This window comes from Pirellulales bacterium, assembly GCA_019694435.1.
Taxonomy (GTDB): Bacteria; Planctomycetota; Planctomycetia; order Pirellulales; family JAEUIK01; genus JAIBBZ01.
The window spans coordinates 519,044-564,773 of sequence record JAIBBZ010000001.1; the positions used below are offsets into that span (position 1 = coordinate 519,044).

A 45,730-nucleotide genomic window follows, 5' to 3' on the forward strand; every position below is an offset into this window, starting at 1 on the left:
GCCAGTTGTGCGGCCAGCAATTGTTCGACCAGCGGCCGCGCGGCGAAGCCGTGCTTCAAATCGATCATCACCAGCACGGCCCTCAGCCGGTCCAGCGGACTCTCGAATTTCGAGTCAAGCAGGGCCTGCACCGCCGGTTCGGTGACCGCGCGCGGCTCTTCCGGCTTGTCTTGGGCCACGGTCCACGGCGCAAAGGCGACCGCCAACAGCGCAAGGACCACAGCGAGCGCGGCCGGCCGCCGGCGGAAAGCGGGCAAAAGGCTCATGTCTGGCTCCCCAGCTTCTTGCGCCACGCCGCAACTTGTGCGGCCACTTCGCCGGGCGCCGTCGAGCCGTAGGAGACAAATGCACGTAGCGCGCGGTCGACGCCCAGGACGTCGCGCAGGCTGCCATCGAGTTCGGCATGCACGCTGCGGAAGTCGTTGTCGCTGAGATCGGCCAGGCGAACCTCGCGATCGCGGGCCTTGCGCACCAGTTGGCCGACCACCTCGTGCGCTGAACGCTGTGGTATGCCTCGGCGGATCAGTTCTTCCATCAAGGTCGTGGCGTCGAGATAGCCGCGGTCGAGTCGGGCCTCGATGGCCGCGCGGTCGAGCTCGGCGCCGATCACGATCGGCGCGGCCAGCTCGAGACAGGCGGCCACCGTGTCAAAGGCGTCGAACACCGGCAGCTTGTCTTCTTGCAGGTCGCGGTTGTAGGCCAGGGGTAGCCCCTTCACCAGCACCAACAGCGATTGCAGCGCGGCATAGACTCGGGCCGTGCGTCCCCGGGTCAGCTCCAGCACGTCCGGGTTGATCTTTTGCGGCATGATCGACGAGCCGGTGCAGAACGCCTGCGGCAGCTTGAGAAAGCCGAACTCGGTGGTCGACCAGAGGATCCACTCCTCGGCCCAGGTGCTCAGGTGGGCCGCGATCGTGGCACAGCAAAACGCAAACTCGAGGGCAAAGTCGCGGTCGCTCGACACATCGAGGCTGTTGGCCGCCACCGCGGCGAAACCCAGCCGGCGCGCCGTGTTGGCGCGGTCGATCGGCAGGCTGGTGCCGGCCAGCGCGGCGGCACCCAGCGGCGAGACGTTGACACGCCTGCGCGCGTCGGCCAGCCGCTGCCGGTCGCGCTCGAATTTCTCGCAGTAGGCCAGCCAATAATGCGCGGCGAGCACCGGCTGGGCTCGTTGCAAATGGGTGTAGCCGGGCATGACGACGTCCGCGTCGCGCTGGCAGCGATCGACGAAGGCTCGTTGCAGGTCGACGAGCAGTCCGTCGAGCCGGTCAATCGCATCGCGGACCCAGAGCCGCAGGTCGGTCGAAACCTGGTCGTTGCGGCTGCGGCCGGTATGCAATTTGCGGCCCACATCGCCGAGGCGGTCCGTCAGGGCCCGCTCGATGTGCATGTGGATGTCTTCGAGTTCGGTGCGGAACTCAAAGCGGCCGGCCTCGATTTCGCGACCGATCTCGGCCAGCGCGGCGACGATCTGACCGCATTCGTCCGCGGAGATCAGCCCCACGTCGGCCAGCATCTGGGCATGGGCGGATGAGCCCGTGATGTCGTGGGCGTAAAGCCGCCGATCGAAGCTCACGCTCTCGGTGAACTTCTCCACACGGCGGTCCGTCGCCTGGTCAAAAACTCCGCCCCACGGTTTGTCGGCCACGCAGCACGTTACTTGGCGTCGGAGGGAACAGCCTGCCATTTCAGGCGACTAAGACATTTACCTTAAATGGCTTACGTCGAGCTGTCAAACGCTGGAATTGTGTCGCCTAGACCGTGCGCAGTCGTCTGCGCACGGTTTGCGCACCGCTACTTGCGTCTGACTCGGGTGAGGCTGGCCCAGTCCTCTGCGCGACACATGTGCCGATCAGCGCACCGGAGCGAAATCGACAAACGGAACCCCGCCTCGGAGCACCGTCTCAATCTGTTCGGGCCGCTGGAGGTCGGAGAATCGGAACAGCCCCCCCTGCCCGTCGCAGGCCCAGAGCGCACCGTCCTCGCCAAACCGGAAGGCGTGGACCGGAATCGGCAACGTGGCAACCAACCGGGGTATGCCGCTTTCGGGCAATTCGTACAACCGCGCCGGGCCGTTCAGCGTGGCCACGTAGATGCGCCCCTGGTGGATATCGAACGCCCCCCACCAGTCCCGGCCCACGTCGGCCTGGGAAAAGGTTGCGAGCGTACGGGCCTCGCGCGTCACCTGGCTGTAGGCGTAGATGAATCCGTCGGGCAGCGGGCTGGCGTCTTGCGGCGTTTCGAGTCCGCTCCAATAGATTGTGTCGGCCGCGTCGCAGCGGACCTGTCGGGCCAGGTAACCGCCGTGGTGCAGCGTCCGCTCGCCCCGGGGATCGGCGATCATGATTCGCCGGTCCAGGCCGCTGCAAAACACCACCTGGCCGGTGCTGGTAGTGCACACGCTGCGGACCCGGGGAATGGTCTGATCGTCCTGCGAGAGCGGCCGCGTATACCAGAAGTCCTGGCGGGCATCGCGCTGGAGCAAGATCCGGCCGGGCCAGGCCTGTCCGTCGGCCAGGTACCACTCGGCAGCCTTTGCCGTACCGGCAAACAGGCAGCCCGACACCATCCAAGCCCAGACACAGGCGCGCAACACGACACGGCTCATGTTCGAAGGTCCCCCAGGATAGAAGAGATCAAGACGAGAGCGAGAAATGGCCCTGCCCGGCGGCCCTTGGAGCCGCGCGGACTTCCGGCAGGGGAAACCTAGCTCAAAACGCCCACTCCCGTCGTCGTCGGCAGCCGTTTTTGCCGGTCCGCGGCGGGCCGTTGCACCGTGGCAACATCGCCGCGAAAGGGCAGCGCGCCCGACGGCAGAATGCCGCGCGGAGCAAGGGAAACGGCACTCCCTCACGCTGGGGGACATGGGCCAAGGCCCCCAAGTTCAGCGCCGTGCTTGCACGCTACTCCCGTCCTCGCCGCGCCGGTCCTTGAACCCTAGTCGGCTGCGATGGTATGGTCGAGAAATTTTACTCGCAACCCGACTCTTCCCCAGGCGCCGCGGGACCGGTACCCGAGCGCGCCGGGAGAATTGTGAGGAACTGGTAAGTGCCCCGTCGCAACGACCTTCACAAGATTCTGCTCATCGGCTCCGGTCCCATCGTCATCGGCCAGGCCTGCGAGTTCGACTACTCAGGCACGCAGGCCTGTAAGGCCCTGCGCGAAGAGGGCTACGAGATCGTGCTGGTCAACAGCAACCCGGCCACGATCATGACCGATCCGGCCACGGCCGACCGCACGTACATCGAGCCGCTCACCTGGCAGATGGTCGCCAAGGTGATCGAGCGCGAGCGGCCCGACGCAATCTTACCGACCCTGGGCGGCCAGACGGCCTTGAACCTGGCCATGGATCTCGACCGGCAAGGCGTGCTCGACGATTACGGCGTCGAGATGATCGGGGCCACGCCGGCGGTGATCGACAAGGCCGAAGACCGCGCGCAGTTCAAGTCTGCGATGGAGCGCATCGGTCTGAATGTTTGCAAGGGCTCGACGGTCACCAACCTCGAAGACGCCCGCCGGCTGCTCGATGAGATCGGCCTGCCGTGCGTCGTGCGTCCCAGCTTCACGCTCGGCGGCACCGGTTCGGCCATCGCCTACAACCGTGAAGAATTCGAGCAGCTCGTGGCCCGGGGGCTCGAGGCTTCGCCGATCACCGAAGTGCTCCTCGAACAGTCGATCATCGGCTGGAAGGAGTACGAGATGGAGGTGATGCGCGACAAGGACGACAACGTCGTGATCATCTGCTCGATCGAAAACTTCGACCCGATGGGCGTGCACACCGGCGATTCGATCACCGTGGCCCCCGCCCAGACGCTGACCGACAAGGAATATCAGCGGATGCGCGATGCCTCGATCGCCGTGATCCGCGAGATCGGCGTCGAGACGGGCGGCTCGAACATCCAGTTCGCGATCAACCCCGAGACGGGCGACATGATCGTGATCGAGATGAATCCCCGCGTCAGCCGCTCGAGCGCCCTGGCCTCGAAGGCCACGGGCTTTCCGATCGCGAAGATCGCCGCCAAGCTGGCCGTGGGCTACCGGCTGCACGAGCTGCCCAACGACATTACCCGCGAGACGATGGCCTGCTTCGAGCCGACGATCGACTACGTCGTGACAAAGGTGCCGCGGTTCGCCTTCGAAAAATTCCCCGAGGCCGACGCCACGCTGATGACGCAGATGAAAAGCGTCGGCGAGACGATGGCCATCGGCCGCACCTTCAAGGAATCGCTGCAAAAGGCGCTCCGCGGGCTCGAAGTCGGCAGCTTCGGACTGGGCTGCGATGCCAAGGACCGCTGGAGCACACCGCAGCAGCCCAGCCTCGAAGAGCTCCACGCCAAGCTGGCGATTCCCAATGCCGAGCGCGTCTGGTACCTGCGCTATGCGCTGAAGAGCGGCATGACGGTCGCGGAAGTTCACGACCGGACCGGCATCGATCCGTGGTTCCTCGACAACCTGGCCGAGATCATCGAAACCGAAAACGAGCTGCGCGCCGCCGGCAGCCTGGCCGCGAGTAGTACGGAGCTGTTACGCAAGGCCAAGCGCCAGGGCTTTTCCGATCGGCAGTTGGCCACGCTCTGGCACACCACCGAAATGGAGATCCGCAACGACCGCAAGGCCCGCGGCGTCGTGGCGACGTTCAAATCGGTCGATACCTGCGCCGCCGAGTTCGAGGCCTACACGCCCTATTACTACTCGACCTACGAGGACGAAGACGAAACGCCGGCCCGGCAGCCCGGGCAACGGCGGATCATGATTCTCGGCGGCGGACCCAACCGCATCGGCCAGGGGATCGAGTTCGACTACTGCTGTTGCCACGCGAGCATGGCCCTGCGCGAATTGGGCATCCAGTCGATCATGGTCAACTCGAATCCCGAGACGGTCAGCACCGACTACGACACGAGCGACCTGTTGTTTTTCGAGCCGCTCACGACCGAAGACGTGCTGAACATTTTCGACCGCATCCAGCCCGACGGCGTGATCGTTCAGTTCGGCGGCCAGACGCCGCTCAATCTGGCTCGGGCCCTGGCCACGGCCGGCGTGCCGATCATCGGCACCAGCGTCGACACGATCGAAGACGCCGAAGACCGCGAGAAATTCAAAGAGCTGCTCGACCGCGTGGGCCTCAAGCAGCCGGCCAACGGCATTGCCCGCACGATGGACGAGGCCCGCCGCGAGGTCGAGAAAATTGGCTATCCCGTGCTCGTGCGCCCCAGCTTCGTGCTCGGTGGCCGGGCCATGGAGATCTGCTACGACCTGGCCCAATTCGAGCGCTACGTGGCCGAGGCCTTCGTCGTCGCCCAGGGTCAGCCCGTGCTCATCGACCGGTTCCTCGAAGACGCCACCGAGGTCGATGTCGACGCCATTGGCGACGGGCAGGACGTGATCATCGCCGGCGTTATGGAACACATCGAAGAGGCCGGCGTGCACTCGGGCGATTCGGCCTGCACGATTCCGCCCTACAGCCTGCCGCCCGAGACGATCGACGAGATTCGCCGCGCGACGACGGCCATGGCCCGGCACATGCAAGTCCGCGGGCTGATGAACGTGCAATACGCCGTCAAGCGCGAAGACGGCCAACTGCAGGTCTACGTGCTCGAGGTCAATCCCCGCGCCAGCCGCACGGCGCCGTTCGTGGCCAAGGCGACCGGCATGCCCGTCGCCCGCGTGGCCGCCAAGGTGATGGCCGGCGTCTCGCTGCGCGAACAGGGCATCTACGAAGACCCCGTCCCCACGCACGTCTCGGTCAAGGAAAGCGTGTTCCCCTTCGTCAAGTTCCAAGGGGTCGACATCGTCCTCGGGCCCGAGATGAAGAGCACCGGCGAAGTGATGGGCATCAGCGAGCGGTTCCCGATTGCGTTTGCCAAGAGCCAGTTGGCCGCCGGTACGCTGTTTCCCGAGTCGGGCAACATCTTTCTGAGCGTCGCGGTGCGCAACAAGCACAACGTGGTCGAGTTGGCCCGCCGGCTCGTGGCCTTGGGCTACGACCTGCTGGCCACGCCCGGCACCGCGCGACAGATCGAAGAGGCGGGCATCCCGGTCAAGGCGGTCCGCAAGCTGCAAGAAGGTCACCCCAACCTGCTCGACTACCTGATCGACGGCAACGTGCAACTGATCATCAACACGCCCAGCGGCAAGGGTGCCCGCACCGACGAAGGGCGGATCCGCGCGGCGGCCGTGTCGCGCGGCGTGCCGTGTATCACGACGATGCCCGCGGCCGAAGCGGTCGTGAAGGCGATGGAAGCGCTGCGGCAGGAAGAGATGACCGTCCAGGCGCTGCAAGAGCGGTTCGCGACGGTCACCTGAGCGCACCCGCGCGCGGAAGGAATCGCATGAACGCCGACGCGCTTTGGGTACGCATCGTGTGCGTTGCCGCGGCCGGCGCGGTGGGGGCCCTGGCCCGGTGGGGCGTCTCGCGCGGCAGCCACCTGCTCTTGGGCAGCGCCTGGCCCTACGGCACGCTGGCCGTAAACGTCGTGGGCTGTTTTTTCTTCGGCCTGGTCTGGTCGTGGCTGCGTTCCCAACCGCCCAACGATCTGTTGAGGCTGACGCTGCTGACCGGCTTCGCCGGCGCGTTCACCACGTTCAGCACCTTCGCCTTCGACACCTACGAACTCGCCGCCGGCCGCGGCGAGCTGCAAGGCCTCAGCCTGCTGCAACCCGCGCTGAACATCGCAGCGCACCTGGTGCTCGGAATGCTGGCCATCATCGCCGGGCTGTCGTTGGGTCGCGTGGCGACGTAGGGCCGGACAGGTTACGAACGGGCCTGCCAGACACTCCCCTAGGTTTTCCCAATCCCGCGCGCCACTATCGATTGGTTTCGATTGCCGACGACTTGCGCGATGAATAGATGATCCAATAAGGGAATAGTTCTGCGGGCGGCGCAAAGGTGATCCCCTGCGGCGCGCTGCCCAGCATGTTGAAGTAGAACTCGCGAGAGGTAGCCTTGCACAATCCGGAATAATTGGGAATCAGGCAAGTCGCAGGGAGATCGCATTGAAAGACTCCTTTCGCGCCTGTTTTTCGCGCGGCCATGATCCGGTCGCGCGGCGCCGGATGCGTGCTTAACCAGGTGGTTTGTTCTCGCGCGAGCCTTTCGTGCATCGCGGCGCGCTGTTCCTCGTCCCATTGCGACAACCAATCCAGCGTCAGCGCAGGGAGGTCGTTTGGCAAGCAATTCCGCGACAGGCATTCGGCTGCAAGCTTGCGAGCCTCGCGAAATGCGCGATTTGCTTCGTGTAGCCAAATCTCATTCTGCTCGAGGACTTTCGGCCCGGCGATGGCGACTCCGAATCGATCGGCATCATATTCTAGTTGTCGAATTGCTACGGCGACCATCAGGCAGACACTTTGATAGATGGCAATCAAAATTGCCTGTGCGAATGCCACGCCGCAAGCCGCGGTGAGCTGAAACCATCGTACGAGCGGCGAATCCGCACGTGCTGCGTTCTCGACGGTCCATCCGGATGGCATCGTTGCCGCGGCGGCGAGCCAACTTAGAATCCAACGATGCAAGCATGTCAATCGCGTGGCGCTCGGCTGAGAAAAATGCCCCAATTCGTGTGCAATCACTTCCGACAACTGGCCGACGGTACGTCCTCCCAATAGCGGCAGGCCGAGATGCAAGACAAATTCCCGCGAAAAGAGCGTCTGCCAGAGTGTATTGCCATAGCTCGCAGCGGCGTTCGGTTCGCATGAAAACGCCAGCTTGGCCGGGACGGGGCTACCGACACGAGAGCTGATTTCGCGGATGAGCGTGGCGAGCGCCGGAAACGACTCCAACGGTATTCTGGCTGACCTAACGACGGGTTTAGTGCGATAAAAAATGAATACGATTGGCCGCAACATGGCAACGATCGCCACAATCAGGCCGATCGAAAACGCCGCCTGCAAACTCACAAAAACGACGTGAGTCGATTGCCATACAAGCAGCCACGTCGCGCCCGCGACGACCAAGCAATATTCCAATGGCACGAGCGCCAAACCGAGGGCTGTAACCCCAAGCATCGTGCGGTAGCCGATGGATATCTCTGGCCTGCCTGGTGAGCCCTGGAAGCCGCTCAGGATCCTTTCCTCGACGGTGCGAGCATTCGCGGCGGCAGTAGCGGCGTTTCGCGCGGTCGTGCCGACAGCGGATGGCGTAGCGGTTTGTTTAGCAACCGGTTGGGGAATTACGATCCGCGCTTGACAGGTGCATTTTGCCACTCGACCAGCGAGTGAATCAGCAACACGAAAGCTGCGGTTGCAATTGGTACACGTTACGACAATTGGCATCCGCGATCTCGCACCCGATAGGCGAGCAGTTTGAATGGTCCACTGTTTCCCTCGCGCGGCTCTGTGGCCAGGGCAATCTCATCATGATGTACGATCGGCACCCTTTCAATTCATTCCATGCGCCTTCGTCGACAGATCAATACAGCGGCAGCTAACGTCGTGATGAAATGCTAGGACGACGGCTCGGAGGCGGTTGCCGCTCTTGCATCCCTCGGGCATCCGCAAATGAAACAAGCCCCCGAGACTTTCGTCGCGAGGGCTCGCGGGTTGAACGCGTAGGAGCGGGCGGGGGTGTGATTACCGCGCCGCTTAATTCAGCCTCTTCAGGTTCGGCACGCTGTGACGTTTGAGCACACCTTCCTCCCCGGTCTTAACGATCGTGGCCACGAAGCCGACTTCGCGCGGCCGGGATTGGCCCGATGGACGTGCCGTCCTGCGTCGCCGAAATGCCATGCGGCTTGTTGCGGATCGTCTTGACACAGGCCTAGAATTGCCGGCGCTGGGGTGGCTGATTCTGGGCGTGCCGCGTGCGTGCGGTCTCACGATGGGTGAGTCGCGACGCGGTTCCGCGGGTCAGTCCCTGCTGCAGAAATGGGAGTTGCCTGTCATGAAAAAGCCATGGTTGCTGGCGTTGCTCGCCGGGTTGTTGTGGGTCGGGCCTGCCTGGGCCGCCTCGAAGCCGAACATCCTGCTGATCGTTTCCGACGACACGGGCTACGGCGATCTGGGGCCGTACGGCGGCGGCGAAGGGCGCGGCATGCCGACGCCGAACATCGACCGCATGGCCGCCGAAGGAATGACCTTCTTCTCCTTCTATGCGCAGCCGAGCTGCACGCCGGGCCGCGCGGCGATACTGACCGGGCGCATTCCCAATCGCAGCGGCATGACGACCGTCGCGTTCCAAGGCCAAGGCGGCGGTCTGCCGCAGGCCGAATGGACCTTGGGCTCGGTGCTCAAGCAGGCCGGATACCGGACCTACTTCACCGGCAAGTGGCACCTGGGCGAGGCCGATTACGCCCTGCCGAATGCTCACGGCTATGACGTGATGAAGCACTGCCTGCTGTACCACTGCAATGCCTACACCTATGGCGACCCGACGTGGTTCCCCGACATGGACCCCGAACTGCGCGCGATGTTCGACAAAGTCACCAAGGGTTCGCTCTCGGGCAAGGCCGGCGAAAAGCCGAAAGAGGATTGGAAGGTCAACGGCCAATATGTCGACACGCCGGAGAAAGGCCTGGTCGGCATCCCCTTCCTCGACAAGTACGTCGAACAGGCCGGGCTCGAATTTCTTGACGACGCCGCGAAGCACCCGGATCAGCCGTTCTTTGCCCATATCAATTTCATGAAGGTGCACCAGCCGAACCTGCCGGCGCCCGAGTTTCAGAACAAGTCGCTGTCGAAGTCGAAGTATGCCGACTCGGTGGTCGAGCTCGATGCCCGCATCGGGCACGTGATGGACAAGCTGCGCGCGTTGAAGCTGGACGCGAACACGCTGGTCTTCTATACGACCGACAACGGCGCCTGGCAGGACGTCTATCCCGATGCCGGTTACACGCCGCTGCGCGGGACCAAGGGCACCGTGCGCGAGGGTGGCAGCCGCGTGCCGGCGTTCGCCGTGTGGCCGGGGAAGATCAAGCCCAACGTGCGCAACCACGACATTCTCGGAGGGCTCGATCTGATGGCGACCTTTGCCTCGGTGGCCGGCGCGAAGCTGCCGGACAAGGACCGCGAAGGCCAACCCATGATGTTCGACAGCTTCGACATGTCGCCGGTGCTGTTCGGCACGGGCAAATGTGCCCGCAAGGCCTGGTTCTATTTCACCGAGACGGAACTGTCGCCGGGCGCCGCGCGCGTGGGCAACTACAAGGCCGTGTTCAACCTGCGCGGCGACGACGGGCAGGCGACCGGCGGCCTGGCGGTCGACGCCAATCTCGGCTGGAAGGGGCCTGAAAAGTACGTGGCCACCGTGCCGCAGATCTTCGATCTCTGGCAGGACCCGCAAGAGCGCTACGACATCTTCATGAACAATTACACGGAACGGACGTGGACCATGATCACGTTCAACGTGGCGATCAAGGACCTGATGAAGACCTACGTGAAGTACCCGCCGCGGAAGATGCAGAGCGAGGTCTACACGGGCCCGATCACCCTGCAACAGTACGAACGCTTCCAGTACATCCGCGAGGCGCTGGAAAAGAACGGTTTCAGCATTCCCGTTCCGTCCGGCAACTAGCGGGCCGTGGCGTCGTTGAGTCGTGCGGGCGCGCCCGGTCGAAGCCGGGCGCGGTCGCACGAGGGGTTCGCGGCTCACCAGCAGTGAGGTTGCTTGCATGCTTGATTTCCGTCGGCCGTGGCTCGTCGTGCTCGTCGTCCTGGCGGCGACGACGTTCGACCGTTCGCGGTCGTGCGCCGCCGAGCCGTTGGCTTCGTGGCGGGACACGCCCGCCAAGCGCGCGATCCTGGATTTCGTCGCACAGGTGACCACGGAAGGCGGCGCGGGATTCGTTCCGCTCGCCGATCGCATCGCCGTGTTCGACAACGACGGCACGCTGTGGACCGAGCAGCCGATGTACACGCAGTTGGCGTTCGCGCTCGACCGCGTGAAGCAGCTGGCACCACAGCATCCCGAATGGAAAGCCCAGCAGCCGTTTCAAGCGGCGCTCGAAAACGATCTGCGGGCCCTGGCCGCGTCGGGCGAGAAAGGGCTGATCGAGCTGGTCATGGCGACGCACGCCGGCATCAGCACGACTGAGTTCGAGGCGATCGTCCGGGACTGGTTTGAAACCGCGCGCCATCCGCGGTTCAAGCAGCGCTATACCGAGCTGGCCTTTCGGCCGATGGTCGAGCTGCTGGAGTTCCTGCGGGCCCACGGCTTCAAGACGTTCATCGTCTCCGGCGGGGGCATCGAATTCATGCGGCCGATGACGCAGGCGGTCTACGGCATCCCGGCCGAGCAAGTCGTCGGCTCGACGATCAAGACCAAGTACGAGGTCCGCGATGGCAAGCCGGTGCTCATGCGGCTGCCCGAGATCGACTTCATCGATGACAAGGCCGGCAAGCCCGTGGGGATCAACAAGTACATCGGCAAGCGTCCGATCGCGGCGTTCGGCAACTCGGCCGGAGATCGCGAGATGCTGGAATGGACCGCGGCAGGCCAGGCGCCGCGGCTGATGATGCTGGTGTTTCACGACGACGCGCGCCGCGAATATGCCTATGGTCCGGCCAACGGTTTGCCGGATTCCAAGTTCGGCACCTTCCCCCAGTCGTTGATGGAACAGGCCCAGGAACAAGGCTGGCACGTGATCAGCATGCAGCACGACTGGGCGCGCGTGTTTTCGTTCGACGAGTGAGCCGCAAGCGGGCCCCATGTCCGGCAAAAAAGCAAGCCCCCGAGACTTCCGTCCCGGGGGCTCGTGGTTGGAGCGCATTGTAGTGGGCCGGCGTCGTGCCGACGGTCACATGGTCACCGGCACGCAGCCACGTGTAGCGGGGCGCGCACTGGTTGCTGAGTCAGGTGGCACCTGACGGCGGGGCTGTCGATTGGACGGATGGCGGCATCGAGGTGCTTGTTTTTCACGGACCGCCGCCCGCGCCTGTCGAGGCAACTCCCACGGGCGATCGAACCAACAGCAAGCTCAACCGGTCTATCAACCCAAGGCAACGGAGTCGCCGGATCATCGTTTATCATGCTGCTGCTATGGCCACTACTGCCCCTATCTCGGTCAATCACCTATTCCCAGAGATCAGTCAACGTCTTGTCGCTCTGTTGCGTTCGCTCGGCAGTGCAGAATGGCATCTTCCAACGCTGAGCTCGAGACGTTGCGTCAAGGATGTGGCCGCCCACCTGCTGGATGGAAGTTTGCGTCGACTCTCACTGCAGCGAGATGATTACCTTCCCTCCAAAGGAAGCGGAGAACCTCGGCCGGGCGAAACCTTGCTCGACTTTTTGACACGCCTCAACGGCGAGTGGGAAACGGCAGCCCGCCGTCTGAGCCCCCAGGTATTGTGTGCGTTGATCGAATGGGCAGACGAAGAATTGGCCCGTTTTTTTCCAACCCTTGATCCAAACGGCAAGGCGCAATTCTCGGTGGCGTGGACCGGTGAGAGCGTGTCCTTGAATTGGATGGACCTGGCGCGCGAATACACGGAGAAGTGGCATCACACGCAGCAGGTTTTCGAAGCCACGGCACGTCCGAGCACGATTGCCGAGAGACGCCTGTTTTATCCTTGCTTGGATGTCTTCATGCGTGCGTTGCCGTACACCTTTCGACATGTGACCGCGCCGCAAGGGAGCACGGTCGCCGTCAAGATTACAGGCGAGGCAGGCGGCGCATGGTCTGTGACTCGAATCGGGGCGTCATGGTTGCTGGCGGCGGGCGAGTCGGTGAGCCCGACCGCGCGATTTACGATCGACCAGAATGATGCCTGGAAACTATTTACCAAGCGACTGGACCGTGCCGAAGCAATCCGCCGTTTCCCGAGCATTCGCATCGAGGGGGACGGCGTTTTGGGTAGCCAGGTGATTGATATGGTTGCAGTGATGGCGTGAGTCACAAGTTGTCGATCGCCAAGCCTGGAATCCTGCACCGACGGGTGCCCGACGCGCGGTGGGCCCGCGAGAGTGTGCAAGTGCTGCGCGCCGCCGGTCCGCATACGGCGAGTCTCGTTCGTGTGCCACCCATCGCCAGCGGAGACGTTTGAGATGCGCGGCTTCCGTACCAGTCAGTTGTTTGCCGGGATAGTATTTGCGACGCCGAGATGAGACGAATCGCGGTCGTGTGCAGCCGAACCATTGCCGCCATGGCATGAGATGCCCGCCAGGCGTGCCGAAAAAGCAAGCCCCCGAGACTTGCGTCCCGGGGGCTCGTGGTGGGACCGATGGGGAGCGGGCCGGCGTCGTGCTTACCGGACCGCTTCGTTGAGCATCTTCACGTTCGGCACGCTGTGGCGGTTGAGCAGGCCGTCTTCTTCGGTCTCGACGATCGTGGCCACGGGGCCGACTTCGCGGACGCGGCCGTGCATCGTGCCGACCGTCACGTGGTCACCGGCACGCAGCCGCTGCCGGGTGTAGTAGCCGGCCAGGATGCCTGCCATCACGTCGCGGCCGCCGAGGCCGAACGCCAGGCCGAAGCCCAGAGCCAGGCCGCCGCAGGCGATCAGGATCAGGTCCTTGAACAGGTCGAACTGGATGCCGAGCTGGTCGAAGGCCGCGATGAACGTCAGCAGGGCCAGCACGTAATAGCAGCCGTTGGCCAGGTGCTCGGCATAGCTCAGGCCCACGCGGTCGGCGCTGGTCGCCACCACGCCGCGGAGGAAGCCCGCCACGAGCAGGCCCACCACGACGACGATCGTGGCCACGAGCAGGTTGGGGATATACGCGACGATCGTGTGCATCGCCTCGTTCAGCGCTTGCCAGTGGACGATGTTGAACGCGGCGCTCAGGAACAAGCACATCGAGATCCAGAACACGATCTGGCCGGCGATGGTCGAAACACTTTGACGAATGCCGACCTGTTTCATCGAGCCCAACAGTCCGCTGCGCTCGGCGGCGGCCTCAAGGCCGATCGCTTCGCTCAGGGCGGCCGCGGCGCGGCCCAGCACTCGGGCCACGAGATAGCCGACGACGACGACCAGCAGCATCGCCACCACGGCCGGGGCCTGGGCGATGATCTCGCGGAATGCGTCGGCAAAGCTGTTCACGAACGTTTCCCAAAAACCGTTCACGGTCTCCATCGTCACCGGCTCGGCGGCCGGGGTGGGAGTCGTCAGGACGGGTTCCGCCGGCATCGGCACCGGCACGGTCTGAGCAAACAACGGCAACATGGTCAGTTCTCCTCGAGGCAACGGGGCCTCTGGTAAAAAAAGAGTATCAGCGGTCACCCCCGCCAGGGGCGTCCTTCGCGCGGTTACGATCTTCCGGCCGAGGCGTGCGCCGCTCGGTCGGATAACTGCCGGCCAAGGTGAACACCACCATCGCCACCGCCGCCCGGGCCAGTTCGGCCAGCGCCAACGGAATGGCCCGCAGCCCGAAATCGACCAGGTGGGTGCCGACGAGCGCGTCGTTGACGCGTGCGTGCACCTTGAGGTCGAAGTCCAACGGCAACGGCGGGACCTCGTGGTCGGCGAGCTGGTCGAACGGGTTTTCGGCCATGGCGTCCAGTCTCCGGTTGGCGTTCAGACGCGCGAGTCATCAGGTTCGTCCGGCCCGAAATCGCGGCCGAACTGCGCCTGAAGTTTCTCGCGCGCTCGGGACAGCCGCATCTTGCAAGCGCTCGGCGAGAGCTCGAAGATTTCGGCCAGTTCCTCGATGGTGTAGTCCTCGGCATACTTGAGGAGCATCAGGGCACGGTCTTCGTCGTCGAGGATGCCGAGCATCTCGTAGACGTCGCTCGTATCGGGATGGGGCGCTCGCGAGCTGTGCCGGATGTCGAGCGTGCCCGCGTCGGCCGGGTTCTCGCGGCGTTGCCGCCGTCCGCGCCCGCGACGCAGCATCAAGCACTTGCGAACCGCGATGCCGTGCAGCCACGTGGTGAAGCGGGCCCGTCCGGCAAATTTCCTGCGTTGCAGGAACAGCGCGACGAACACCTCTTGCGCAGCATCTTGGGCGTCGTGCTCGTTGCCCAACAGCCGGTAACAGATGCGCCAGACGCGCTGCCGATGCCGGTTGACGAGTTCAACGAAAGCAGGACCGTCGGACCCTTCGCGGGCCGCTTCGGCAAGTAGCTGCTCGTCGCTGCGCTCGATGCTTTCCAAGACGGCATCCACAGCATGTTCGCCCGGCTCATCATTTCACTCCCGGCGATTCTCCTCACACCCTCTGTTGCCGCGAAACCCAAGTCGGTCACGCAGTGGGTAAACAGGGTCGTGTGGAAAAAATGGGCAGGAGAGGCGTAGGTGGGCCGGCGGGCGGGGGGGTAAAGGCCGCGTGGACGGTTTTCTCGTTAAGCCTAGGTCATAACCGGCCAGGGAAAATATGGTTGTCGCCCCGTGGGGGCGCTAAACCCTCCAGGCAAGCTATGGTTTTGCAGGGCACGGCCTCGATTCGCCCTGATCGTCAGGGCCGGACCGTGCCGCCCGATGGTCGCTCCGTTCTACGCCTACCCGAGGTTTGTCGCGCGATGTCTGCCCCCATTCGTCCGCTGCAATTGGTCGTTGTCGATGACGATTCGAGCATGGTTCGCTTGCTCTCGCACGTGGCCCGACAAGGCATGGGCGAGCGGGTGAACATCGTCGAGATGACCGACCCGGTGAAGGCCCGCGAATGGCTCGACGGGAACTGTTGCGACATCCTGTTGACCGACCTGCAGATGCCGGGCCTCGACGGCCTGGAGCTGCTGAGGTTCGCCAAGCGGCGCAATGCCTGGACGCAGGTGCTGTTCATGACGGCGCACTCGACCTGGGACACGATCAGCGAGGCGATCGAGAACGGCGCGAGCGATTACCTGCTCAAGCCGGTCAACCAGTTCGAGCTGGTCGAGCTGCTCCACCAGGCGTACGAGCGGTTTGTCCGTTGGCAGTCGGCCGTGGGCCAGACCATGCGCCAAAGACTCGTGACGACGCGCTAGCGGCGCTCGACGTCGTTCGCCGGGCTGCACGCCGGCGGCCGGCTGGTGCGAGTCGCCAACCGGACTCTGGATGCCACGCGCGAGGCTAACGCGCGGTCGCGGCCAAGGCCACGGCAATCTCGGCCTGCACGCCGCTCGCTTCGTCCAGCACACGCCGCGGATCGTTCGCGCCGAGTAGTTCGCCGAGCCAGTTCAGATAGGCGTCGATGGCTGTCGGTTGCCACGAGCCTCCTTGCCGTTGCGCTTCGATCAGACTCTCCAGCAGATGGGTCGCGTGCGCAACTTCTTCGACCGGCACCACCATGGACGCCGACTTGATCGTGTGCAGCGTCCGCAGCCAGGTGTTGACCTGGGCAGCGTCCGGCGTTTTGCGCCCCGCGGCTTTCGCCAGGCCGCGCAACTGCTTGAGGTGACCGGCGAGCTCCTGCTGAAACGTGTTCCAGAGCCGTGTATCGCCGCCCGGGACCTTGGCGCCCGCGGGCACCGCGGCGACGGGCCGTACCTGGGTGGCCGCCGCGGCGCTCGATGCGCTGGCGGCGACGGCCGGTTGAGGAGCCGCCGCGGCGAACGGCGCCGGCGCGACGGCGGCCGCGGCGATGGGCTGCGTCGCGGGAGAAATCTCGGCAAGCGGCGGCGTGGAGGACTCAACGGCCGAACCACGCGCGGCGCTGATCAACTCGTCGGCCAACTCCACGATCTTGCTCAGCTCGGGCTTGGCAATCTGCGCGTCGGCCCCGACGGCTTGTCCCTTCTTCAGATTGTCTGGTGTGACGATCGACGAATAGAGCAGCACCGGCAAGCGGTTCAACCGGGGGTGCTCCTTGACGCGCTTGGTCAGGTGGAAACCGTCGACTTGCGGCATCTCGACGTCGCTGATGATCAGATCCGCTACCTGACCGACGTCGCCCGTTTCGGCAAGCCGTGTCTCGATCCACCGCCAGGCTTCGCCGCCGTTCTCGAAATAGCGCAGATTCGTATAGCCGCTGGCGCGGAGCGTGTTGGCCACGGCCTCGCGCACCGTGGGCGAGTCGTCGGCCAGCACGACGCGCAGCGTCTCGCGCGGCAGGCCGCGCGGGTTTTCGACCGCGTCGGTGCGAAAGGCGCGGTCGGTCACCTGGTCGATGATCATCTCAAAATCGAGCATCACGATCAGCCGCCCGTCGCAGCGGGCGATCGCGGTGACCGGCGTCTGCGCAATGACCATCAGCGGCGGCATCGACAGGATCTGCTCCCAGCTCAGACGGTGAATCCGCTCGACGCTATCGACCAGAAACGCCGTTTGTTGCTGATTGAAATCGGTCAGGATCAGATTCGACTCGGCGTCGGGACCGCCGCGCTCGATGCTCAAGTGCTCGTACAGCGACACACACGGCACGACTTGGTTGCGCAGCTTGAACACGCCGCGCACCGACCGATGGGCCCGAGGCAACCGCGTCAGCGTCTGCGTCGGCAGCACTTCGCGGACCTTGGCCACGTTGATGCCGAACGTGTAGTCGGCCACGTTGAACACCAACAATTCCAACTCGTTGGTGCCACTCTCGAGCAGGATTTCCTTGTCCAGCAGGATGTTGCTGATCGAACTGCTGATACTCGACATAGATGGCGACCGCGCTTTCCCGAGAGGTTGGTTCCGATACCAGGAGGTCTGCGAACGCCCGATCGGAGGCAGGCGGAGATCGGGTGCCCGGCCCTCGGCGGGGGCCATCGGTAAGCTATCGGACGGCCCGTGGCGGCTCCCCCAAGATCGTTTTTTCACAGGCACCAGGCGTCGCCTTCGGCAAAACCGAATCTGCGGCAGTCAGGTGGCCGTCCCGGCGCGCGCCGCTACGGTCCGAAACCCCGGTTGGCACCGGGAAAAACGCGCTGCCCGCGAACGAATCGAGCGGCCGATTACTGGTTTGCTCGGCAGTGGCTGGCTAAGCTACCCGGGGGGACGAATTCCACGATTCCGTCCGGGGTTTCACCGGCGAGCTGTCCCCAACCGGCCGCGCCGGCGCAAGGGTGTTGCGTCGACCGTCGAAGTTGCCGCAAAATATGGCCTGGCCTGCGGAGAGTGCATTGCGGCGCCGTGTGCCGCGATGGGTGGGCTGAGCCGGATCGAAGACACGAGCTAGTTCTAGGGAGAATTGCCGTCATGCGTCGTCCAATGAGCCGTTTTGCCCTGGTCCTGCTGTGTCTGTCGGCGATGGTCACCCCCGCCTTGGCCCATCCGGGTCATCCCGAGGGTACCTTTCACGACGGCTTCAACCACCCGCTGCTGGGCCTCGACCATCTATTGGCGATGGTGGCCGTCGGCCTCTTGGGGGTGCGCCTCGGCGGGCGCTCGCTGTGGCTGATGCCGGTATCGTTCTTGTCGGCCATGCTCGTCGGCGGGCTAGCCGCGGCGGCCGGCATGCCGCTGCCGCTGGTCGAATACGGCATTTTGGCGAGCGTTCTCGTGCTGGGGGCGCTGATCGCTACCTCGGTGCGTTTCCCGGTCGCGGCCGCCGCGGCACTAGTCGCGGCGTTCGCGTTCTTCCATGGGCATGCCCACGCGGCCGAAATGGTCGCCGGTGGTTCGCTGGCTCCTTACGCCGGTGGGTTCCTGCTGGCGACCGCCTCGTTGCACGCCTTGGGCATCGGCGGCGGACTGCTGCTCGCACGGATTGCCAACAGCAATGCCGTGCGTGCCGCGGGCGGCGCCATCTCGGCGGCCACCTTGCTGCTGGCGCTCGGCTTGCTGTAAAGCAGCCGATCGCGGGCGGTCCCATCCTGGTGCCGCGTTTTGCTGATTCGCAGCGATCACGCGCTCGCCGCGGCGATCGTCGAGTATTCCGGGCTGGTCACGATGGCCAACTGCGCGGCGAATTGCGAGTTGCCGGCCAGGTAACCGGTCCAAAACGCAATGCCGCCTGTATCGGCCGGCCGATTGAGATAGAGACGATACCAGCCGTCGATCAGCCGCGCGCGTGCCTCGGGGCTGGTCAGAAACACCGTCGCCGTTCCGCTACGAGTCGCCGCGCCGGCATTGAGTGGGCCGACCCACAGATTCCATTCTCCCGGCGAGCCCTGCCGGCCAAGCACTTGTTGGTACAGCGTCTGCACGAACGCCGTGTTGTTGCCCCCGACTCGGGCCAGGAACTCGGACGATCCATAGAGCAGGCTCTGGACCGTTTCGAGCGCGGCCCCGTTTTGCACCGCGCCGATCCAGGCATTCAATTCGCTGCTCGAAGCGGCGCGGCCGAGGATGTTGAGATAGTAGCCGCCGATCAGACCGCCAAGCCGCTCGGGCGATCGCAGAAAGAGGTCGGCCACCTGTGTTCGAGTGACGCCGTCGGCCATGGCCTTCGACCAGGCCAGGCGTTCGGTATCGGTGGCCCCGCGGCCGAGCGTGTCGACGAGCAGGGTGTTGAGCCAGGGCACATTGCCGTTCGCCGCCAGGGTCCAGGCATAGGTCTGCTCGGTGTCGGGCGTAAATCCGAACAGCGCGCGGTAGCGGGTGTTGTAGCTTTCGAGCCGGTTGGTCAGCTCGCCGCTGCTCGCCACGGCGTTGGCAAAGGCGCTCCGCGGCAAGCCGGCCAGGAACTGCCCGACCCAGGTGTTGACTTCGTTCGGCGCAGGCGACCGGCCCAGCACCTGGCGATAGGCATTGGTCACAAATGCCGGGGCCGAACCGGCCCGGGCCAGGTATTCATCCGAACCGACAAACCCGGCCAGCACGGCTCGTAGCGACGTGCTCGACGCCGGGATGACCCACGCATTGATATCGGCCTGGCTGGGGTTGCGTCCCAGCAGCGACTGGTAGGCCTCTTCGATGAAATAGCCCAACGAAGGCGCTCCGTCGCGGACGAAATCGACCTTCACGTTGGACGTTTGGATCACCGTCGTGGCATATTGCTCGCCCAAGAGCCCGATCCCCATGGCCGTGATGCTGTAGCTGCCGCTGGGCAGCTCCAGGGCATACCCGCCCGAGGGACCGGTCGTGGTGGTGAACACCTGGCCGGTCGCACTCCGGACCGTGATGAGGATATTCCCCAATCCTTCACCCGGCGTGTAGAAGTTGTCGTCGCGGTAGATGTCGGCATACACGACGCCGGTCAGATAGCGGGGCCCGCCATTCGCGCCGAACAGGTTCGTGGTGAAATGCGACAGCGTCGACTCGCCCGGCTTGTAGCCGGCCACGAGGCCCACGCCGATCTCCTCGAAGTTGGGAAAAAAAAGGGCCTCGCGATGGTGCGGGCTGCGGATCAGGCCGCCGTGCAAGTTGTCGACTACCTGGTCGGAAGGCGTCGTGCCGTAGTTGCCCCAGGCCAGGTTCTCGCCGAGGTACTGGTAGGCGTAACCCGCCGCCGTGGCGCGCTCGCCGGGTCCCTGCCCTTCCGGATTGACGTGGGCAAAGTAGTTCCGCGCCAACATGTCGGCTGAGTGGGCCCGCGCGACGTTGCTCAGGATGTCCAGCGGCGCCAGCGGCTGTTTCGGACCGGGAGCGATCGTGCCGGGGACCAGGCCTTCGTTCAGGTCGGCGACGCCGTAGCGACTGATCGCCGCCAGGGGATTGGCCCGTGCCTGATTAATCAGCTCGAGGTGCAGCTGTTCGAGCGGTGTCAGCGTCACGGCCAGCAGCGCGCGGGGTTCGAGCCGTTCGCCGCAGCCAAGCCGCGATCGCCGCGCAGGATGACGGCGTCGCGGCGATTTACGGGTCGGCCCCATGTGCAACTCGGAGGAGCGGGTTCGCAGAGAACAACGAGGGGCCAACCTGCCCCCTGAGCAGCGCACTCATGGCGCAGCCGCCTTCCCGGGTTGACGGCACATGGCCCTATTGTGGACCGCCCGGCAAACCCACGCAATTGTCCGTGCCCGCGGAGTTTCGCGAGATTTCGCCGCCTATTGCGGGTTCGCGCGCCGCGATTCCCACCACTGGCGGGCGTCGTCGTACGCGTCGGTGGCGATCATGTGCACGCCCGCCGCGACGCACTTTTCCCAGCCCTGCCGATCGAGCTGGCCGTCTTTGCGCGGTGGGTTGAGCGTGTAGATGCGTACCCGATAGCCGCGGGCATTCGCGGCCTCGATCACGGCCTTCATCCGTTCGACCGAAAGATGTTCTGGCGCGCGGGCACGCGGCGCGTCGAGAAACACCGATTGCTCGTAGGTCAGAAAGCGGACGAAGCCCGCCGGTTCGGGCAGGACGTGCTCGGCGGCGTTTTCCAGCCAGCCGCCCGCGCCGCCGTCGCCAAAGGCGAGATAGTCGCCGCCCGGGTTGATGCTCGCCTCGTACAAACGATGTGCGGCCGTATTGCCGGTGAAACAGACCGTGATCGGACCTTCGCGAAACGCCGCGCCCGGTTGCTTGGCCAGCTTCGAGAGCACGGCGGCGTGCGGCGGCAGCAGCGCGGCGACGCCGGCCACGATCTCCGGCGAGGAAATCTTGAAATCGAGGATAATCGTCTGGCCCGACTCGCCCGCTGCGCTGAACCCCTCGATCAGTTGCTGAAACATGCCTGCCAGCAGCGGTTCGTTGCCCACGGGCTTGGCATCGTGCGTGACGACGACGGCATTGCGATCAGGGTCGTAGGAGATGTCGAGCTCGACGTGTTTCAGTTTGGCTTGCAGTGCCGCCTCGAAGCGTCCCTTGGGATAGAGCCGCCAGGGGTACGCGTTGTGCGCCGCGAACGGGCAGTCGTCGGCCGTAGCCGGCCACGTGGCCGCGCCAACGATTGCCAGCGAAAGAGCGAGACCAAGCGGCCGATGCATGGCGATGAACCTCTCGGGGTGTCAGGGAACAGCGGGAAGCGCGCCGGCCGCCGGCGCGAACGGTCCGAACGCGGCCTGCAGCGCGCGCGGGTCGTTCTGGTCGGCCAGCGGCGTCTCGAGCGGTTCGCCGTCGCTTCGGCGCAGCACGCTCCACGCGTCGATGACGATTTCGCGCGGCCGCTGCGACAGGCGATCGAGCGGCTGCCACACGAGCAGCAACTCTCGCACGCCTTCGGTCGAGCGCCAAGGGCGGGGACCAAAGGCCGACAAAAACATGGCATCATCCACGTCGAGCGCCGAGACTAGCGCCGGCTGGGGCTGCCCATCGGGCACGATCAACAGCGGAAACGCCACCTGTCGCCCGTCGGAAATCACGAGCACGGCGATCAACCGCCCCGGCTTGCCGCCCCAGGCATGGCGCGGCACGACGCGCAACTCCAGGGCGATCAATTCCGAGGCACGGACGTCGCTCCCATCGAGGGACAACCGCAGCACGATGTCAGGCCGGGGCTCGAAACGCGCTCCGCCCGGCGGCAGCGGCAACTCGACGGCTTGCAGACGACCGGCGCCGTCGGCGCGACGGCGCAGCACCGCGAACGCATCGTGCAGCGGAGCTGCCAGCTCGTAATCTTCGAGCCAATGACGAAACAGCCGTGGATTGCGGGCATACCCGGCGACCGAACCGATCCGCAAGGCCGAACGGTACACGAGTACCGGCGGTTCGGTCGGCGCGAGCCGCTCGAGCGTGCGCTCTTCCAGTGGGCCCACCGCCAGGTCCGCGGCTTGGACGGTGTACAGGGGATTCGACTTGCCGGCCAACTGACCGATGAGCGCGCCATAGGGCCACACGGCGATCGACGTCTCGGGCAGCGCACGGACTTCGGCAACGGCCCTTTGCAGCGCATCGTCGCGATAGTCGATCTTCGCCGGTGCCAGCGCCAGCGCACTCAATGCGGCCAGTCGCAATTGCCAGGTGATCCACGTCGTCTGCAGCAGTGCAAAGGGCGCCAGGCCCACGAGCGGCAAGACGCGCGTAGCCAGCCGGGCACCGGGTCCGTGCACCCCCTGGCACCCGAGATGGCCCGGCCACAAACAGCCGACCAGCAGCACGCCCGGCACCAGCGCGCGATAGAAGTGCAGAAAATCGCTACGCGTGATCGCATAGCGCACCATCACCAGGCTCAACGCCGCCAGGCCCGCCAGCACCAGCACGCCCGGGGCCCTGGCTGCCGCGCCGCGCCACATCGCGAGTGCCGCGATCAGGGCCGCCGCGCTGCCGACGACGATCAAGGCGATCAGCCCCAGCTCGCCGTCCGAGGCGGGCTCGGCCATCGTGGTGCCGTACAACGAGGCCAATTCCCAGGTTTCACCCAGGTAGTGTCGCCATCGTGGCAGGGCCTGGAACAGGGCAAAAAATGCCGCCGCGCCGACGGCCAAAGCGAACAGCGCCGTCGACACCGGGAGAACCACTTGTCGTCGGCGCGGATCGACGATCAGCACGCCGACGGCCACGAGCGCCAGCCCCGCCGCGGCGAACACGCCCAGATCGAACGAGTAGAGCGCCGCCAAAGGGGACAGCGGGGCCCAGGTGGCGACGATCGCGGCCAGCCGCCGGGCGTCGCCGCCGTGGCAGAGCGCACGCTCGAGCGCGGCCGCGCCGCCGCCAACGACGGCCAGCGCCAAAACCGGCTTGAGCGAGACGGCTTCGTACTCGAGCGGCGCAGCCACGAGCACGACCCAGGCGCCAAACAGCACGCGCCGCGCGGTGCCGCGCACGCCGGCCAATCCGAACACCCACCAGACGCACGCGATCGACAGCACCGTCTGTGGCACCTGGTGCCAGCGCAGAATCGTGGCCGCGTCGGCCTGGGCGAGCAGGCCGCCGCAGGAATGAATCCACGGATACAACGGACCATAAGGAAACGCCAGGTCGCGCCCGGCGAGCCGCCCTTCGCCCCACATCCGCACGACGCCACATTCCCACGAGCGGTCGAGCAAACGATAGGTCGACACGCGCTGGCCCGGGGAATAGGCCTCCCAGGGCAGCGTGAGAAACAAGGCCAGCACGAGCACCAGCGCGTCGAGCGCGCGGCGCGAACCGTGCCCGTGGCCGGCGCTATCGGGCGCCGATGGCATACAACGCGGCGAAGGTGCGGAGATAGATTCGACCGCCGGAAATGGCCGGCGACGCAGAGAGGTCTTCTTCCATCTTATTCGTGGCCAGCAGCTCGAATTTCCGGCCTGCCCGGACGACGCTCACCGTGCCGTCGCGCGAGGTGAGATAGATCTTGCCGTCGGCAAATACAGGCGAGGCGCGGTAACGGTCGGAGTGTGCCCGTTGCTCGTACTGTTCCTTGCCGGTTTGGGCATCCATGCAGATCAGCACGCCGTTCTCACGGCACAGATAAACCAGCCCGCCGTGGACGAGCGGCGACGGTACGTCGGGCGTGTTCTCGGCCCGGACCCAGCGGTGGGCCTCGGTCGAGTCGGTCACGTCGCCTTGGGCCGACGGGTCCAGCCCGAGCACCGGGCCGTTCTTGGCGGTGGGGACGACGACCAGGCCGTCGGCTGCCACGGGCGAGGCCACGAACCGCAAGGTCGGGTTGTATTTGCCCAACGGGTTCAGCCCGCCGCAGCGCCACAGCTCCTGCCCGTTGTCGAGCCGATGCGCGACGATGTAGTCGGCCCCGTGCGTCAACAGATATTCGCGCTGGCGGTCGCGATACAGGATGGGAGACGCGTACGAATGCTCGCATTCGGCCCGGGCATCGGTCTTCCGGTCGATGCGCCACAGCTCGTCGCCCGAGGCGGCGTCGAGCGCCGCGACGATCTGCCCGCCGGTGTGCAGCAATTGCACGTACAGACGGTTCCCGTCGAGCACCGGGGTCGAGGCCATGCCGAATTGGATGTTGAACTTGCCGTAGCGCTGCTGCAGATCGACGTGCCACACTTCCTGGCCGGCAAAGTCGTAGCAGGCCAGCACGCCGGTTCCGACCATGGCCCAGACGTGTTTCCCGTCGGTCGACGGCGACGGCGAGGCGTAGTTGCCTTCGTCGCCGCGGACGGTCTCGTTACCGCCACCGAGCGACTTGCGCCAGAGCTCTTTGCCCGAGGTGTCGGCGGCGATCAAGACCAGCGTGCCATCTTCGGTAGCGCTGGTCAGGAAGACGCGGTCGTTCCAGATGGCCGGCGTCGAACCGGCCGAGCCCGGCAGCTCGAGCCGCCAGACGACGCCCTCGGTCTTGCTCCAGGTGGTCGGCAGTCCCGTCTCGGCGCTAATGCCGTTGTTGTGCGGCCCGCGCCATTGCGGCCAGTTCTCGGCCCGGGCACTGGCCGCTACGAACACACCCCAAACGACCGTCAACGCCACAGTTGCCATTCGTCGCTGCATCGATTGCCTCGTTCACCAATACTCTTCGTAATGAATCTGTCCGACCACGCCGCGGCTGTCGAGCACGAAGCCGCGCTCGGCGAGCACCTCGACCATGCCCCGCGTCGCGGGATACTTGAGTTCAGCCTCGCCGCCGGCGCCGGTCACTTTTTGGGGTAGCCCGATCATCGACGGGTTGCCGCACAGGAACACATGGGTCCGCGCCGGGTCGAGCTTCAGACCCGTCTCGCGTTCGAACTGGCCCTTGGCGACGTAATCTTGCAGGTAGATCTTGCCGACATAGTGCGGCACGCTGGGATCGAGATTCTCCGGCTCGCGCGTGGTCAGCGACAAAAACTGATACTGGTCGAATCGCTCTTCCAGCCGGCGATGGGTGTCGACGTAGCCCAGATCGGCTCGGGTGCGGACGCAGACGATCGAAACCAGCCGGCCGCGATGCCCGCGCGCGAGCAATTCAGCCAGCATCGCGTTGTGGGGCGCCTCGCCGGTACCGGTGGCGATGAAGATCACATCGTCGTCCGGCTTTACCGGGGCCAGCGTGTAGTGGCCCGTCACCTTGCGTCCGATCCACAACCGCGAGCCGACATCGAGCAGGAACAGTCGCGGCGTCAACGCCGGCGGGTCCTTGTCGGTGCTGCGCACCAGCGTGATGTAGAACTCCAGCTCGGGGCCTTCATCGACGCGGACGATCCCGCCCGTTTCGTCGAGGATCGGGCACGAAATCGAATAGGCCCGTTTGACGACCTTGCGATACTGCTCCTCGGACAGCTCCTCGGGCTGGGTGCCCGGCGCGCGCGGCTCCCAATGTCCGAGGCCCAGCGAGGTGTATTGACCGGCGTGAAAATTGCCCAGCGGCGCGTCGGGTCGCACACGGTAGACCCACAGGTCGCTGTGCACCTTGCGCAGACCGACGACCTCGGCGTTGTAGTGTTCGCTGCGCAGGCGGGCCGCTTCGGCCTCGTCCAGAAACAGTGCTTGGGCCATGTGGGCTCCTTCGGCTCAATGAGCGCAACATCTTCCTGCCGCGCACCTTCCATGCGCGGCCACCGCCCCGAGTTGGTCCCCACGCGGCTGCAGGGGGCCATTCTTGGCCGGACAATCGAGCCTGTCAACGAAACGCCTCGCCCCGGACGCGACCCGGTTGCCGGCTCCTGGCGACGCGCGCCGTACGAATCAGCCAGTTGCTCACTTCCGTGTCAGGAAGGGGCGCGAATTCGCCCACGGGTACCTCGGGCCGAACCGAAAAGCCGCATTGGCGCGATTGTAGGTTTCGAGGCACGGAACTTGCCGCGTTTTCCCTCGTGGGGCGAAAAACACCATCCCGAAAGCGAGGCGACGCCATGATCGCCAAAGATGCCCGCAAAGCAGTGGATGCCGTTGGGCCGCGCCTGAGCGACCGGGATGTGGCCCTGGAAACCGCGATCCGCAACGCCTGGAGTCTGTCGGGCGACGCGCAGATCCGCCGGCTCGCCTGCCGCGCTGCCGAAGGGTTGATCATCCTCGACGGCGAGGTAAGCAGCTATTACCGTAAGCAGCGCGCGCAGGAAATTGCCCGCGCAACGTCTCGCGGCTGCGAGATACTGAATCGCGTCGTGGTGAGCGACGAAGCGGTCAGCGGCCTTACGGCGCCAACTCGAACGGCGGTGAATGCGCCGTGAACCGTTGTACCGAGCCCGACGACTTGTACCGTCCGTAGTGGACCAGCCGGTAAGTGCCTGTGGGCGCATCGGGCGCGGTCTCCCAGGTAATGGTCACCTGGAACGGGTCGGGCGAAGTCGAGTAGCGCGGCGGCGCCAGTTCGAGGAGCGCCCCGCGCTGGGGGCCGGCCGGTTTCTTGGCGGCCTCGGGCGAGATGCGCTGCCATTGGGCCGTGGTGTCCCAATCGTGGTCGCGGCGGACGACTTCCCATTTGTCCGGCGCCTGAACCAGCCGCTCGACGGCCAGGAACTCGTCGTGCCGGTCGTAATCGTTCACCGGCAGGCCGGTCCAGAAAGTGGCCGCGACGGGCTCGCCCGGGGCATATTTCTTACGCAGTTCGCCGACGACGTCGCCGAATTGCGCATCGGCAGGCTGCCGCTCGTCGGGACCGTCGAGCTTAGTTGCGCGCTTCAGCAGCGTGCGCATGTCGGTGGGCTGTTCCGACGATTCGACCGGTTGGCCGCTGCGCAGGGCCCGGGCCAGACGCACGAACTCCTGGCGATAGCCCGCCTCGGTCCAGGGGCCGAACAGCGTATGGCCGCCCTCGTATTGCTGCAGTTGATATTCGTGCCAGGTCGTTACATAGCCGGCAAAGTCGTTGGAATAGCCGGCCACGACGACCATTTTCGGCTCGATGCCCAACTCCCGGCCGACGGCGGCGCGAAACCGCCGCCCGCTCATCGTGGTGTATTCCGCGGGCCCGACGACGAACGCCAACTGGCCCAAGCGCACGACGGCCAGCGGCACGATCTGCTCGTGCATCGGCGGTTTCGCCAGACCGCTGGCGATGAGCACCGCCTTGGGCTTCTGGCACTCGAGAAACTCGGGCGTCGCTTTCACCTGCGGCAGGACGATTTTGATGAGCGCGTCGATCGCGGGCTCGGTCTTGGTCATGCCTTCCTTGAACAGCGGGTGGCCGCCGCCTTCGGCCTCGGACCCGGCTGCGAACGCATAGCCCCAGGCCGAAGGACAGGTGCGCCGCTGGCCGTCGTGGGTGAACTCTTCGGACACCTCGAGCTTCGACAAGTTGACGAAGCCGTGGCGAATCTCGATCGGCCCGCTCAGCGGCTGCTCGGCCGCGGCGAACAGTTGCAATGCCGTGTCGGCCTGGCGGCCCCCCATGATCGTGCAACTCTCGACGATCGTGCGGCCCGGCCCGGTCGCGTCGAGGTTCAAGTTCGGCGTGGCATCGCCGCAGTTCGTGTTGGCAAACGCCGCGACGAATGGGCCCTGCTGGGGCGCGCCGGCCAGCTTGCGCTCGCAGAAGTCGGCCGCGTAGCCTTTGTTGTCGCTCGTCGACAACTTGTAGTGGAAGTCCATGCTCGTCGGATGCACGGCGAACCAGTTCAACAGGCCGATCGCCCCGTCGTCGCGCACGAACTTCAATAGCGTCATCGTCGTGTCGACCGGTTCGTCATACTGGGCCCGTTCTTCCGCCGGGTTGTTGCGATAGGCCACGGCCGAGCGGTTGGCGTTGCCGTTGTTCACTTCGCCCTGCGCCAGCAGGATCCTCCCCGGCGCCAAGTCGGCGTCGGCAGCGATGATGGCTTCGGAAATGCCGTCGACCAGGGCGTCGAAGGCCTGCGGGAAGAAGTCGCCGCCCAGCACGCTGATCGACAGGTGATGGTGATACCCGCCCGGCGCGCCGTGCGTGTGCGTGCCGGCCAGGATCAGGTTGGCCTGCCCGTAACGGTCGCCGAGCTTTTCGCCGACGCGCTCGAGCACGGCGAGCTTCAAGGTGTGCGTGACGAAGGCCAGGTCGCACGTGACATACGCCAGCCGCGTCCGGTCCTCGAGATCGCTGACCGCAAAGGCCCGGGCATAGAGCTTTTGCCGGACGCCCTCGCCGACCTGCTTGGGATGGACGTAGCCGAGCATCTGAATGCCCCAGACGGGCAGCGAGATGTCGGCCGACGCGCGGCCGATTTTGTAATCCTGGGCGCCGGCAACCGACGGGACCAGGCCAGCGAGCAGCAAACAGCAGGCGACGCAGCGATTCATATCCACAACATCCAGGGCCAGAACAACGGGGAAGCAGACCGACCGCCAGCATGACGTCGCGGAGGTCCCCGCGCCGGCACACGATTCTAGACGCAATTTCCGGCCGGTGCGCGGCGCGCCCCTGCCTGCAACGCTAGCCGCCCGGTTTTCTCTCGAAACGGCCGACAAAGTTCCCGGCCGGTCCTGGTCGATAAACATCGAGCGGCAAAGTCTGCGCGACCGGCCAGGTTTCGCGGGGCACGACAGCTTGCTCTCGCCCCGGGGCGCGGCGCCGACGCGCGAACGAAAAGGCGACTCCGCCGATGCACGATCGGTCGCTGCAGGGCGTGGCACCCCGGACTGGCGAGGCGGCACTGACGCGCTCGTTCTGGCTGTGGTGCGCCGTGGTCGTGATCCCGCATGCGGCGCTGCTGGCGGCCCCGCCGGTCAATCTCGAGTTCGCCTTTCTCGAAGGCACGCGCAGCCTGCTCGATCCGCAGTATGCCGACGGCGCGACGCGCTATTTCGCCTACCAGGCCAACCCGTTGGGCTACTCGCTCTTGTCGGCCGGGCTGTGCCGGGCGTTGCAGTTGCCGGCGGCCGATTGGTCGCTGCGCCTGCTGTCGCTCGCCGGCGGCGTGGCCCTGCTCGCGGCCGGACGCGAATGGTTCCGCCTGTTGCGGCCCGGGGCCCTGGGTCAGTTTCATCTCTGGGCCGCCGTGACGATGCTTTGCCCCTTGGTGTGGATCTACACCGGCCGCGGTACGGCCGACATCTTGCCGGCAGGGCTGGCTTGCCTCGCGATCGCCTGGTGCTGTCGGGCCCGGCTCGATGCGCGCTTTCACCTGCTGGCGGGCACCTGTTTCGCGCTCGCGGCGATCGTCAAGTTCAACGTGTTGTTGATCGGTTGCGCATTTGTGCTCCTGGTGTTGCGCCAAGGGGGTTCGCTCCGCAGCCGGGTCGCCTATCTGGCGTGCTATACGCTGCTACCGGCTGCCGTGCTGGGGCTGTATTTCGTCTGGCTGCACCAGCGGTTCGACGTGCTGTTGCTGGGCGACCGCTTCAAGTCGATGCACAACCCAGTCGGCTATGCGCGCCAGTTCTGGACCGTGTTGGCGCTCTACCTGTCGTACCTGGCGATGCTGCCCGGCTTGCTCAACGTGCGGCCCATCGTCGCCTGGCTCGCCGGCGGCTCGCGCACTCGGGCCATCGCGCTGGCGGTCGCCGGCCTGGTCTTAGCCTATGCCCTGGGCAGCGTGCTCGAGGACGCCAACCTGGGCGAGATGCGCTTCGGCGGGTTCGACTACCTGTTGCCCTCGTGGGCGTTCCCGTTGTTGCGCGGCGGTTGCCTGGTCCTGGCCCTGGCGTTGTTTGGCGATATTGCGGCGCGGGCCTGGCGCGAGCGCGACGAGCTGAGCCTGCTGCTGTTGGCCGCGGTGGTGCCCTATCTGCTGGTGTCGAGCCTGTCGCGGCCCGCGCAGCGCTACCTGTTGATCTGCCTGCCGCTGCTGTTGTTCTACCTGGTGGCGGCGTTTCCCGAGCTGCGGTTCCGCGGCAAGCAGCGGCTCGCCTGGGCCACGGTCGTCATGTTCGCCGGCCTGAGCGCCGTCGGTTCGTGGTACTCGGTCGAGCAAGGCACCGCCGCCGCGCGGATGGTCGACTGGATCGCCGCCGAAGGCCTCCTCGATCAAACGCACCCGGGCGACATCGAAGCGCACGCGGCGCACCGCTTCCCGATCCGATCGAGTGCGCCGCCGCAATTCTCGGTCTCGGCCCAACCGCAAACGTCCGCTCTGCACGTCGAACGCGTCACCCTGTTCGGCCGGCAACTACGGGCCTATTCGCTCTATCGAGTCGACGGCGCACCGGTCACCACCGCCGCCGCCGAGGGGCATCTGCGCTGAGGCGTGCGCGGTTCTTTGCCGGGACGTCTGCCGAGCCATTTCTGCGTTCGTCGTCAAGACCGGTGGGTGGCTGCTCGAGTTCGGCGGCGCTTACGGCCAAGCTTCATCCATGGCCGTAACGGTCGAGCGACGAACACTACGCAATCGATGATGTGTTCCGCTAAAAAGTCGTCGAGACTCTTCCGAGTTGTTCAATCCGTGCCGGGTGGCGATGCGTAATTGTCGCCGCACGAAGCCAGTTCCGCCCCTGAATCTGCTTTCGGTGGTGGACTACTTCGTCCGTTTCCGCACTCAAATCAGCCGGAATACCGGATGGTCACCTCCAACTTGAACCGCCACCCCGGCAGCTACTATCCAAACCACGAACATGACTAATGCGATCCAGACGGGAAGGCGTGTGATGCTAATGCAATCACAATACCAGGAGGTTATCCACTTCGCTGGGCTGTCAATCGCGGGCTGGGAATTCTGCGTCAGTTGAAGCGGTCGCACGCATGAAACAACCTTCTTGCCGACGTAAGCGGTTTTCATAAACGCAAACTTTCGTGTACCTCTTGTCGCGATTCTTCGCGCCGCAGCCTTTACACGAGCGCGATACGACTCTGCAAGGTATCGATCCTGTGCAGCAAACAGATACCAGACAAGAGATACCAACACCCCCAAGCCACATACAGCGACAGCACACGACACGTTGTGTTGTTCAAGTAAGCACCAGCCAAAGCCCGCGAAAAGGGCCAATTGCACCGTGAGAAAGAACTGAAATCGTTGCCAGAGGCGATTGAACTGCCCTTCGAGGTACCCGAGCGAAAGTTTGTAGTGCTCGACCAGGAACTCATGCGCTTTCACAGTTCTTGCCTTGTCTAACGAATGTGATCTGCCGGGACAGGGGTTCGGCTAGCTTCTTGATCTGTCTGTTCCGTCGGTTCAATTCTACTCCACCTGCACCACGATCCACCACGTTGTGCTACAAGGGTGTCGACCACGGCAGGCAATTCGAAGTCATCCTTCTGGTTGCGTGCTTGCACTGACACGGCGCGCGAGCCTGGCGGAGCGTGATAAGTCGTATGCGATCGGTCACGTAAACCGGCACAGATGTCGCAATCGTGGGCCACTGGGCAAGTGCGGCGGATAACATGATGACCGAATATCCCGCCGCGTCGCGGCATGACGGCCTTGGCCATTCATATCGGGAACTCGCCGCGAGTCGACCGCGCCAAAGACCCGCTTGAGAAGTGCGATCGTCCGAGCGGCGTGTGTCACGAGCAGAAGCGGCGAGGCACACCGATAGGCGTCCGGCCTCTGGTTCGACGAGTTTGTGCCGTCACGCGCGGTAGCGCTTCGTACGGCTGGCAGCTTTTGGTCGTCGAATTGCAAGGGCTCCACAGTTGCCAGACAGAAGAACCGTTGCGGCTGCGTGAACTTCGTGGGACGATACCGAAGCGCCAGCACCGCGCACATCTGGATGCGCGGCGCACGCCGAGCAGCGAGCGGCTGAGATCAGCGGCGAGTCAACAGCGAAGCGTGTTCCTGGTGTTTTGGAAGCACGCTTTGTCGCATTCGGTGCAGGTGTTGATGGACCCACATGGCGCTCGTCCGTTTGGATGCGTGTGCGTCCTCCTGTTGCTGGTCGCGATATTGACGCTTTCATTCGGAGTGTTGTGGGCGACCGTGGCAGCAAAAGAACGAAGCGCAGGCATCTCGGTAATCCTGTTTTCCGCGATCGTGTTCTGTATCGCTAAATGGGCCTGTCGGCGTTCTTGACCGGGTCACAAAAAGGAATCGCGGGCAAAGCCGCACTTTCGAACTTGTATGCGCCGGCGGAAGGTCGTTGGGTGTCGTCGCGAGCGATTCGTGACGAGCCGGCAGTTATGCCATCAGGCGCCACTGCAATCGAGTAAGGTCGAGCTCAAATTCGTGTTCATTCGGAACCAGCCGAGGTGTTTCGTCATCAGCGACGAGCTGAATCTCTCCCCCTACGATGCGGATTGAATTTCGATCTGGATCATAGCTTGCACGATGGCCGTGGATCCAGCCCGGCATCTCTCCGGCCGTTTCGACCGGCGTGATTCGCCAAGATTCGAGCATCAAGCGATAAACGGGCGTATATCCGGAGCGCCTCTGCGTCGGGTGCCCCAGGCAGCCGACAATGTAGATGCCATCTCGACAGAGCGTGGCAGTGTGAAAGTCGGTCGGCGGAAAAACGTCTTGGGGATAACCGTAGATCTGGAAGTCGCCCTTGCCGTCGTGAATCACAACATCGTTGTAAATGAAGAAGTCGGGGTCGTAGTAATCCTCGTGCTCCCCTGCAATCTGGACAAAACGCCCATCGTCGAGTGGTGTCAGTGACGAGCCAAACCGGTCGTAGCACCAGACGGCGCCTGGTTCTGCGCTTGGATTGTGGTCGTTGAATTGTTCGCGCGCCGAGTGGGCATTGACGCCGGTTCGGATCATCTCCTGCCAGAACGGAAAGTCCATGCGTTCGGGATTTTGGCTCCCATGGCGTGGCGATTTGTGCCTTCGATAGTCGCTCGGGGCGATGCGCAACTCGCGCCCGGTTTCCAGTCCCAGCATCGCCCGTTTGACCTCATTCGGTGCCAGATTCAGATCGTCCCCCGCCTCCAGGAACAGCTTTAAAACCTCGACGCTCTGAACATCGGAGATAATCGGCGTGACCGTTGGATTCTGGCCGCGGTCGCGAGCCGACTGTTTGCTCTGTTCGATCGACTCACGCCATTCCGTTTCCGATAGATCTCCCTTTGGGTCAAAGGGCGCCAATTCTTCGAGCAGCGACTCGTGATAATCGATCTTCTTCAGGGGATACCTGGGATGGTGTCCGCGGTCTACACCGAGACTCAGCAGCAGCCGGACGCCGTCTGTAAAATCGGCATCGACCGCATGTCGCAGAGCCGTGGCATTGAAGTCGTCTGCCAGTTCTGGGTCCGCTCCGTGCTGAATCAGCAGCTTTGTCTTCTCCAGGTCCCTTGACCCAACTGTCAGCATCAGCGCCGTCATGCCAACGTAGCCGGGAGCGTCAACGTCGGCACCGTGCTCCAAGGCGGTACTCAGCTCTTGCAGGTCGCCTTCGGCTACGATCCGATGGAACCGAAGCGCTTCAGCGCTTGGTGAATGAAACATGCGTCCTTCTTGCGGCTCGTGCCCTAGACACAGCACCAAAACGCATCGCCCACACCGCGGGCCCCTACGAGCACGCTCGGCCTAGTACTCGTCCTTCCGGCTGCGGTCGTGCAGGCCGGCGGACGTTTTGACGACTTGCCGCACGCGCCGCTCGGTCACTTCGGCCTGCAGCCGGGCGATCGCGTCGGGCAGGCTCATCGCGCCCAGGTCGCCGTCGATCCGGTCGCGCACCGCCACGCTGCCCGTCTCTTCCTCGCGGGCACCGATCACGAACATGTACGGAATCAGCTTCAACTGGGCGTCTCGAATCTTGCCGCCGATCTTCTCGGGCCGGTAGTCGCCCGACACGCGGAAGCCCGCCGCGCGCAGTTGCTCCTCGACCCGGCGGGCATAGTCGACGAACTTCTCGCTCACGACCAGCACGCGAATCTGCTCGGGCGCCAGCCACAACGGAAACGCCCCGGCAAAATGCTCGATCAACACGCCCACGAACCGTTCGAGCGAACCCAACGGCGCGCGGTGAATCATCACCGGACGATGCGGGTGGTTGTCGGGCCCGATGTATTCGAGCGCGAACCGCTCGGCGCTGGGCAGGTTGTAGTCGAGCTGCACGGTGCCCAATTGCCATTCGCGGCCCAACGCGTCGGTCACCACGAAGTCGGCCTTCGGACCATAAAACGCCGCTTCGCCCGGCTCGATCGACAGGTGCGGCAGGTCCAGTGACCGGCACACCGACTCGAGCGCCGCCTCGGCGCGTTGCCAGGCCTCGGGACTGCCGACGTACTTGTCGCTGCCCGGTTCGCGAAAGCCCAGCCGCACGCGATAGTCTTCGAGACCCAGGCTGCGCAGCACGTAGCGCGTCATTTCGATGCAGCCGCGGAACTCGTCGGCCACCTGGTCCTCGGTGCAGAACAGGTGCGCATCGTCCTGCGTGAAGCCGCGCACGCGGGTCATGCCGTTCAGCTCGCCCGACTGCTCGTAGCGATACACCGTGCCGAACTCGGCCAAGCGCAGCGGCAGGTCGCGATAGCTGCGCGGCTTCGACTGGTAGATCATGATGTGGTGCGGGCAGTTCATCGGCTTGAGCAGGTACTTCTCGCCCTCCTCCATCTCGATCGGCCGGAACTGGCTGTCGGCGTAGTAGGGATAATGGCCCGAGATCTGGTAGAGCTCGACCCGACCGATGTTGGGCGTGTAGACCGGGTCGTAGCCGCGGCGCACCAACTCGTCCTTGATGAAGTTCTCAAGCAGCCCGCGCACGGCCGCCCCGCGCGGCAGCCAGAGGATCAGGCCCGATCCGACCAACGGGCTGATGGTGAACAGCTCGAGCTGCTTGCCCAGCACGCGATGATCGCGGCGCTTGGCCTCTTCGACCCGGTGCAAGTAGTCGTCGAGTTCGGCCTTGTCGAAGAACGCGGTCGCGTAGACGCGCTGCAACTGCTGGTTCGAGGCATCGCCCTTCCAATACGCGCCGGCCACCGACAGCAGCTTGAAGGCGCCGATCTTGCCGGCGCTGGGGATGTGCGGCCCGCGGCACAGGTCGACGAACTCGCCCTGGCGATAGAACGACAGCGTGGGATGCTCGGCCAGGCCCGTGCTGATGTGCTCGACCTTGAGCGGCTGGCGCAAGTCGCGCATCAGGTCGATCGCGCGCTCGCGCGGCTCGAGAAACCAATCGAACGCCTCGTCTTCCTTGACGATCTTGGCCATCTCGGCCTCGATCGCCGGGAAGTCGGCCTCGCTCAGCTTGTGCGGCAGGTCGAAGTCGTAATAAAAGCCGTTGTCGATCGTGGGGCCAAAGGCCAACTGCACGCCCTCGAACAGCCGCATCACGGCCCGGGCCATCACGTGGGCACACGAGTGCCGCATCACGCCCAGGGCCTCGGGGTCCTTTTTCGTGAGCAGCCGCAACGCGACCTGGCCGCTCTCGGGCAGGGGCACTCGGGGACTGACCGTTTGGCCATCGACGGCTGCAGCGACGGTCGCCTTGGCCAGGCCGGCGCCGATTTCGGCGGCAATCTCCAGGGGGGTGATCGGTCGGGAATACTCGCGGACGCTGCCGTCGGGAAGCTTGACCTGAAGCATGGGAAAGAGGTTTCACCGAAAGAGGTTACGGCCGTCGCCCCCCTGCCCTACAATGGCAGTGGTCCCGGCATCGGTCCGCAAGTCAGGCGAGTGTATCGCATCGCCACGGCGCTCGCCTAGCAGCCGGACGCAGATTGCCCTTCTGGACTGCTTCACCAAGCGCCAGGTTCGCGACAGCATGCCGTGCGTGACGACGGTCGCCGCGCGCACCGCCAGCGCCAGGCGCGGCAACTGCTGTGGTGCGAGCTGCGGCGCACGCCTGGTGCGGCAGGCCTCGGAGAATTTTCTTGGGGCGCCGCGGCAGCACCGCACGCGAGTCGGACCGAGCTAAGACGCAAATCCCGCGGCAACGCTCGCGAACTCGCCAGTTGCCTTTCGACTCTCTGCGACACCGCAGGAAAGCATGATCGGGGGCGCCACGACCGCCGGCTGATTCGCCCATACTCTACGTGAAGGGCGCAGCTCCATGCCGTTGCCGGCACGCCGAATCAGGCGCGACGAACAATGAGCAAAACGTTGTCCACGCAACGGATCTTTGCGTGCTTGCCTGCCGGGCGCTCTCGTCCGAATGCAAGGGGCCGGTGCCAGACGAGCATGTCTGCCCGCCGGGGGTGAACGGCACGGGCTTGCGAACGGCGTTTCTTGAGGCTGCCGTCCGTCCGATTTCTCGGCAAATCGCCCGATCGCCGCGCCGGGGGGCCCAGGTCTTGACCTTCGCCCCCCCGCGCGTCAAAGTGCGTGGGCATAGTCAGACGACGGGAAGAGAGGGATAGGGATGCACTGCCGCCGTCCCGCGGACTCCCCTCTTGCCTTGTACGTCACCTATCGGGCGATTAGCTCAGTTGGCTAGAGCACCAGCTCGACAAGCTGGGGGTCACAGGTTCGAGCCCTGTATCGCCCACTCAACCTAAGATCAGCCGAACGCAAGAGTTAGCGTACCTGCCGACGGTCGGCAGTGCGGCATACTCCCGGACGAAAAAACCGTAGATACGGTTTTGAGTCAAACTGGGGGAGCTGCGCACGATGTCGAATGTCGGTCCTCGCGTTCCCAAATACGCCCTCCACAAGGCCAGCGGTCAGGCCGTGGTCACCCTCAACGGGCGGGACGTCTACCTGGGCCCCTATGGCTCGGCTGCCAGTCGGGCTAAATACGACCGCACGGTCGGCGAATGGCTGGCGGCAGGCCGGCGCACGGCCGAAGCGAGCCGGGCCGTCACGGTCGACGACGTGATCGCCGCCTACTGGCAATTCGCCGAGACCTACTATCGCAAGCAGGGCGAACCGACCGGCGAGTTGGACAATCTGCGACACGCCCTGCGGCCTTTGCATCAGCTGTATGGCCCGACCGAGGCCAATACGTTCTCACCGCGGGGACTGAAGGCCCTGCAGCAGCGGTGGATTGAACAGGACATCTCCCGCGGAGTGATTAATCAACGGATCGGCATCCTCAAGCGGATGTTCCGCTGGGCCGTCGCCGAGGAGCTCGTGGCAGTGACCGTCCATCAGGCCCTCACGACGGTGGCCGGACTCAAGCAGGGCCGCTCCGCTGCACGGGAAACGGCGCCCGTTCTGCCTGTAGCCGAGGACGTGTTTCAAGCCACGCTGCCCCACCTGCCCGCCGTCATCCGCGATATCGTCCTGCTCCAGCGGTACTGTGGCTGCCGGCCGAGCGAGGCCCTGTTGATCCGGCCCGGCGAGGTCGAACGAAACGGAGCCGTCTGGATCTATCGACCGACGCGCCACAAAACCGAACACCGGGGCCGGGGGCGACAGATTATGCTGGGTCCACGGGCGCAAGCCGTCCTATTGCCCTACTTGGACCGCGAACCGGAGGCCTACTGCTTCAGCCCACGTGAAGCCGTCGCGCAGCGGGCGCGCCGCTTGCGAGCGCAACGGAAGACGAAAGTCCAACCGAGTCAACGCGACCGCCGCAAAGCCCGACCTCGCCGTCCGCCCGGCGACCACTACGAACATCACACCTACGCCCGGGCCATTCGCCGTGCATGTGAAAAAGCAGGTGTGCCCCCCTGGTGCCCCAATCAACTGCGGCATGCGGCGGCCACCGCGATCCGTGCGCAGTATGGCCTCGAGGGCGCCCAAGTCGTCCTCGGTCACAGTCGTGCCGATGTCACCCAGATCTACGCCGAACGAGATTGGCTCAAGGCCCAGCAGATTGCGGCCGAGGCCGGTTAACCACGGGTCCCGTTTGGGGACCGCGCATTCGGAGAGCGGTATTATGCCTCGCCAACCTGTTGAACCGGCCTGCAGCAGTTCTCCCAGCCTCGATCCGCTGCTGCGACGATCGCAGGACGATCGACTGGCCGGGACCGCGACTACGCAGTTCCTGCTGGCCTTCGAAATGGGCAAGCGGCTCAACCAAGTCCGCTTTTTGATCGAGCGCCTGCCCGAGTTGTATCTCGAGCGTCGTCTGGGGACGGCCCATCAGGTCGAGCGCTATATCCACAGGCTGGTCGACACGCTCGCGCGGCACTGTTGCCTTGTTTGTCGACCGGCACACTTGGACCGGATCGAACAACGACTGCGGGCGTGTGAGCAGGCCTGTGGCGAAGAGTACTTACCCGCCCAGCGACCGCGCGATCAGAGTGTCCCAGCGTATTCAAGTGCTCTGCAGGCTGACCAGCAGTCCTGCGCCCGAATGCGAGCGGAGTGGGACCCGCACCTGGCGACGTGCGACGAGCTGCTCCAGACCCTGGAGCCGCCGTTCGAAATTGCCTGTTGTCTGGGGATAGAACTGGACCGCCTGTGGCGTCCCCGCGAGCCCACGAAGCTGCCCGAGGACGATTGGTACTGGCCACGTTGGCAGCCAGGCGAGCTGCACGTGCCGCCTCACCAGCTGCAATGGAACATCGACGAGAGGTCGCAGCAATTACAGTCGCTCTGGCAGCGGGTCAGTTCCGTTGCAGGAGCCGTTCCGAGCGGGCCGCCGCAGCACCGTTTGCCGGTCCCAGCAAAAAGTGCTGGCCCAGCAGAGGGCAATTCTATCGATGACTGCGATGAACCAGCTGACTGCGTTGACCGCAAAGACAACGCAGCCAATGGCAAAGGACACGCAGATGGCGATGTGCGCTGCGCGGACGATTGTCCTGAATACGTGACCACGCTCGATCAGTTTTTGCGAGCAGAACTCGCCAGAATCTCCTCCCCCCAGTCGGCCGGCCAGCCATCGGCGAGCGCCCCTAAACCGGACAGCTCAGCAATCGCGGCTGCTGGACCGCAGGTCCATATCGATCCTCCAGGGAACCATTGCGCCGTGGCGTTTCTTGGTCGCTCTTGCGGGATCTCGAATCCCGATACGGCCCGTTGGCTCAAGAGACTGATCGAAAGGAATGGACAGTGGCTCGCAAAGGGCGATCCAGCCTACGTGCCGCGGCCAGGCCAACATCGAGACAAGTTACCTGACCAGCTCCAGCCATGTATCGAAATTAAAAAAGGCCGTGGTGCTCGTTGGAGGCCTGAGGCCTGGCAAGCGCTCGATGCGTCGACAGATCTGGCGATGAATACTGCCCACGAGAGCGCGGCGTCGTCCGCGCACGACACGAACAGCACTGTCTCACCATTCGCGGGAGTTGCCGGACGTGCAGTGTCCGCTTCCTAGTCCAGCCTCACAGTCGGCGACCGCATTCCGACGCGATCATTTCGGTAGGTCGTTGAGTGCCACACGTCGGACGTCCTCGGCCACACGCGGCACCGCCGGCCAACCAGCACGTACGGGCCCCGCGTGGGAATGCCAAGGCCCACCGCCCGGAGCGAAGCGGTAGCGAGTCGGTGTGATCCGGTGGGGTGGCTGCGGCGTGCCGGATCATCTCTCGAGGGCGTCCTCGACTAGCTGATCACAGACTTCATTCCAAGCGTCGCCGCTGTGGCCGCGTACCCAGCGGGCAACCACCTTGCGCTGTTGCATCAAGGCATCGAGACGCCGCCACAGGGCCACATGCTTGAGACGACGTGACCGACCTGGGGGGCCGGCTCGCCACTGTTGGGCCGCCCAATGGGCCAACGCGTCCTGAATCGCATCGACGACATAGCGTGAGTCGCTCACCAACTCGATCCGCGAGCCAGGCGGCGTGGCTTCCAGGGCGCCGATCGCTGCCAACAATTCAGCCAACGGCGCCGACCCACCCCGGAACGTCTTGCGGGCCTGGCGGATCACCCGCCCCTGGAAATCGAGCACAACAAAGGCGCATCCGCCCAGCGACGGATCGCCTCGTCGATGGCCGCCGTCGCAATACACCTGATAGTCAAAAGCACCGGCCGCAGACGGTTGCCCTGCGGAAACAGGGCAACCGCCACGGCCGGTAGATCGGTCTTCGAACTTTTCTAATGCGGCAGCGGAGCTGCCGGCGCCGTACAGAACATCCCAAGTCCATCGTCGCCGCAGGTACGCCCGGTAGGCCGTGCGCCAGCTCCTGAGAAGTTCTCGATCGCTCGGGATCTCTTCCCAGGCCTGGAGTGTCGCGATTTCTCGGACATGTGCCAGCACGTCCTTGTGCATCACCGTGGGGAAAGTCGCGGCTGCCTGTTCTAGCCAGCCACGCACCGTACTTTGAGCATGCTGAACTGCCCTCGGCGCACGGTGCGCTTCGGACAGTCCGTCGGCGAGTTTTTCCCAGCTCGTCGCTGGGATGCTCACCTGAAGGGATCCCTCCCTCCAGCCGACGTTGTACCCTAGCCAGTCGATCGTTTCCCCGCCTTGCAGGTCGGCTTCCTGCGTGGCATCCGGTCGTAGTTTCATCCCGGTGGGGACGAGGATCTCCTGCAGTCGCTCGAGAGCGGTGCAGGCCTCCTGTGTGTCGCGACACACCAACAGCAGATCGTCGGCGTTCCGAATCATGGGTGGCAGGTTGGGATCGCTTCGCCACCGCCGATCCAAAACGTGCGTCAGGTACACATTCAACAGTAGCGGCGACATTGGGCAGCCTTGGCCGATGCCCTTCCGTCGCCCCCGTTGAAAACTGACGATCAGGTTGATGACGTCGGCCGGCAGGTACTGCCTTAGCAGGGAGGGCAGCCTGCCGCACGGCACGTTATCGAATGCCTTCTCCAAGTCGGCCGTCACGAGGACGTAGCGGCCTTCCTGTTGCATCAGCGATTCGGCATGCCAGAGCGCCGTGTTTCGATCCCGGCCCGGTCGGCCGCCGTGGCACCGCTCATCGAACGTCGGGTCGATCAGTGGCGTGACGGTCAACTGGGTCGCCTTCGCGGCGATACGATCGACTACATTATCGATGGTGAGAACTCGTTGTCCTGCTTTTCCGGGTTTGGGTATGGCTAGCTGTCTAACCGGTCCAGGTCGGTAGGAACCGTTGAGAATGATTTGACCGAGACAGCGGGCGATCATCCACCCGTCGTGCGAGGACAAGGTGTCGAATTCGACACCATCGGGCCCGGGTGCCGTCCCACCCTTGGCTGTCAGCGACTCGAAAGCCGCCATCAGCATGCGTGGGTCGGCGATTGTGGTCAGGAGCCCCTGCTGGAACTCCTGGTCACGCTGGGGAACTTTCTGTACGTCCCGACAAGCACGCACGTGTCGGCGCAGGAACTGCGCGGGTCGATGCCCGTACAGTCGGTCCGCGCGGGCTCGTGCGCCGGCGGTCAGATTTGCGTCTCGCCGCCGGCCAAGACTTTCGTACATGTGCTGCTCCTTTCTAAATCTAGTAGCAGAGTTCCCAACCTTGACGAACGTAAGCACTCAGGCGGGTATCCATCCTGGTCCAGGCCGCAGGGCGGTCCGGGCCGACATCCAGCACGTCGAGGACCACCAGCTGCCGGATCCGGCGGTGGACCTTGATCACCGAGTCGCTGCAGGGCCAAGCCCCCGGTCCGTCTGCCCGGATTACCAGCGAGGCCGACAGGCCATGGCGCTCGACAAACTGCTGGGTACAGATAGTGAAGGCGCGTTCACTTTTTGAGCTCGAAACTCGGGGCGCGAGAGACCGCAAGGCAGAGTCGGGCAGCAGCTCTTGCAAGATGCGGCCATGCTCGACGGTCTCGACAATGATTGCCGCCGCGCTATCGGCCCTCCGCAGGCCCTCGAGCGTGGCGCGCAGTTTGGGGGCGAGGGGCCATCGCGCGCTCAGCGGCCTGCGGTACGACCGGCGGTACTCCATGACGAAGTCGCGGATCTGCTCGTTCCGCTCCGTGTTGTGCCAGATTGCGGCGCGCTTCTCGTCGAGCGTGAGTGTCCGTCGATCGGCGAGCACCGCGGGCACGGGCAGCAGTCCGAAGGCAGCCGATGCATTGCCCGAGCACGCCACCCCCGCGTCAAAGATCACCGGGCCAAACGCCGCCTCGAGCAGCAATGCTTCGCGTGCGGTGAGCTTGGCCGCCCGAGAGACTGCCGCAAACCGGCCGATGGGCCCGCCAGTCAGGCCGCGCGTGCGCTGGGCATACCACAAGGCGGCGTCGAGGCCGGCAGCGATCAGGATGTCGGCATAGGTATCGTTAACGCACTCTAACTCGACGCCTGGTACCACCCGGACATGAGCCCGTTGCTCATTGCGATCCTCGCGGTTACTGCTCACCGCGGGACAGCCCGCGGCCCGCAACCGGTGTTCGAAGCCTGCAGCCACCCTCCAAGACGGCACGCCGACGAGTATCCGCGCCTGTGGCCAGTACCTGGCCGAATGCAACACAATCGAAACTGGGTCGTCGGCGCGGAGCGTCAAGAGTTGCCCCGACCCCCTTTCGGCCATTCGGGCCAATAGAAAGACAACGGCCGGATTTACGTTGGGCACACTAAGGTAGTCGCGAGCCTGGAAAAACCATTTGCGCGACCGCAATCCCGGAGTCACCGTGACTGTGTGACCCAGGCAGCGCAGATGCGCGGCGACACGCGATACGAGACCTAGGGCGAAGCGGAGGGAGGCGGGCGGAGCCTCGTCGTGTACTTCTTCAATCCACAGCGACAAGGGTTCGTCGATCAGCCGTAGGGAACCGTCCGTTTGGACAGTGGGTCGGAGCCCCGGCAGCGTTAGCAGGGGCTCAATCAGGGGCCGGTACCGCGTAGCAACTTCGGCGTAGTGCGGTTGGCGCCGGATCTCGACGTTTTGGGCGGATCGCTGCGACGATCGAGGCTTGGAGTGCGACATGTGCGTCATCGATCAACTCGGCACGCATCGCGGTCGTTTTCTGAGTAGTCTGCCGCGATACCGGCAACGCGCAGCACTTCGTTCGCCGATCGGCTCGGCTTGGCAAGGTTGCTCGTGGGCGCGGAAGCCAGCGAGCACGTGCCGTTGGTAGCTGCGACGAATCGGTGTACTGCTTCCCGGCTCGTCAGCACCTTGCCGCCCACCTTTACGGTTTCGAGGCGCACGCCACGGAGGCCCTTGGTCGCCCAGCGAAACCAGGTCGCCGCATCCGGGCGCCAGCTGGCGAAAAGTTGTTCGGCGACTTCATTGAATGTTAGGAGTTTTTCGCGATTAACATCGATCGCCATGTTCTGACCCGTGAGGAAGGTTTTTGCCCCCGAATACATCGAATTCTCTCTGCGTCTCTGCGACGCACAACGCGCGAAATTTGGCACTGCCAATGTCGTAAAACGCGCACTAAGACGCACGATGTGTCAGGGTGCTGGGGCAGGTACGTTAATAGTCAGACACGCGGACAATGAGCCGCGTGTGGCAATCGCGGCCTAACGTTTGCCGAACCGTTAGCGGTCCGGCTGATCGTGAGTCAGGATCGTGCAGTGGATTACCGGCAAAGAGGGTGAAGGCAACAACTCGCCTGGCGGTGCTGACCGTCAGCATTGCTCCGCATTCGGGACTGGTTCATCGCAGCATGGCAACCAACCACGAAATACTTGTGCAGCGAGGGCCCGCGTGGCGTTGGCAGCGAGCCAGCGACCTGATTCACGCGGGCCGTAACGCCTGTCGTCGCCGTGACGATCTACTCACGCTTCGCGCCGTGGATTACGTGCGGGCTTGGTTGCGGGCGGGCACGGCGCGGCGGCAACAGACCGTGATTCGAAAATTCCCCGAAATCCACAGCGCCCGCTGCCTCGCCGAGAGTCCGCGTGAGCAGCGCTGGATGCTCGAGGCCAGTCTGTTGGCCGGACTCCAAGACGCCGAGATTGCCCGCCGACTGGAGTTATCCGTAGACGCGGTCCGGGGCTTTGCCGAGTTGTTCTACGATGTCCGTCCAGGACTCGAAGCCACCGATTGGGTGCTTGAGCACGCGATCTTCGGCCGCCGAAACTGCGAGCGGTACGTCGATCCGGTTTACGAGGAGGCGCTTCGGCTGGCCTACCAGGGTGGTCCGCAGGTCCTAGAGGCAGTCATCGAATGTTTTCAGCGGTGGCCCGGCCTCTGGTACGAGGACTTCGGCGCAAAAACCCACGAAAGCTGCGCGCCGATGCACTCGGAGGCAGCAGCAGAGACCACCTTCGCTGACTCGGGGGAGGCCGCAGATTCACTAAGTTGCCCCGATGCGGTTCAAAAATGCGGTCGCGGCGTTCAAAAACGCGGTCGCAAGAGTGAAGCCGAAGACGCCGGTGGCCGCTTGAACCGCGAAAACCGGGGCAACACCGTTGGCTCCGACCGCACTTTTGAACGGCTGGCCAAGGTCGCCTTGGCCCTCCAATTGGCCGCATTGCCCGAGTCAATTCAGCGTGGCCCCAGCTGGCTGCGGGCGCTGGAGTTGATGCGTAAATGGCTGGCTGAGCTGGAGTTTTGCTCTCAGCAACTTGCCGAGCTTACGGGCGATGAACGACCGCAAGTGGTGCTCACGACGGTTGACATCCCGGTAGAAAATACCCCGCTATCGGCGGCTGGCTAGTTCAAAAATGCGGTCGGCGTTCGCGCTGAAATATGATGCGTGCGCAACGCGTCGACGCGGGGGACCGTCCCCGTAGTACAGGAGCTGCATCATGCCCATCGAGCAGCGAGGAACGGCACGTTACTTCTACCGCAGCGAGCGGCGCGACGGACGCGTGCGGCGCGTCTACTATGGCCGCGGTCAGCTCGCTGAGGTACTCGCCGCGCTTGAGACGCTCGTGCGCCAGGCGCATGCAGAGCTCCAGACAGCCCGTCAGGCAGCCGTGGCTCGCTCCAGGGCTGCGGAGGCCAGTGAGGCGACAGACGGCGGTGAACGGGGCTCTCAGGCCGTTTAACGCGGTGCTCGAAGTCACTCCAGGTCAGGCCATGTGCCGAGCTCTCTTCGGCTTCCGCAAAGCCGCGCAAATTCGCGCAAATATTGCGTCATATCTCTTTGCCGAGGGTTAGCGCTTGCGCTGCCTCGCTAAGGGCGCCACTGCCTGATGGCGCTGCCCGTGCGCAACGCTACGCCCGGCAGTCCGAGAGCGGACGACGATCCGCTTGTTCTACACCCACACTCACAAGACGAACGAAAGGAGCATCTGCGTGTCCCACATCGTCACGATCGAAACCCAGGTCCGCGATCGGGCGGCCGTAGCTGCCGCGTGTCGGCGGTTGCAACTGGCCGAGCCGACTGAGGAATGCGTGCGGCTGTTTAGTGGCAGTGTCACGGGGCTGGCCGTGCGGCTCCGCGATTGGAAGTTTCCCGTTGTCTGTGACCTCAAGGAGGGGCGCGTGCACTTCGACAATTACGAAGGCGGCTGGGGCGATCGCCGCGAGCTGGATCGCTTCCTGCAAGCTTACGCCGTCGAAAAAGCTCGACTCGAGGCCCATCGACATGGGCACAGCATCGTCGAGCAACGGCTACCCGATGGCTCGATCAAGCTCACGATCCAACTGTCCGGAGGTGCTGCATGACGCGCGTGATCGAGATCCTTGTCTCGCCCGAGGGACAGACCCAGCTTCAAACCCGTGGAATTGCGGGACCAAGCTGTCAGGAGGCTAGCCGGTTTCTGGAAACCGCGCTGGGGCAGGTTACCGCCGAACAACGGACGGCTGAGTACCACCTGCCGGCGACTCGGGCACCGCGGCTGCAAACGGGTTCGTCATGATCCCCTTCTGGGGTTGTCTGTGCGC

Annotated in this window: 34 protein-coding genes and 1 tRNA gene (1 of these 35 only partly in view); 15 read left to right on the top strand and 20 right to left on the bottom strand. The window is 64.6% G+C overall.

The features are described 5' to 3' along the window. From K1X74_02030 to K1X74_02040, 3 genes are all read right to left on the bottom strand, one after another. Nucleotides 1-266: the start of a HEAT repeat domain-containing protein gene (locus K1X74_02030; GenBank protein MBX7165105.1), read on the bottom strand. It extends 1,981 nt beyond the left edge of the window; the window shows 266 of its 2,247 coding nt (coding positions 1-266); the start codon lies at nt 264-266; the stop codon falls past the left edge of the window. Then, nucleotides 263-1,687 carry an argininosuccinate lyase gene (gene argH, locus K1X74_02035; GenBank protein ID MBX7165106.1) on the bottom strand — a complete coding sequence of 475 codons (1,425 nt, stop codon included), beginning with the start codon at nt 1,685-1,687 and terminating at the stop codon, nt 263-265. The genes K1X74_02030 and argH overlap by 4 nt, the downstream gene beginning before the upstream one ends. Before the next feature lie 165 nt (nt 1,688-1,852). Continuing rightward, the gene (locus K1X74_02040; protein ID MBX7165107.1) at nt 1,853-2,608 is read right to left on the bottom strand and encodes a hypothetical protein; all 756 of its coding nucleotides are present in this window, start codon (nt 2,606-2,608) and stop codon (nt 1,853-1,855) included. A gap of 440 nt (nt 2,609-3,048) precedes the next feature. Between K1X74_02040 and carB the strand changes: the two genes are divergently transcribed. Continuing rightward, nucleotides 3,049-6,303, top strand: a complete 3,255-nt coding sequence (gene carB / locus K1X74_02045) for a carbamoyl-phosphate synthase large subunit (protein MBX7165108.1) — start codon at nt 3,049-3,051, stop codon at nt 6,301-6,303. Between the two features lie 26 nt (nt 6,304-6,329). Then, nucleotides 6,330-6,740 carry a CrcB family protein gene (locus tag K1X74_02050; protein ID MBX7165109.1) on the top strand — a complete coding sequence of 137 codons (411 nt, stop codon included), beginning with the start codon at nt 6,330-6,332 and terminating at the stop codon, nt 6,738-6,740. Nucleotides 6,741-6,804: 64 nt separating this feature from the next. Here the strand turns inward: K1X74_02050 and K1X74_02055 are convergent, their stop codons facing one another. Further along, nucleotides 6,805-8,271 carry a M48 family metalloprotease gene (locus K1X74_02055; GenBank protein MBX7165110.1) on the bottom strand — a complete coding sequence of 489 codons (1,467 nt, stop codon included), beginning with the start codon at nt 8,269-8,271 and terminating at the stop codon, nt 6,805-6,807. 607 nt (nt 8,272-8,878) lie between these two features. Here K1X74_02055 and K1X74_02060 point away from each other — a divergent pair. The 3 genes from K1X74_02060 (at nt 8,879) to K1X74_02070 (ending at nt 12,823) form a co-directional block, all read left to right on the top strand. Next, nucleotides 8,879-10,507: an arylsulfatase gene (locus K1X74_02060; GenBank protein MBX7165111.1), complete on the top strand. Its 1,629-nt coding sequence runs from the start codon at nt 8,879-8,881 to the stop codon at nt 10,505-10,507. 226 nt (nt 10,508-10,733) lie between these two features. Then, on the top strand, nt 10,734-11,624 hold the full coding sequence (locus K1X74_02065; protein ID MBX7165112.1) for a haloacid dehalogenase-like hydrolase: 891 nt from the start codon (nt 10,734-10,736) through the stop codon (nt 11,622-11,624). Nucleotides 11,625-11,776: 152 nt separating this feature from the next. After that, entirely contained in the window at nt 11,777-12,823 is a 1,047-nt protein-coding gene (locus K1X74_02070) for a maleylpyruvate isomerase N-terminal domain-containing protein (protein MBX7165113.1), read from the top strand. A gap of 353 nt (nt 12,824-13,176) precedes the next feature. Here the strand turns inward: K1X74_02070 and K1X74_02075 are convergent, their stop codons facing one another. Genes K1X74_02075 through K1X74_02085 form a run of 3 tightly spaced genes read right to left on the bottom strand, consistent with a single transcriptional unit; the run spans nt 13,177 to nt 15,039 of the window. Next, nucleotides 13,177-14,097 (bottom strand): mechanosensitive ion channel, encoded by a 921-nt coding sequence (locus K1X74_02075; GenBank protein ID MBX7165114.1) that lies wholly within the window; start codon nt 14,095-14,097, stop codon nt 13,177-13,179. A gap of 46 nt (nt 14,098-14,143) precedes the next feature. After that, the gene (locus K1X74_02080; protein ID MBX7165115.1) at nt 14,144-14,425 is read right to left on the bottom strand and encodes a hypothetical protein; all 282 of its coding nucleotides are present in this window, start codon (nt 14,423-14,425) and stop codon (nt 14,144-14,146) included. A 23-nt stretch (nt 14,426-14,448) separates the two neighbouring features. Further along, nucleotides 14,449-15,039: an RNA polymerase sigma factor gene (locus K1X74_02085; protein ID MBX7165116.1), complete on the bottom strand. Its 591-nt coding sequence runs from the start codon at nt 15,037-15,039 to the stop codon at nt 14,449-14,451. Nucleotides 15,040-15,392: 353 nt separating this feature from the next. On the opposite strand from K1X74_02085, the gene K1X74_02090 reads away from it, so the two are divergent. After that, nucleotides 15,393-15,839 (top strand): response regulator, encoded by a 447-nt coding sequence (locus tag K1X74_02090; GenBank protein MBX7165117.1) that lies wholly within the window; start codon nt 15,393-15,395, stop codon nt 15,837-15,839. 85 nt (nt 15,840-15,924) lie between these two features. Here K1X74_02090 and K1X74_02095 read toward each other — a convergent pair whose 3' ends face one another. Continuing rightward, the gene (locus K1X74_02095) at nt 15,925-17,436 is read right to left on the bottom strand and encodes a chemotaxis protein CheW (protein MBX7165118.1); all 1,512 of its coding nucleotides are present in this window, start codon (nt 17,434-17,436) and stop codon (nt 15,925-15,927) included. A gap of 537 nt (nt 17,437-17,973) precedes the next feature. Between K1X74_02095 and K1X74_02100 the strand changes: the two genes are divergently transcribed. Further along, entirely contained in the window at nt 17,974-18,564 is a 591-nt protein-coding gene (locus K1X74_02100; protein MBX7165119.1) for a HupE/UreJ family protein, read from the top strand. A gap of 56 nt (nt 18,565-18,620) precedes the next feature. Here K1X74_02100 and K1X74_02105 read toward each other — a convergent pair whose 3' ends face one another. From K1X74_02105 to K1X74_02125, 5 genes are all read right to left on the bottom strand, one after another. Continuing rightward, on the bottom strand, nt 18,621-20,528 hold the full coding sequence (locus tag K1X74_02105; protein MBX7165120.1) for a DUF4214 domain-containing protein: 1,908 nt from the start codon (nt 20,526-20,528) through the stop codon (nt 18,621-18,623). A 174-nt stretch (nt 20,529-20,702) separates the two neighbouring features. Next, the gene (locus K1X74_02110) at nt 20,703-21,569 is read right to left on the bottom strand and encodes a hypothetical protein (GenBank protein ID MBX7165121.1); all 867 of its coding nucleotides are present in this window, start codon (nt 21,567-21,569) and stop codon (nt 20,703-20,705) included. Between the two features lie 21 nt (nt 21,570-21,590). After that, the gene (locus K1X74_02115; GenBank protein MBX7165122.1) at nt 21,591-23,705 is read right to left on the bottom strand and encodes a hypothetical protein; all 2,115 of its coding nucleotides are present in this window, start codon (nt 23,703-23,705) and stop codon (nt 21,591-21,593) included. Continuing rightward, the gene (locus K1X74_02120; GenBank protein MBX7165123.1) at nt 23,686-24,948 is read right to left on the bottom strand and encodes a PQQ-binding-like beta-propeller repeat protein; all 1,263 of its coding nucleotides are present in this window, start codon (nt 24,946-24,948) and stop codon (nt 23,686-23,688) included. The genes K1X74_02115 and K1X74_02120 overlap by 20 nt, the downstream gene beginning before the upstream one ends. A gap of 24 nt (nt 24,949-24,972) precedes the next feature. Then, complete coding sequence (locus tag K1X74_02125; protein ID MBX7165124.1) at nt 24,973-25,944, bottom strand: ferredoxin--NADP reductase; 972 nt, start codon at nt 25,942-25,944, stop codon at nt 24,973-24,975. Nucleotides 25,945-26,300: 356 nt separating this feature from the next. On the opposite strand from K1X74_02125, the gene K1X74_02130 reads away from it, so the two are divergent. Beyond that, the gene (locus K1X74_02130; GenBank protein ID MBX7165125.1) at nt 26,301-26,618 is read left to right on the top strand and encodes a hypothetical protein; all 318 of its coding nucleotides are present in this window, start codon (nt 26,301-26,303) and stop codon (nt 26,616-26,618) included. On the opposite strand, the gene K1X74_02135 is transcribed toward K1X74_02130, so the two are convergent. Further along, a complete protein-coding gene (locus K1X74_02135; protein MBX7165126.1) occupies nt 26,581-28,659 on the bottom strand; it encodes a neutral/alkaline ceramidase in 2,079 nt (692 codons plus the stop codon). The genes K1X74_02130 and K1X74_02135 overlap by 38 nt on opposite strands. A 302-nt stretch (nt 28,660-28,961) precedes the next feature. Between K1X74_02135 and K1X74_02140 the strand changes: the two genes are divergently transcribed. Then, nucleotides 28,962-30,542 carry a hypothetical protein gene (locus K1X74_02140; protein ID MBX7165127.1) on the top strand — a complete coding sequence of 527 codons (1,581 nt, stop codon included), beginning with the start codon at nt 28,962-28,964 and terminating at the stop codon, nt 30,540-30,542. A gap of 291 nt (nt 30,543-30,833) precedes the next feature. Here K1X74_02140 and K1X74_02145 read toward each other — a convergent pair whose 3' ends face one another. From K1X74_02145 to thrS, 3 genes are all read right to left on the bottom strand, one after another. Continuing rightward, nucleotides 30,834-31,388: a hypothetical protein gene (locus K1X74_02145; protein MBX7165128.1), complete on the bottom strand. Its 555-nt coding sequence runs from the start codon at nt 31,386-31,388 to the stop codon at nt 30,834-30,836. A 1,020-nt stretch (nt 31,389-32,408) separates the two neighbouring features. Further along, on the bottom strand, nt 32,409-33,677 hold the full coding sequence (locus K1X74_02150; protein MBX7165129.1) for an ankyrin repeat domain-containing protein: 1,269 nt from the start codon (nt 33,675-33,677) through the stop codon (nt 32,409-32,411). A gap of 81 nt (nt 33,678-33,758) precedes the next feature. Then, nucleotides 33,759-35,762: a threonine--tRNA ligase gene (gene thrS, locus K1X74_02155; protein ID MBX7165130.1), complete on the bottom strand. Its 2,004-nt coding sequence runs from the start codon at nt 35,760-35,762 to the stop codon at nt 33,759-33,761. Nucleotides 35,763-36,589: 827 nt separating this feature from the next. Between thrS and K1X74_02160 the strand changes: the two genes are divergently transcribed. The 3 genes from K1X74_02160 (at nt 36,590) to K1X74_02170 (ending at nt 39,378) form a co-directional block, all read left to right on the top strand. Continuing rightward, nucleotides 36,590-36,663: transfer RNA gene (locus K1X74_02160), tRNA-Val, on the top strand. 122 nt (nt 36,664-36,785) lie between these two features. Further along, on the top strand, nt 36,786-37,955 hold the full coding sequence (locus K1X74_02165) for a site-specific integrase (protein MBX7165131.1): 1,170 nt from the start codon (nt 36,786-36,788) through the stop codon (nt 37,953-37,955). Nucleotides 37,956-37,998: 43 nt separating this feature from the next. Then, a complete protein-coding gene (locus tag K1X74_02170; GenBank protein ID MBX7165132.1) occupies nt 37,999-39,378 on the top strand; it encodes a hypothetical protein in 1,380 nt (459 codons plus the stop codon). Between the two features lie 204 nt (nt 39,379-39,582). Here the strand turns inward: K1X74_02170 and K1X74_02175 are convergent, their stop codons facing one another. From K1X74_02175 to K1X74_02185, 3 genes are all read right to left on the bottom strand, one after another. Then, complete coding sequence (locus K1X74_02175) at nt 39,583-41,415, bottom strand: hypothetical protein (GenBank protein ID MBX7165133.1); 1,833 nt, start codon at nt 41,413-41,415, stop codon at nt 39,583-39,585. 19 nt (nt 41,416-41,434) lie between these two features. Beyond that, a complete protein-coding gene (locus K1X74_02180) occupies nt 41,435-42,304 on the bottom strand; it encodes a hypothetical protein (GenBank protein MBX7165134.1) in 870 nt (289 codons plus the stop codon). Between the two features lie 572 nt (nt 42,305-42,876). Beyond that, nucleotides 42,877-43,218 carry a DUF1580 domain-containing protein gene (locus K1X74_02185; protein ID MBX7165135.1) on the bottom strand — a complete coding sequence of 114 codons (342 nt, stop codon included), beginning with the start codon at nt 43,216-43,218 and terminating at the stop codon, nt 42,877-42,879. 293 nt (nt 43,219-43,511) lie between these two features. Here K1X74_02185 and K1X74_02190 point away from each other — a divergent pair, with 293 nt between their 5' ends. The 3 genes from K1X74_02190 (at nt 43,512) to K1X74_02200 (ending at nt 45,705) form a co-directional block, all read left to right on the top strand. Further along, a complete protein-coding gene (locus tag K1X74_02190) occupies nt 43,512-44,555 on the top strand; it encodes a hypothetical protein (GenBank protein ID MBX7165136.1) in 1,044 nt (347 codons plus the stop codon). A gap of 584 nt (nt 44,556-45,139) precedes the next feature. Continuing rightward, a complete protein-coding gene (locus tag K1X74_02195; protein ID MBX7165137.1) occupies nt 45,140-45,511 on the top strand; it encodes a DUF1257 domain-containing protein in 372 nt (123 codons plus the stop codon). Beyond that, entirely contained in the window at nt 45,508-45,705 is a 198-nt protein-coding gene (locus K1X74_02200) for a DUF2997 domain-containing protein (GenBank protein MBX7165138.1), read from the top strand. Before K1X74_02195 ends, K1X74_02200 begins: the two co-directional genes overlap by 4 nt. Nucleotides 45,706-45,730 lie beyond the last annotated feature (25 nt).

Coding starts and splice junctions, on each gene's coding strand:
- K1X74_02110 (MBX7165121.1), bottom strand. CDS start 21,569: ATGCATCGGCCGCTTGGTCTCGCTCTTTCGCTGGCAATCGTTGGCGCG.
- K1X74_02135 (MBX7165126.1), bottom strand. CDS start 28,659: ATGAATCGCTGCGTCGCCTGCTGTTTGCTGCTCGCTGGCCTGGTCCCG.
- K1X74_02105 (MBX7165120.1), bottom strand. CDS start 20,528: ATGGGGCCGACCCGTAAATCGCCGCGACGCCGTCATCCTGCGCGGCGA.
- K1X74_02090 (MBX7165117.1), top strand. CDS start 15,393: ATGTCTGCCCCCATTCGTCCGCTGCAATTGGTCGTTGTCGATGACGAT.
- K1X74_02100 (MBX7165119.1), top strand. CDS start 17,974: ATGCGTCGTCCAATGAGCCGTTTTGCCCTGGTCCTGCTGTGTCTGTCG.
- argH (MBX7165106.1), bottom strand. CDS start 1,687: ATGGCAGGCTGTTCCCTCCGACGCCAAGTAACGTGCTGCGTGGCCGAC.
- K1X74_02055 (MBX7165110.1), bottom strand. CDS start 8,271: ATGCCAATTGTCGTAACGTGTACCAATTGCAACCGCAGCTTTCGTGTT.
- K1X74_02120 (MBX7165123.1), bottom strand. CDS start 24,948: ATGGCAACTGTGGCGTTGACGGTCGTTTGGGGTGTGTTCGTAGCGGCC.
- K1X74_02200 (MBX7165138.1), top strand. CDS start 45,508: ATGACGCGCGTGATCGAGATCCTTGTCTCGCCCGAGGGACAGACCCAG.
- K1X74_02150 (MBX7165129.1), bottom strand. CDS start 33,677: ATGTTTCATTCACCAAGCGCTGAAGCGCTTCGGTTCCATCGGATCGTA.
- K1X74_02175 (MBX7165133.1), bottom strand. CDS start 41,415: ATGTACGAAAGTCTTGGCCGGCGGCGAGACGCAAATCTGACCGCCGGC.
- K1X74_02185 (MBX7165135.1), bottom strand. CDS start 43,218: ATGGCGATCGATGTTAATCGCGAAAAACTCCTAACATTCAATGAAGTC.
- K1X74_02095 (MBX7165118.1), bottom strand. CDS start 17,436: ATGTCGAGTATCAGCAGTTCGATCAGCAACATCCTGCTGGACAAGGAA.
- K1X74_02130 (MBX7165125.1), top strand. CDS start 26,301: ATGATCGCCAAAGATGCCCGCAAAGCAGTGGATGCCGTTGGGCCGCGC.
- K1X74_02140 (MBX7165127.1), top strand. CDS start 28,962: ATGCACGATCGGTCGCTGCAGGGCGTGGCACCCCGGACTGGCGAGGCG.
- K1X74_02075 (MBX7165114.1), bottom strand. CDS start 14,097: ATGTTGCCGTTGTTTGCTCAGACCGTGCCGGTGCCGATGCCGGCGGAA.
- thrS (MBX7165130.1), bottom strand. CDS start 35,762: ATGCTTCAGGTCAAGCTTCCCGACGGCAGCGTCCGCGAGTATTCCCGA.
- K1X74_02125 (MBX7165124.1), bottom strand. CDS start 25,944: ATGGCCCAAGCACTGTTTCTGGACGAGGCCGAAGCGGCCCGCCTGCGC.
- K1X74_02165 (MBX7165131.1), top strand. CDS start 36,786: ATGTCGAATGTCGGTCCTCGCGTTCCCAAATACGCCCTCCACAAGGCC.
- K1X74_02115 (MBX7165122.1), bottom strand. CDS start 23,705: ATGCCATCGGCGCCCGATAGCGCCGGCCACGGGCACGGTTCGCGCCGC.
- K1X74_02060 (MBX7165111.1), top strand. CDS start 8,879: ATGAAAAAGCCATGGTTGCTGGCGTTGCTCGCCGGGTTGTTGTGGGTC.
- K1X74_02050 (MBX7165109.1), top strand. CDS start 6,330: ATGAACGCCGACGCGCTTTGGGTACGCATCGTGTGCGTTGCCGCGGCC.
- K1X74_02080 (MBX7165115.1), bottom strand. CDS start 14,425: ATGGCCGAAAACCCGTTCGACCAGCTCGCCGACCACGAGGTCCCGCCG.
- K1X74_02040 (MBX7165107.1), bottom strand. CDS start 2,608: ATGAGCCGTGTCGTGTTGCGCGCCTGTGTCTGGGCTTGGATGGTGTCG.
- K1X74_02170 (MBX7165132.1), top strand. CDS start 37,999: ATGCCTCGCCAACCTGTTGAACCGGCCTGCAGCAGTTCTCCCAGCCTC.